At 44.2% G+C, this 57,671-nt stretch carries 50 protein-coding genes and 2 tRNA genes (1 of these 52 only partly in view); 14 read left to right on the plus strand and 38 right to left on the minus strand.

Annotation, left to right across the window (positions count from 1 at the left end):
• Positions 1-97 precede the first annotated feature (97 nt).
• The 5 genes from DXD68_RS18585 to DXD68_RS18605 all read right to left on the minus strand — a co-directional run bounded on the left by DXD68_RS18585 (position 98) and on the right by DXD68_RS18605 (position 4,729).
• The gene (locus DXD68_RS18585; protein ID WP_158585909.1) at positions 98-1,162 is read right to left on the minus strand and encodes a FecR family protein; all 1,065 of its coding nucleotides are present in this window, start codon (positions 1,160-1,162) and stop codon (positions 98-100) included.
• A gap of 90 nt (positions 1,163-1,252) precedes the next feature.
• The gene (locus DXD68_RS18590; RefSeq protein ID WP_122362998.1) at positions 1,253-1,855 is read right to left on the minus strand and encodes an RNA polymerase sigma-70 factor; all 603 of its coding nucleotides are present in this window, start codon (positions 1,853-1,855) and stop codon (positions 1,253-1,255) included.
• Between the two features lie 157 nt (positions 1,856-2,012).
• Positions 2,013-2,585 carry a cob(I)yrinic acid a,c-diamide adenosyltransferase gene (locus DXD68_RS18595; protein ID WP_122362999.1) on the minus strand — a complete coding sequence of 191 codons (573 nt, stop codon included), beginning with the start codon at positions 2,583-2,585 and terminating at the stop codon, positions 2,013-2,015.
• A 1-nt stretch (position 2,586) separates the two neighbouring features.
• Complete coding sequence (locus DXD68_RS18600; RefSeq protein ID WP_122363000.1) at positions 2,587-4,215, minus strand: flotillin family protein; 1,629 nt, start codon at positions 4,213-4,215, stop codon at positions 2,587-2,589.
• A 19-nt stretch (positions 4,216-4,234) separates the two neighbouring features.
• A complete protein-coding gene (locus tag DXD68_RS18605; RefSeq protein ID WP_122363001.1) occupies positions 4,235-4,729 on the minus strand; it encodes a hypothetical protein in 495 nt (164 codons plus the stop codon).
• Between the two features lie 101 nt (positions 4,730-4,830).
• Here DXD68_RS18605 and DXD68_RS18610 point away from each other — a divergent pair, with 101 nt between their 5' ends.
• Positions 4,831-5,538: a DNA alkylation repair protein gene (locus DXD68_RS18610; RefSeq protein ID WP_122363002.1), complete on the plus strand. Its 708-nt coding sequence runs from the start codon at positions 4,831-4,833 to the stop codon at positions 5,536-5,538.
• On the opposite strand, the gene DXD68_RS18615 is transcribed toward DXD68_RS18610, so the two are convergent.
• Together DXD68_RS18615 and panB are read right to left on the minus strand one after the other, a co-directional pair.
• A complete protein-coding gene (locus tag DXD68_RS18615) occupies positions 5,531-6,862 on the minus strand; it encodes a cobyrinate a,c-diamide synthase (protein ID WP_122363003.1) in 1,332 nt (443 codons plus the stop codon). The two genes, DXD68_RS18610 and DXD68_RS18615, sit on opposite strands and share 8 nt — an antisense overlap.
• A 189-nt stretch (positions 6,863-7,051) precedes the next feature.
• Positions 7,052-7,879, minus strand: a complete 828-nt coding sequence (gene panB / locus DXD68_RS18620; RefSeq protein WP_075557868.1) for a 3-methyl-2-oxobutanoate hydroxymethyltransferase — start codon at positions 7,877-7,879, stop codon at positions 7,052-7,054.
• Between the two features lie 150 nt (positions 7,880-8,029).
• Here panB and DXD68_RS18625 point away from each other — a divergent pair, with 150 nt between their 5' ends.
• From DXD68_RS18625 to DXD68_RS18635, 3 genes are all read left to right on the plus strand, one after another.
• Positions 8,030-8,545: an outer membrane beta-barrel protein gene (locus tag DXD68_RS18625; RefSeq protein ID WP_075560016.1), complete on the plus strand. Its 516-nt coding sequence runs from the start codon at positions 8,030-8,032 to the stop codon at positions 8,543-8,545.
• 161 nt (positions 8,546-8,706) lie between these two features.
• Entirely contained in the window at positions 8,707-9,783 is a 1,077-nt protein-coding gene (locus DXD68_RS18630; RefSeq protein WP_122363101.1) for a GNAT family N-acetyltransferase, read from the plus strand.
• A gap of 31 nt (positions 9,784-9,814) precedes the next feature.
• On the plus strand, positions 9,815-10,282 hold the full coding sequence (locus DXD68_RS18635; protein WP_122363004.1) for a hypothetical protein: 468 nt from the start codon (positions 9,815-9,817) through the stop codon (positions 10,280-10,282).
• Positions 10,283-10,359: 77 nt separating this feature from the next.
• On the opposite strand, the gene DXD68_RS18640 is transcribed toward DXD68_RS18635, so the two are convergent.
• The 3 genes from DXD68_RS18640 to DXD68_RS18650 are packed head-to-tail and all read right to left on the minus strand — an operon-like array spanning position 10,360 to position 13,207.
• Positions 10,360-11,316 carry an ABC transporter permease gene (locus tag DXD68_RS18640; protein ID WP_122363005.1) on the minus strand — a complete coding sequence of 319 codons (957 nt, stop codon included), beginning with the start codon at positions 11,314-11,316 and terminating at the stop codon, positions 10,360-10,362.
• Complete coding sequence (locus DXD68_RS18645) at positions 11,309-12,049, minus strand: ABC transporter ATP-binding protein (protein ID WP_075557871.1); 741 nt, start codon at positions 12,047-12,049, stop codon at positions 11,309-11,311. Before DXD68_RS18645 ends, DXD68_RS18640 begins: the two co-directional genes overlap by 8 nt.
• Before the next feature lie 3 nt (positions 12,050-12,052).
• Positions 12,053-13,207, minus strand: coding sequence for an NEW3 domain-containing protein (locus tag DXD68_RS18650; protein ID WP_199715759.1), 1,155 nt, complete (start codon positions 13,205-13,207; stop codon positions 12,053-12,055).
• Positions 13,208-13,529: 322 nt separating this feature from the next.
• On the opposite strand from DXD68_RS18650, the gene DXD68_RS18655 reads away from it, so the two are divergent.
• The 5 genes from DXD68_RS18655 (at position 13,530) to DXD68_RS18675 (ending at position 20,634) form a co-directional block, all read left to right on the plus strand.
• Positions 13,530-14,801, plus strand: a complete 1,272-nt coding sequence (locus DXD68_RS18655; RefSeq protein ID WP_075557873.1) for a phosphoglycerate kinase — start codon at positions 13,530-13,532, stop codon at positions 14,799-14,801.
• Between the two features lie 95 nt (positions 14,802-14,896).
• Positions 14,897-15,520, plus strand: a complete 624-nt coding sequence (locus tag DXD68_RS18660; protein WP_147383009.1) for a DUF6563 family protein — start codon at positions 14,897-14,899, stop codon at positions 15,518-15,520.
• Positions 15,521-15,595: 75 nt separating this feature from the next.
• Positions 15,596-17,077, plus strand: a complete 1,482-nt coding sequence (proS, locus tag DXD68_RS18665; RefSeq protein WP_122363007.1) for a proline--tRNA ligase — start codon at positions 15,596-15,598, stop codon at positions 17,075-17,077.
• 134 nt (positions 17,078-17,211) lie between these two features.
• A complete protein-coding gene (locus DXD68_RS18670; RefSeq protein ID WP_122363008.1) occupies positions 17,212-18,771 on the plus strand; it encodes a DUF4435 domain-containing protein in 1,560 nt (519 codons plus the stop codon).
• Positions 18,772-18,867: 96 nt separating this feature from the next.
• Positions 18,868-20,634, plus strand: coding sequence for an ArnT family glycosyltransferase (locus DXD68_RS18675; protein ID WP_122363009.1), 1,767 nt, complete (start codon positions 18,868-18,870; stop codon positions 20,632-20,634).
• A gap of 2 nt (positions 20,635-20,636) precedes the next feature.
• On the opposite strand, the gene DXD68_RS18680 is transcribed toward DXD68_RS18675, so the two are convergent.
• The gene (locus DXD68_RS18680) at positions 20,637-22,013 is read right to left on the minus strand and encodes a DUF1080 domain-containing protein (protein WP_122363010.1); all 1,377 of its coding nucleotides are present in this window, start codon (positions 22,011-22,013) and stop codon (positions 20,637-20,639) included.
• 196 nt (positions 22,014-22,209) lie between these two features.
• On the opposite strand from DXD68_RS18680, the gene DXD68_RS18685 reads away from it, so the two are divergent.
• Positions 22,210-22,845, plus strand: a complete 636-nt coding sequence (locus DXD68_RS18685) for an HAD family hydrolase (protein WP_122363011.1) — start codon at positions 22,210-22,212, stop codon at positions 22,843-22,845.
• Positions 22,846-22,997: 152 nt separating this feature from the next.
• On the opposite strand, the gene DXD68_RS18690 is transcribed toward DXD68_RS18685, so the two are convergent.
• From DXD68_RS18690 to DXD68_RS18715, 6 genes are all read right to left on the minus strand, one after another.
• A complete protein-coding gene (locus DXD68_RS18690) occupies positions 22,998-23,504 on the minus strand; it encodes a porin family protein (protein WP_122363012.1) in 507 nt (168 codons plus the stop codon).
• A 39-nt stretch (positions 23,505-23,543) separates the two neighbouring features.
• A complete protein-coding gene (locus DXD68_RS18695) occupies positions 23,544-25,184 on the minus strand; it encodes a dipeptidase (protein WP_122363013.1) in 1,641 nt (546 codons plus the stop codon).
• A gap of 10 nt (positions 25,185-25,194) precedes the next feature.
• Positions 25,195-26,604 carry a sodium:proton antiporter NhaD gene (gene nhaD / locus DXD68_RS18700; protein ID WP_122363014.1) on the minus strand — a complete coding sequence of 470 codons (1,410 nt, stop codon included), beginning with the start codon at positions 26,602-26,604 and terminating at the stop codon, positions 25,195-25,197.
• Positions 26,605-26,706: 102 nt separating this feature from the next.
• Positions 26,707-27,543, minus strand: a complete 837-nt coding sequence (gene nfo, locus DXD68_RS18705; RefSeq protein WP_122363015.1) for a deoxyribonuclease IV — start codon at positions 27,541-27,543, stop codon at positions 26,707-26,709.
• A 37-nt stretch (positions 27,544-27,580) separates the two neighbouring features.
• The gene (locus DXD68_RS18710; protein WP_122352533.1) at positions 27,581-28,057 is read right to left on the minus strand and encodes a PaaI family thioesterase; all 477 of its coding nucleotides are present in this window, start codon (positions 28,055-28,057) and stop codon (positions 27,581-27,583) included.
• A 173-nt stretch (positions 28,058-28,230) separates the two neighbouring features.
• The gene (locus DXD68_RS18715) at positions 28,231-28,770 is read right to left on the minus strand and encodes a pyruvoyl-dependent arginine decarboxylase (protein ID WP_122352532.1); all 540 of its coding nucleotides are present in this window, start codon (positions 28,768-28,770) and stop codon (positions 28,231-28,233) included.
• A gap of 293 nt (positions 28,771-29,063) precedes the next feature.
• On the opposite strand from DXD68_RS18715, the gene DXD68_RS18720 reads away from it, so the two are divergent.
• Positions 29,064-29,738 (plus strand): superoxide dismutase, encoded by a 675-nt coding sequence (locus DXD68_RS18720; protein WP_122363016.1) that lies wholly within the window; start codon positions 29,064-29,066, stop codon positions 29,736-29,738.
• Positions 29,739-29,940: 202 nt separating this feature from the next.
• Positions 29,941-30,306 (plus strand): thioredoxin, encoded by a 366-nt coding sequence (gene trxA / locus DXD68_RS18725; RefSeq protein ID WP_122363017.1) that lies wholly within the window; start codon positions 29,941-29,943, stop codon positions 30,304-30,306.
• Positions 30,307-30,395: 89 nt separating this feature from the next.
• On the opposite strand, the gene DXD68_RS18730 is transcribed toward trxA, so the two are convergent.
• On the minus strand, positions 30,396-31,802 hold the full coding sequence (locus DXD68_RS18730; RefSeq protein ID WP_122363018.1) for a Gfo/Idh/MocA family protein: 1,407 nt from the start codon (positions 31,800-31,802) through the stop codon (positions 30,396-30,398).
• 230 nt (positions 31,803-32,032) lie between these two features.
• Between DXD68_RS18730 and DXD68_RS18735 the strand changes: the two genes are divergently transcribed.
• Both DXD68_RS18735 and DXD68_RS18740 read left to right on the plus strand, forming a co-directional pair.
• Positions 32,033-32,106 (plus strand) — tRNA-Thr (locus DXD68_RS18735).
• Between the two features lie 95 nt (positions 32,107-32,201).
• Positions 32,202-32,284 (plus strand) — tRNA-Tyr (locus DXD68_RS18740).
• Positions 32,285-32,702: 418 nt separating this feature from the next.
• Here the strand turns inward: DXD68_RS18740 and DXD68_RS18745 are convergent.
• From DXD68_RS18745 to DXD68_RS18840, 20 genes are all read right to left on the minus strand, one after another.
• The gene (locus DXD68_RS18745) at positions 32,703-33,701 is read right to left on the minus strand and encodes a glycoside hydrolase family 130 protein (protein ID WP_122363019.1); all 999 of its coding nucleotides are present in this window, start codon (positions 33,699-33,701) and stop codon (positions 32,703-32,705) included.
• Between the two features lie 33 nt (positions 33,702-33,734).
• Entirely contained in the window at positions 33,735-35,681 is a 1,947-nt protein-coding gene (locus DXD68_RS18750; protein WP_122363020.1) for a sodium:solute symporter family protein, read from the minus strand.
• A gap of 175 nt (positions 35,682-35,856) precedes the next feature.
• Positions 35,857-36,744, minus strand: coding sequence for a hypothetical protein (locus DXD68_RS18755; RefSeq protein WP_122363021.1), 888 nt, complete (start codon positions 36,742-36,744; stop codon positions 35,857-35,859).
• Between the two features lie 79 nt (positions 36,745-36,823).
• The gene (gene lsrF, locus DXD68_RS18760; protein ID WP_122363022.1) at positions 36,824-37,696 is read right to left on the minus strand and encodes a 3-hydroxy-5-phosphonooxypentane-2,4-dione thiolase; all 873 of its coding nucleotides are present in this window, start codon (positions 37,694-37,696) and stop codon (positions 36,824-36,826) included.
• Between the two features lie 36 nt (positions 37,697-37,732).
• Positions 37,733-38,347, minus strand: coding sequence for a DAK2 domain-containing protein (locus DXD68_RS18765; RefSeq protein ID WP_122363023.1), 615 nt, complete (start codon positions 38,345-38,347; stop codon positions 37,733-37,735).
• A 9-nt stretch (positions 38,348-38,356) separates the two neighbouring features.
• Positions 38,357-39,373, minus strand: a complete 1,017-nt coding sequence (locus DXD68_RS18770) for a dihydroxyacetone kinase subunit DhaK (RefSeq protein WP_122363024.1) — start codon at positions 39,371-39,373, stop codon at positions 38,357-38,359.
• A gap of 37 nt (positions 39,374-39,410) precedes the next feature.
• The gene (locus DXD68_RS18775) at positions 39,411-39,731 is read right to left on the minus strand and encodes a hypothetical protein (RefSeq protein WP_122363103.1); all 321 of its coding nucleotides are present in this window, start codon (positions 39,729-39,731) and stop codon (positions 39,411-39,413) included.
• Between the two features lie 39 nt (positions 39,732-39,770).
• A complete protein-coding gene (ccsA, locus tag DXD68_RS18780) occupies positions 39,771-42,215 on the minus strand; it encodes a cytochrome c biogenesis protein CcsA (protein ID WP_122363025.1) in 2,445 nt (814 codons plus the stop codon).
• 113 nt (positions 42,216-42,328) lie between these two features.
• Entirely contained in the window at positions 42,329-46,339 is a 4,011-nt protein-coding gene (locus DXD68_RS18785) for an SUMF1/EgtB/PvdO family nonheme iron enzyme (RefSeq protein ID WP_122363026.1), read from the minus strand.
• Between the two features lie 44 nt (positions 46,340-46,383).
• Positions 46,384-47,103, minus strand: coding sequence for a hypothetical protein (locus DXD68_RS18790; protein ID WP_122363027.1), 720 nt, complete (start codon positions 47,101-47,103; stop codon positions 46,384-46,386).
• A gap of 69 nt (positions 47,104-47,172) precedes the next feature.
• Complete coding sequence (locus DXD68_RS18795; RefSeq protein WP_122363028.1) at positions 47,173-48,267, minus strand: endoribonuclease L-PSP; 1,095 nt, start codon at positions 48,265-48,267, stop codon at positions 47,173-47,175.
• A 12-nt stretch (positions 48,268-48,279) separates the two neighbouring features.
• Positions 48,280-50,052, minus strand: coding sequence for a YncE family protein (locus DXD68_RS18800; RefSeq protein ID WP_122363029.1), 1,773 nt, complete (start codon positions 50,050-50,052; stop codon positions 48,280-48,282).
• Positions 50,053-50,061: 9 nt separating this feature from the next.
• Positions 50,062-50,871, minus strand: a complete 810-nt coding sequence (locus DXD68_RS18805; protein WP_122363030.1) for an IclR family transcriptional regulator — start codon at positions 50,869-50,871, stop codon at positions 50,062-50,064.
• A 99-nt stretch (positions 50,872-50,970) separates the two neighbouring features.
• Complete coding sequence (locus tag DXD68_RS18810; protein ID WP_122363031.1) at positions 50,971-52,065, minus strand: ABC transporter permease; 1,095 nt, start codon at positions 52,063-52,065, stop codon at positions 50,971-50,973.
• Between the two features lie 10 nt (positions 52,066-52,075).
• A complete protein-coding gene (locus DXD68_RS18815) occupies positions 52,076-53,218 on the minus strand; it encodes an ABC transporter permease (RefSeq protein ID WP_122363032.1) in 1,143 nt (380 codons plus the stop codon).
• Position 53,219: 1 nt separating this feature from the next.
• Entirely contained in the window at positions 53,220-53,954 is a 735-nt protein-coding gene (locus DXD68_RS18820) for an ABC transporter ATP-binding protein (protein WP_122363033.1), read from the minus strand.
• Between the two features lie 220 nt (positions 53,955-54,174).
• Positions 54,175-55,077 (minus strand): ABC transporter ATP-binding protein, encoded by a 903-nt coding sequence (locus tag DXD68_RS18825; protein ID WP_122363034.1) that lies wholly within the window; start codon positions 55,075-55,077, stop codon positions 54,175-54,177.
• 14 nt (positions 55,078-55,091) lie between these two features.
• Entirely contained in the window at positions 55,092-55,967 is an 876-nt protein-coding gene (locus tag DXD68_RS18830; protein ID WP_233577235.1) for an HlyD family secretion protein, read from the minus strand.
• A gap of 51 nt (positions 55,968-56,018) precedes the next feature.
• A complete protein-coding gene (locus tag DXD68_RS18835; protein ID WP_122363036.1) occupies positions 56,019-57,311 on the minus strand; it encodes a TolC family protein in 1,293 nt (430 codons plus the stop codon).
• Positions 57,312-57,319: 8 nt separating this feature from the next.
• A protein-coding gene (locus DXD68_RS18840; RefSeq protein WP_122363037.1) for a TetR/AcrR family transcriptional regulator crosses the window boundary here: on the minus strand, positions 57,320-57,671 show its 3' portion. Its footprint extends 290 nt past the window's final position; only the last 352 of its 642 coding nucleotides appear in the window; its start codon lies off the right edge, out of view — the gene reads right to left on this strand; its stop codon occupies positions 57,320-57,322.

Here is a 57,671-nt window from a genome sequence, read left to right on the forward strand (position 1 = left end):
ATTCATAAATTAAATTTTGGGTGTGAAAGGTCTGCCAACCTTTCATGCCCACTTTTTTTCACATTCATACATTCCCCATAGGCAGTCCTCCTTTATTTTATTGTTTAATTAATTTCTCAAATTTCTCCTGTTGTTTCAGGTTCATCTTTATAATCACTTGTCCATTATCCATAGAATAGTCAATAGGAGATGTTAGTTTCACCATATCCAAAACTTCTTCAAGAGTTTCATCTACAATTGTTCCGCTAAATGTATGTTGTTGCAATTTATCTGCCGGATAAGTAAGAGTTACATGGTACCGGCTTTCCAGCATTTTAAAGAAATTCCCCAATGGTTCTTTTCTTATAGTCCATCGGGATTCTTTCCAGGTAGTATATTGAGCTGAAGGAGCATTCTCTACCGTAAAGTGATTCTCCCCTTTCAGATAGGAAGCAACCTGGTTGGGAGTCAATGTGACTGAAGTGACTTCTTTTCCATCGACAGAGTGAGCCGTTAACAACACGGATCCCTCCTCCAATGCTGTTTCCACTTTATTATCTTCCGGATACGACCTGACATTAAACATAGTACCTAAAGCCTGAACTGTGATTCCGGAAGTATGAACAATAAAAGGCAATTCCCTATTTTTTGCCACAACGAAATAAGCTTCCCCTTCCAGTTGAATATCACGTTCGCTTACACCATAATTCTTTGAATACCGGACATTCGATCCGGAGTTAAGCCATATACGCGTACTGTCAGGCAATGTTATATAGGCTTTGGATTTATCGGGAGTCGACATTTCGACCAGCATTGTAACATCGGAGGTATCTTTTTCCCAATAACCTTTACTGATAATACCTAACGAAAATGCCAGAATTAGCATCGCTGCTATTCGCAGCCAGGGTTTCAGGCGGATAATAGAAAATACCGGAGTTTTCTTCTTTACAGAAATTGCTTGCAACACATTCGTCCAGGCCTCATTGGCATCAAAATCCGGTTTATCTTTCAAAATGGAGGATACTTGCCAGATTCCACTTATTTCTTTCACTAGATTCCGGTGCTCCGGAGCTTCCTTCATCCAATGCTCTAAACGGTCTCTGTCCTTTCCGGAAAGAGTACCTGACAGATAATCGATCAATAACTGTTTGATGTGATCCGGTATATTATTTTTATCTTCCATGTCTATTCTATATGATGCGCACATATTTGTTGTGCTCTATATAGAATGACACACATTTTTTATTCCGGTTTACAAAGAGATGGATTATTTTTACAAAAAAGGATGAATTATTAAAATAAGATATGGAAAATAGTCTGACAGCTCCTTCCTCAATTTAGTTAAAGACCTAAATATTTGCGACTTAACAGCACCCACCGATAAGTTAAGTTTTTTAGCAATTTCTTCATTCGAATAGTTTTCAATCCTACTAAGAATAAATATTTCACGGCATTGGGGAGGAAGAGTTTCCACTACTTTTTTTATTTTTTCATCCAACTCCCCCACCAGAAGAAGATCCATAGGGTAATCGTCGGAAACTGGATGATATGATGCATTTTCATCAGAGAGTATAATATCCAAATCAGAAGAAATCATTTCTGTCTTCTTCTTTTCCCTCTGTAAATAATTGATGCAATGATTACGAACGCTTTTGTATAAATATCCATCCAGGGATATCTCTATTCTTAAATCAGTACGTTTCTCCCATAAATTGATAAAAACATCATTCACAATGAGTTTTACCTGTTCCGAATCATGAATATAACCATTAGCGTAAATACATAAACGATTATAATAAGTCTTGAATACAATTTCGAAAGATTTAATATCCCCCGATCGAATTGATTCAATCATATAAGAAGCAAGTTTATCCATTCGCTCAATTAAATTTATAAGGTAACAAACGATCTCCTGAGTATAAAAAAGTAAACAAACTTACACAATACTTTCTTTATACCAAAAGTGACACCTGATTATAATCGCGGCATCACTTTTGAAACTATTGAAACTTATGGCAAAACAAAAACGAATATCATTCTTTCTTTTTTCTCTTATACAAGAAAGAATTCCATCGCTCCTCGGTATGATCCTGGCGGAACATCTCGTACCGTGCCATCGTAAAGAGTAGATCGGACAAGCGATTGGTAAATTGAAGGATAATCTCTTCAACGGGATCTTGCCTGTTCAACGTCCACAAACGACGTTCGGCACGACGGACAATCGTACGGGCCAGTTGCAGATGGGCGGAGATCAATGTTCCTCCCGGAAGGATGAAAAATCCGTTATCTTCCATCTGTGCTGTCAGGGCATCTATCTGCTGCTCACAGAAAGACACCAGGTCTTCCGAAAGACTGTTCGGATTCTTATCACGGATAGCCGACGGGGTCGCTACATGCGACATTACTACCATCAGTTCCCGTTGTATCTTACCCAAGACATCCTGCCATTCATGTTCAGAAGGCAATAAAGCCCGCACGATACCGATTTGTGCATTTACTTCATCGAGTGTACCGTTCGCTTCGATACGGATATCGTCTTTGTCTACCCGTTCGCCGCCGTGGATACCGGTACGGCCTTTATCTCCTCCTCTGGTATAAATTCTCATATTACTTCTTCGTTGTATCTTTCTTTTCTTCTTTTTCTTCCGGATGGATGATTCCTTTTACAGTGTCACCGATAGGCAATTTATCCAATACGCCCAGACTCGGAGCCACTGTTTTAACTAACTGATTCAGGAAATTACCGGTTGTACCCTGACCACCGTCAAAGACAGTGATATCACCCAGCTGTATATGTTCGAAAGCTTTCACCTGCTCACCAGCTATTTCTTTCCACTGATCCACCATCTTATACTGGATAGCGATAGCCGGATTCGATTCGGCAGCCTCAACCATCGCCTTGAAACCATCGGCTTCAGCAAGCAACGATTTCTTTTTACCTTCGGCTTCGGCTTCCAGTTTCATCTGGATAGCTCTTGCTTCGGCTTCGGCCTGTGCCAATGTTGCCTTTGCTTTCGCTTCAGCTTCACGGATCATCTTTTCGGCAACAGCTTCAGCTTGCAGGATCGCTTCCTGACGGGCAATCTCAGCCGGCACGATCTTTTGTGCTTTCAGGGCAGATTCTACCTTTTTGGCTTTCGCTTCTTCCACTTCACGTTGTGCAATTTCGCGGGCAGCCTGTACAGAGGCTTCCGATTTGGCTGCTGCTTCACCGGCCTGTTTATTGGCTTCCGCCTGAGTTACGGCAAGTTCGGCATCCGACTTCGCCACTTCCTTGTTTGCTTCGTTTCGTCCTACGGCTGCTTTTCTTCCGGCATCGGCTTTCTTGATTTCCATATCGGAATTCAATTCAGCCACGCGGCTTTCCTTATCAGTGTTCGCTCTTTCGATATTGATATTCTTATCGGCTTCGGCACGGGCAACCTGCGATTCCTTTTCTGCATTGGCTACGGCAACCTGTGCGATACGCTCCTTATCGGCATTAGCCACAGAAATTTCCTGTTGTTTCTTGGTTTCAGCAATCGCAATATCCTGATCTTTGCGCGTCTCGGCAACAGTCGTTTCACGTTCACGGATCTGGTTGGCAATCTTGATGGCACCCAGCTTTTCCTGTTCTTCGATATTTGCCTGGGCTTCGTTCAAAGCCTTGCTTTCCGCTTCTTTACCGAGGTTAACGATATAGTTGGCGGCATCACGGATATCACTGATGTTGATGTTCATCAGGTAAAGACCGAATTTGCGCAGCTCCGTATCGATATTGTCGCGTACCTTAGACAGGAATTTATCACGGTCGGAGTTCAGTTCCTCGATTGTCATGTCGGCAATAACCAAACGCATCTGACCGTACACGACATCGGTAATAAGGTTCTGTTTATCTTCCGGTTGCAACCCCAACAGACGTTCGGCCGCATTCTGCATCACTTCGGGGTCGGTACTGATCGCCACCGTAATGGTTGTCGGAACATCCACACGGATATTTTGGGCAGACAAGGCTCCGGTCAGTTTGCAGTCTATCTGAAGAGGTTTCATGGAAAGGAACTCATAACCCTGAATGATAGGCCAAACGAAAGCGGCACCACCATGATAAAGTTTAGCGGATTTCTCACCGGATGTCTTACCATACACTACCAGCACTTCATCACTCTTACATTTACGATACCGGGATAATATTCCGATAAAAGAAAGGATGATAACCACTACCAGAATGGCTACCATAATTAACATTTCCTGTGTCATAACTTAATCCTTGAGTTTGTTATTGTATATAAATTGTTCCTGATTCTACTTTGCAGATAATCGTACGGTCTCCGGTCTGATACTTCTTTCCTTCCAGGGAACGAACTTCCACCTCACGCAAGGCTCCATTCTGAGCTACCTGCACGAAATAACGAACACCGTCTTGTGCATAAATCGAACATTCACGACCTACAAGGGCTTCCGTCTTCTCCGGTTTATTCTCTTTCTGAAGCTGATAGGCTTTTTTATAAAGGAACCATAAGACGAAAACGAAAGCCAATCCGATCAGTATACCGATCAGGAAAGTCGATATGGATGTACTTTTAGCAATATACATATACCAACCGAAGCCGATACAAAAATGAGTAAAACCTTTGAATGATACGGCACTACTAAGATCTGCATCGATATCCGTATCTGTATCCAGGTCACCGAAAAAGATAGACATGATAAACTGTATCAGAAATATAGCTGAAGCAACTATTGCGATACCGAGAAAAATAGTATTGACCATGGTATGAATTATTAGTGTTCACGAAAATAAGGATTATTTCGATAAAACCGGCATATATAATAAAAATATGTATGTTTGCAGTAAATTATTAAGACTACCTTATGCAAACAATCATAGAAACAGTACAACAGGCACTCATTGAAAACATAGACGAAAAGACTCGTGACAATGCCCAGAACTTCTTCAAAGAAAAGATCCTGTATCATGGCGTAAAGGTTCCTCTTGTCAACAAGATCAGTAAAGAACTTTTCACGTCGATCAAAGAACTTCCTAAGAACGAAATCTTTTCTTTATGTGAAGCACTGTGGGAATCCGGTTATTCGGAGGAATCATACATTGCATGTAACTGGTCTTACTATATTCATACACAATACCAACCGGAAGACTTCATCGTATTTGAAAAATGGGTAAACTCGTATGTCAACAATTGGGCATCCTGCGACACATTATGCAATCATACGGTCGGGACATTCCTTGAAATGTATCCGGACTATATATCCCGATTGAAAGAATGGGCACGGTCGGATAACCGCTGGACCAAACGTGCGGCTGCCGTTACCCTGATTATTCCTGCCAGGAAAGGGATGTTCCTGCAAGATATTTTCGAGATCGCAGATATTCTTCTTTACGACCCGGACGATCTGGTACAAAAAGGATATGGCTGGATGCTGAAAGCTGCCAGCGAAGCTCATCAGGAAGAGGTATTCGATTATGTGATGTCGAAAAAAGCAACTATGCCCCGTACCTCATTAAGATATGCCATCGAGAAAATGCCCAAAGAACTGAAAGTACAGGCTATGGCTAAATAAGTCCGTTCAAATAGTCTATAAACCATTTATTATTCGTATTGTCACCCCAATACAGGTGTGTATAACCTGCCAGCACGTTCTTATACCTGTAAAGTGGAGTATCGACAGAGACTCCTTTTGCCGTTTGCGCGGTAGCAACTGAAGCAAGATGTTCTTCGCAGGGCAAGACACGGGAATAATGAAATTCATGTCCTTTCATTGTATAGTCTTTATAATGTAAGGTACGATATCCCAGGCGAAGCTTCATCTGTTCCATAGTGGCCGACTGATTGAACAGGCCAACCATCGGGTAAGCAGTTCCTTCTATCGATCTTATCTCATTACATAAATACATCATTCCGCCACATTCCGCCAACAGCCTCCCTCCTGCTTCCACATATTGTCGGATTGACCGGAGCATTGACTGGTTGGAAGACAACTCAGATAAATATAATTCAGGATATCCTCCGGGTAAATAGACAAAATCAGACGCCGGCAATGTCGTATCTTTCAGAGGACTGAAAAAGGTAACCTTACCTAATCGATGCAACAACCGGATATTCTCTTCATAAGCAAAATTGAAAGCGGCATCCCTGGCAATCGATATTCTTAAGGAAGGCAGCGTATTTTCCCCTGATTGAGTAAGAAGATGAGAAGCCGATGAATCAGACTGATAAGCCGTCAGCTCCAAAAGCCGGTCTATATCGACATGCTTTTCCACCAAATCTGCTACACGATCGGCAAACGTATCGAAACAAAATGCCTCATCCAATGATAAACCTAAATGGCGACTGGGAATCTCTACATCCGCTTGTTTAGGAAGATATCCTAACGCTTCCACCCCGGCATCGAGACATGCCTGCTTCAGAAAAGAATAATGATTCTCCGAAGCGACAAAATTGAAAACCGCACCAACCAGATTAAGTTCTTTATGGAAGTTTTTGAATCCATATAATAATGGAGCGACAGAGTAAGCCGTACTCTTTGCATTGACAATCAGTATGACCGGAATACCCAACAGACCTGCTATTTCAGCACTACTGCCTTTCATTCCGTCGTATCCGTCAAAAAGCCCCATCACTCCTTCGGTCACTGCATAATCGGCTTCGGAAATATAATGCCGATACAGTTCCTTTATATGTTGCTCCGACATCATGAAACTATCCAGATTTACAGAAGGAGAACCGGCGGCCATCTTATGGTGGCGTGTATCGATATAATCCGGTCCGCATTTAAAGGGTCTGACTTCCCCTCCCCGGTTCTTCAATGCCCGAAGTAGTCCGAGTGTAAATGTTGTCTTTCCACTTCCCGAGGAAGCGGCTCCTATTAAAAGGTGCGATTTCATGATCTATAAGATATTTATCAATAATAAAGGAAAGCTTTTATGCTAAGCGAACGATTCTGCCACTAGGATGGCAGAGTCCTGCCACCGTAATGGCAATGTTCTGCCATCCTAGTGGCAGACATTTGCCATCACGGTGGCAAAACAGAATCAACAGCACGAAACACGTGCTTCTTATAAGTTCAATCAGTATTAATACTGCTCTTTTTCGTTCGGAAAATCCTGTGTCTTCACATCCTCGATGTAAGCCTGTACGGCACGAGTGATCTCTTCGCCGATATTAGCATATCTACGAAGGAAGCGCGGAGAGAATCCCATGTTGATACCCAGCATATCATGCATAACCAAAACCTGGCCGTCTACACCTCCACCGGCACCGATGCCGATAATAGGAATAGTCAGCTCAGAAGCGACACGTGCTGCCAACTCTGCCGGAATCTTTTCCAACACGATGGCAAAACAGCCGATCTCTTCCAAAAGGTGAGCATCGTCAATCAGCTTCTGTGCTTCAGCTTCTTCACGGGCACGAACTGTATAAGTACCGAATTTATTGATAGACTGCGGAGTCAAACCCAAATGTCCCATTATAGGTATACCTGCACAAAGGATGCGTTCAATAGATTCTCTTATTTCACTTCCTCCCTCCAGTTTAATACAATCGGCATGTGTTTCCTTCATGACACGGATAGCGGAAGCCAAAGCCTCTTTCGAATTACCCTGATAGGTACCGAAAGGCAGGTCTACTACTACCAATGCACGATTAACGGCTTTCATAACAGATTTACCATGATAAATCATTTGGTCCAGTGTTATAGGAAGCGTTGTTACATTTCCGGCCATCACATTCGATGCAGAATCTCCGACCAGGATAACATCCATACCTGCCTGATCGATCAGTTTAGCCATTGAATAATCGTAAGCTGTCAACATGGATATTTTTTCTCCACGTTGTTTCATTTCCATCAGGCGATGTGTAGTCACCTTTCTTGTATCATCTAAATCCCTCTTTGCAACTGACATAATGCTTTTTTGTTAATTGTTACGGCGGCAAAGTTAAGGATATTCTGTAATAAGCAAGACAAACAATAAAATATTTATGTCGTACAACATATGTTTATTTTTGTTTATCTTTGCGCCCGTTTACATTTAACGTTTAAAATACAAGCAAAGATGAAAAAGTTGATTTTTACTTTGGTGGTTGCATTTATGGCAATCGTCAGTGCTGATGCACAGGTTTATGTAGGTGGTTCTTTCAATCTGACTCACGACAAGAACGCAGATGTCACCAATTTTACTATCGCCCCTGAAGTCGGTTATAACCTGAACAAGACCTGGGCTATCGCTGCAGAAATCGGTTATACTCATTTCAAGAATGGCGAGTTAAAGGCTAACGCATTCAATTTTGCTCCTTATGCACGTTTCTCTTTCTTTGAAAAAGGTATTGTCCGTTTATTCGTGGATGGTGGTGTAGGTGTTTCTACTTATAAAAAAGAAAGCAACGACAGTGTCAACGGCTTTGAAATCGGTATTAAGCCGGGTATCGCTCTTGAGATATGCAAGAACCTTACATTCGTTACTAAATACGGATTTGCAGGTTACCGCGATGATTACAAATATGGCAACAGTACATCCGGTATCAGCTTGAGTTCTGAAGACCTGACATTCGGTTTCCACTACGAATTTTAATCGATCAAGTAACTACGGAAGATGTGTCAAAATAAATAAACCGGACGCAGATGTCGTCTTTTTGGCACATCCTCCTTCTTCCCTCCCCCTACTTCTTCAAAAAATATCCGATTGCCCGAAATATATCATTATATTTGCATCTGCTGAAATATAAGTATACTATGGACAACAGGAAAATCGCTTCAGACTTACTATTCAGAAAAGCTGAAGAAACAGATATCGAACGTATCTGGGTTATTATCGGACAAGCAAAAGAACAAATGCGCCGGCTCAACAGCCACCAATGGGACGAAAGCTATCCGGCTCTCGAAACGATCAGTCAAGACATTAAGATCGGCAACGGTTATGTCTTCTGCAAAGGAAATAAAGTGGTTGCATACGGTGTTATCTCTTTTGACGGAGAACCTGTTTATAAGGATATCGATGGAAAATGGACGAATGAATTACCTTATATGATTGTCCATCGTTTGGCTGTTGCCGACGAAATGAAACGTCAGGGAATGGCTAAACGTTTTATGCTGGAAGCTGAAGAGGTCAGTCGTCAGAAAGGAATCTATAACTTTCGCGTCGACACAAATTACGACAATGAATATATGCTTCACCTGATCGATTCGCTGGGATTCCAATATACAGGAGAAGTTCGTTACAGAGGCAATAATATAAGGAAAGCATTCGAGAAATGTATTTATCCTCATGTCTCGTCTTTCGGTGTTCCGGGTTATACCATCCGTGAAGCTATTTACGAAGATGCCGGAATCATTTTCGATGCAATAGATAAAAATCGTGACGACTTACGGACCTGGCTACCTTTTGTCGATGGCCTGAAAAGTGTTGGCGATGAACAAGACTTCCTTTCCTCTTCGTTACAGGTTCCGTATGAAGAACGGGATATCGTCTATATGATTGAGAAAGGGAAAAGTATTTGCGGACTGATCGGTTTTCATTTCTCAGACCGTGCCAACCATCGTACGGAAATAGGTTATTGGCTACTTCCTGAATACAGAGGAAAAGGTCTTGTGACACGAGCCGTACATCATTTATGCCTGTTAGCTCTCTGTGAAAAAGGATTCAATCGTATTCAAATAAGATGTGCCATAGGCAATACAGCCAGCAATGCCATTCCCCAACGCTTAGGATTCAAACAAGAAGGAACGGAACGCGACGGTGAACTTTTAATAAACGGTGAATACACAGATATTAATGTATATAGCCTTTTGAAAAAGGATATTGCAGAATAAATAATCAAAAACAGAGATATTCAATTTATTTATGGAACAAGAAATTCAATTAAACGATCACAACAAAGCCGAGTATCCACCTATGCACACGGCCGAACATATTCTTAACCAGACGATGGTCCGAATGTTCGGTTGTCCCCGTTCCAGGAACGCCCATATAGAAAGAAAAAAGAGCAAGTGCGATTATGAATTGTCAGAAGCGCCTACTGCTGAAATGATGGCAGAAGTAGAACGACGGATAAACGAAGTGATAGATCAACATCTACCTGTAACAGTCGACTTTATCCCGAAATCGGAAGCCGGTGCCATTGTCGATCTCAGCAAATTACCGGAAGATGCCAGCGAGACACTACGTATCGTTCGTGTTGGAGATTACGATACTTGTGCATGCATTGGCGCCCACGTCGGCAATACCTCCGAAATTGGACGGTTCAAACTGCTTAACTATGATTATGCAGACGGAAGATTACGCCTGCGCTTTAAGCTGGAAGCCGTATAACCAAAAGGTAGATATACAATGAATAAAGAAAGGCTCTCATCCCGACATCGGATAAGAGCCTTTTCTAATTTATCAAATTACCGGGAACGAACTTCTCTCCTCATAAAAGATACATATGATAAAGCGAAACAAACAACCGTCGCCGCAATCAGCCCGGTCAATTGCGGCCAGACAACCATCAGGCTCTGTCCTAAAGGCAACGGACTGGGAATAGCTCCATGAACCTGTTCCATAGTCAACGGCCCCAGACTTCTGACAGAAGGCATCAGCAATGTGGTCGTTGCGTCACTGAACAACTGGCTCGGTGCGAAACGTAACAGATTAAGCATAAAGCGCTGGTAACTGATTATCTGATAATCGCTGGCAAATCCGGAAGGACTGAGTGCTTTTCCTATCAGATTAATGATCATATTATAAAAAACACTGAAAAACAACCAAATTGCCACACAAGCCAATGCAGAAGTCGCCGCCTGACGGAATTGTATGGAAAAGAATATCGACAAATTCAGCCAAAAGGCCACGTAGAAGATACTGACAATAATAAAGAACACCATCCTCAGAAACTCTTCTGCCGTTGGCGGAATACCGATAGCAATCAACCCAAAACCCATCACCAAAAAGCCTAACGAAAACAGCATAATCGCTATCACGATCAAAGCTCCCACAAACTTCGCATTGATCAGATAATCCCGATGAATCGGTTGTGACAGGATACGACTAAGCGTACCCCTGTTTTGCTCCGAATTGATCGCATCGAATCCGAGGGCGATTCCTAACAATGGCCCTAAAAAGCTGATAAATACGACAAAGGAGGGCAACGTCCCATCTGATACGGTAAACAGCTTCAGAAACAGGAATGCATTATCCGGATCATTCGGTTTAATAGAAGCACCGATATTAGTAAGGGCTGTGTACAACGATCCCATACAAGTCAACGCAATTATGACGATCAGAATGATAAACCGCCAACTTCTCACATGGTCGGAGACTTCTTTATTTACGATTACCCAAAAAGGATGATATATTCTATTCATGATCTTTACCTCCTTCGAAATAACGATTATAAATATGTTCGAGCGCATGTTCTTCTTTTTGCAACTCGGCCAACCTGATATCAGCCAGTAGTTTACCACCGCTAAATAACCCGACCCGGTTGCAAACCTGCTGAACCTGATCCAGATGATGGGAAGAGAATAAGACCGTCAAACCGTCCTCATGGCTCAACTGATGAATTAAATCCATAAATTCGCGTACACCGGACGGATCTATTCCCGATGTCGGTTCATCCAAAATAATTACTTCCGGCTCTTTTATCAACACATCCGCCAGTCCCAGACGCTGACGCATACCCCGGGAATATTTCCCGGCTTTCTTCTTTCCTTCATTAGTCAAGCCCACCCTGTCTAGTAGCTGCTCCGCTTTCTGTATCGCTTCGCTTTTAGGAATACCATTCAACTGAGCCGTGTAAACCAGGTTCTCTATTCCGGTCATATCATCATAAAAACCTACGTCTTCGGGTAGGTAACCGACTTTCCTTTTTACCTCTATCGGGTGGGTAGTCGAATCTATACCACAGACCTTTACTGACCCGGAAGTAGGTTCGGTCAGTCCGAGCATCATCAGGATAGTTGTTGATTTACCGGCACCATTAGGGCCAAGCAAACCAAATATATCACCTTTCTCAACAGTGAGATTCAAATCGTTCACTGCCGTAAAACCTCCGTACTTCTTTGTCAAGCCGGTTAGTTCGATAACATGCTGGCACATGGCTTACCTCCTTCCGTATTTGCGGAACAGATAATACACACCACCTAATACTACCACTATAATAAATACACCGACCCATCCCCAAACCATCGGGGTCTTTACGGAGATACGGAAATCTGCAGTAGCATTAACTTCCGGCGTCTTTGCTTCCATTTTTGTAACATAATCGCCCGGAAGCGCCTTTTTGGAAGCCTTTACGATAGCCACCACATTTGTGCTCTGTCCTGCCCCCAGTTTTACGACCTTGGCAGGATCGAAAGAGACTTCCCAGTCTACCGGTTTGCTTGCTGAAAATGTTACATCTTTCAACTCACCGGAACCGTTATTTTTTACTACCAGATCTATCCGCTTGGTATCGCCAGCCGTTATATCCGAACTAAGCAATCCCCTCGGTGTCGTCAGTTCCATTTCATAGGAACCGGTGATGACTACTTCCAGTTCCAAATCGGCAGAAGTAGAACCAGTCGATGCATGAACGGGGATTTTATAAGTTCCTGCTGCTACATTTGCCGGCGGATTGACATCGATCGTTATATTTTGAGTCGCATTCGGTTCCACCTGTGCAGATGTCGCCTGCTTATAATTAGGCTTAAACACCACATTCCAACCTCTTTCCACTTCAGCCGTCAAAGCATAAAGCTGTTGTTCCGCAGTACGGTTCTTAATCGTTGCATTAAAGGTAAAAGTAGATTTGGAGTTACCCTCCATATTCGGTTGAGTTGTTGTAAAATCAGTTTGATAAGTTCCCTGTTTGGAAACAGTGATGGTAAGCGGAAGTTTTGCCATGCCATCGGCCGAAACCGTAAAATTATAAGTACCCTTATTCACTTTCACCGGCACTTCCACTTTCAGGGAAAAATTCTTCTTCTCATCCGGAAGGACCGAAAGCTGGCTGATCGAATATCCTCCGGACTTTACTTCATAACTCCATCCCCGAGGCATTCCCTCGACAGAGATAGCTGCGTTTTTCACTTCGTCACTCTTGTTAATGACGTCAATACTGTAATCGATCGACTCCCCCGGCGGAACCGCTATCTTTGTGTAGGGAGTGTACAACATCACGCTCTTTTCAGAATCATCAGCGTGGACTTTACTACAAGGGATTATCCCCAATAACAGTACAAATAATAGGTTTAAACAGTTAATTTGCATTTTCATAATGATTTTTATAGAGTATACAAAAATGATTACTTATTAGCCGGAGGCAAATATATATACAGAGAGTATTAGATACTTTTAAAAGAATTAAAAAAAAACTATCGTACAAGCATTTTCTTTCCTAATCCAGTAAAGCTCTATTAAGGATGCGATAACAAATGAACCTTTCCTATACATTATATATAGACAACCCTAAAAGAAGCCATTTGTATGCTAAACAGACCGAATTATTCTGCAAATGTAACATTGAAATAAAATATTTTTGTGTAAGTTTGCGAGCGCTAAGAAAGACATTTTATACAGAAATTTAAATACAAGAGTTATGCAATCAATTGACAATTTCAATTTTGCCGGCAAAAAGGCATTTGTAAGAGTTGACTTCAACGTTCCATTGGACGAAAACTTCAACATCACAGACGACACCCGTATTCGTGCCGCTCTTCCTACTCTTAAGAAGATCCTGGCAGACGGTGGCAGTGTAATCATAGGTTCTCACCTGGGTCGTCCGAAAGGCGTTACTGATAAATTTTCACTGAAACATATTTTGGGTCGTGTATCTGAATTACTGGGCGTAGAAGTTCAGTTTGCTAACGACTGTATTGGTGAAGAAGCTGGTGCTAAAGCTGCTGCTCTGCAACCGGGCGAAGCTTTATTGCTGGAAAACCTTCGTTTCTATGCAGAAGAAGAAGGCAAACCCAGAGGTCTGGCAGAAGATGCAACAGACGACGAAAAGAAAGCTGCTAAAAAAGCAGTAAAAGAAAGCCAGAAAGAATTCACAAAGAGATTGGCTTCTTATGCTGACTGCTATGTAAACGATGCATTCGGTACTGCTCACCGCGCTCACGCTTCTACGGCGCTGATCGCTGATTATTTCGATGCTGACCACAAGATGTTCGGTTACCTGATGGAAAAAGAAGTAAAAGCTGTAGAAAAAGTAATGAACGACATCGCTCGTCCGTTTACCGCTATCATGGGTGGTTCTAAAGTTTCTTCTAAAATCGAAATCATCGAAAACCTGCTGAACAAGGTAGACAACCTGATCGTAACAGGTGGTATGACTTATACTTTCACTAAGGCTATGGGCGGCAAGATTGGTAACTCTATCTGCGAAGATGACAAACTGGATCTGGCTCTTGACCTGATGAAGAAAGCAAAAGAAAAAGGTGTAAACCTGGTATTGGCTGTCGACGCTAAGATCGCTGACGCATTCAGCAACGACGCAAATACTAAATTTGCTAACGTTAACGAAATTCCTGACGGATGGGAAGGTCTTGACATCGGTCCTAAGACTATCGAAATCTACGCTGACGTTATCAAGAAATCTAAGACTATCCTTTGGAACGGTCCTACAGGCGTATTCGAATTCGAAAACTTCACTGACGGTTCTCGTGCAGTAGGTAACGCTATCGTTGAAGCTACTAAGAACGGTGCATTCTCTCTTGTTGGTGGTGGCGACTCTGTTGCTTGCGTTAACAAGTTCGGTATTGCAAGCGAAGTATCTTATGTATCTACAGGTGGTGGTGCTTTGCTGGAAGCTATCGAAGGTAAAGTTCTGCCGGGTATCGCTGCTGTTAAAGGCGAACCGTACAAATAAGAATTAATTTTCAATATTATAAAAAGGCAATCTTATTTTAAGGTTGCCTTTTTATTTCTATATTTCGCCCCTAATTCAATCTAACTCGATATACAATGAGAACAACTTATCTTATTTTATGCCTTTTCCTGCTTACGCAAGGTCTTTTTGCCCAGAAACCATGTAAATCGTACAACAGTATTACCGATCTATTAAATGGAAACTATGATACAACATTAAGCGTGATTGTTGAAAAACGGACCAAGAACCAGATATTCATGTCCGGAGGTGCTGACTATAAAATATACAACGGAGATAAAGAGACTGACAAATTAATTAAAACAAAAATTTACGCAATAGAGGTCAATGATTCTCTATACGTAAACTGTCGAAAATTGAAATTCAAAAAACGCGTTATCGGAGCCTGGTTTGCCCCTGCAATAGTCTGTCAGGGAAAAGTTTATTTCTATGCAATCTCGGTTGGTCCGAGTGCTGCTGCAGCATTCGGGGTTATTGGAGGTGCCGTTCAAGCTGCCAATGAAGCCTCTTCCCGCGTTTATTACGAAATGGATCCAGCAACGAAAGAACTGGATAAAGTTGGCTCCGAAAAGATGATGACACTTCTTAAAAATTATCCCGATTTACTGGAGCAATACGGAAAGGAAGCTCTCAAAGAACATATTGAAATTATACATAAGTATTTGCAGAAAATCAATCAGCTAAATAAACAAAGCCTGTAATCGCATTCTAAATATTTTTGTACCTTTGCGCGATATTATTTGGAATCATTGAAAATAACATAGAATTAAAGAAAGATGGCAAAAGAGCTGAAAGAACTGACCAAGAGAAGTGTAAACTACTCCCAGTGGTACCAGGATCTGGTTATTAAAGCGGATTTAGCAGAGAACTCTGCTGTACGTGGCTGTATGGTTATCAAACCTTACGGATACGCTATTTGGGAAAAAATGCAACGTATCCTCGATGATATGTTCAAAGAAACAGGACACGTAAACGCTTACTTCCCGCTGTTGATCCCGAAATCATTCTTAAGCAAAGAAGCCGAACACGTAGAAGGTTTCGCCAAAGAATGTGCAGTTGTTACACATTATCGTCTGAAAACGAATCACGACGGTACAGGTGTAGTTGTTGACCCGGCAGCTAAACTGGAAGAAGAACTGATCATTCGCCCGACATCAGAAACAATCATTTGGAATACATACCGCAATTGGATCCAGTCTTATCGCGACCTGCCTATCTTATGTAACCAGTGGGCAAACGTAATGCGTTGGGAAATGCGTACCCGTCTGTTCCTTCGTACTGCCGAATTCCTGTGGCAGGAAGGACATACCGCTCACGCAACCCGCGAAGAAGCAGAGATCGAAGCAAAGAAGATGCAGCAAGTATATGCAAACTTTGCCGAAAACTATATGGCTATGCCGGTCGTTAAAGGCGTAAAGTCTGCCAGTGAACGTTTTGCAGGAGCTTTGGATACCTATACGATCGAAGCTATGATGCAGGACGGAAAAGCATTGCAGGCAGGAACTTCCCACTTCCTGGGACAGAACTTCGGTAAGGCATTCGACGTTACTTTCATCGACAAAGAAGGTAAGAGCGACTACGCATGGGCAACTTCATGGGGGGTTTCTACCCGTCTGATCGGTGCGCTTATCATGTCTCACTCGGATGATAACGGTTTGGTATTGCCTCCGCACCTCGCTCCTATCCAGGTTGTAATTATTCCGATCTACCGTAACGACGAACAGCTGGCACAGATCAGCGAAAAGGTGAGCGGTATCGTTGCCAAGCTGAAGAAGATGGGTATTTCCGTTAAGTTCGACGATGCAGATAATAAGAAACCAGGCTGGAAGTTCGCCGAATACGAACTGAAAGGTGTTCCCGTACGTCTGGCTATGGGTGGACGCGACCTGGAAAACAACACGATCGAAGTAATGCGTCGCGATACGTTAGAAAAAGAAACCATCACTTGCGACGGTATCGAAGAATACGTACAGAACCTGTTGGAAGAAATCCAGCAGAACATCTTCCAGAAAGCACTCGACCATCGTACAGCTTGCACGGTCACAGTCGACACTTACGAGGAATTCAAGGAAAAGATCGAAGAAGGTCTCTTCATCATGGCTCACTGGGACGGTACTCCTGAAACAGAAGAGTTGATCAAGAACGAGACGAAAGCAACTATCCGTTGTATCCCTCTGGAAGGAGACAAGACACCGGGTAAATGTATGGTTACCGGCAAACCTTCCGCACAACGCGTATTGTTTGCACGAGCTTACTAAGCAAAATACATATAACTATAGAGAGGGGATATGCTTGCAGAAGTATATCCTCTTTTTGTTTTCCATCAGTACAAAAAGAATGACAGAATACGAATAAATTAATTACCTTTGGGAGAAAAATAAGCTGTACTTGTATGGAACTGATTCTCCCCACCAAATTGAACGCTTTGGAACCGACTGTGCTAGAAACAAAAGTGCTGGTCGTAATCGGAGCCAACGGAGCCGGTAAAAGTTCGTTCGGCAGAGATTTGCTGGAACGCTATGCAGAGAATGCAAAAAAGATATCGGGAATGCATTCGTTGTTCTTATGCAGCAACGAAGAGACAGTACCGTCCGAAGGCAACGAACTGGCCCGTATGCAGTCAATGATAGCAGAACGTATCTTCATGCCCCGGCTATCGGACTATGAGAAACTGATTCTCCGCCTACAAAGCGAAGAGTTTGAAGCAGCAGTAAACTATAAAGAGGCATGCAAGCTGCATCCGGACCTTCCCCCACCCGTTACCAAGATCGACCAGATACAGACGATCTGGGAAAAGATGTTCCCACATAACCGGCTGGTACGAAAGTCCGGCTTCATCGAACTCGCTTCAACCAGCCGTGACAGCAATTCCTATACAGCTGGTCGAATGAGCGACGGAGAAAAGATTGTCTTTTATCTGATCGGAGCCGTGCTATGCGCCAATCCGGGTGAATTACTGATCATCGAAGAACCGGAAATACTACTTCATAACTCGATCAAAAACCTATTGTGGGATGAGATAGAAGCTCTGCGCCCCGACTGTACATACGTCTATCTGACTCATGATATCGATTTCACCACCTCCCGCCCGGAAGGCAAACGGATATGGATCAGGGATTACAATGCCGATGCCCACGTTTGGGATTATCAGCTGATAGAAAGCAACGACAGTCTTCCCGAAGAGGTCTATATCGATATACTCGGAAGTCGCAAGCCAATCCTCTTTATCGAAGGTACCGATTCCAACAGCATCGACAACCGTCTCTACCCGCTTATCTTCCCCGACTTTATGGTCAAACCGATGGGAGGCTGCCAAAAAGTGATCGAAACGACAAAAGCTTTCCGCCAGTTGCAGGATTTCCACACATTGGAATCGATGGGCATCGTCGACCGTGATCGTCGTACACAGGGAGAGATAGACTATCTGCGTGACCAGCACATCTTCGTTCCCGACGTAGCTGAAGTAGAGAACCTGCTAATGCTTGAACCGGTCATCAAAACAGTTGCCCGCCGCCTGATGAGAGACCCCGAACAAGTCTTCGGGCAGGTAAAGGAAAATGTGATCAGGCTGTTCGAGAAAGATCTGGAAAGCCAGGTGATTCTGCATGCCAAACACCGTGTCCGCCGGAAACTGGAAACAACTGTCGACCGTAAAATAACGACCGTCGAGCAACTAACCGAGCATGTGGAAAGCATCCGCTTCAACGTGCATGTGGATGAGATATACAGCGGTATAAAAGATAAATTTATCCAATACACCGAAACGGGTGATTACAAAAATATCCTCCGCGTGTACAATCAGAAAGGAATGCTCCCGCAAAGCCGCCTGTGTAACATTTGTGGAATCAGCAACAAAGAAAGCTACCTGAACCTCATCCTTTCTATATTAAAGGAAAATAAAGAAGATGCAGAAGTGATCCGCTCATCTATCAAAGAATCTTTAGGGACATAAAAAGTTATCAAAAATGCGGAAAAAGTCCGTAAAAAATTGTTCTTTTGCAAATTGATATAATGACATTAACTGGTTTAGTCCTCTTACAAAAAGAATATGCGCACACCGACATTACAATATCTCTACCTGCAAAAGCCGGTAACAATGGTTATCATAATCTGTATAATCTCCGTCCTTCCCTGGATAGGCTTGGGAGATTTCTCGACAAAAGGGGAGCCACGTGAAGCATCTGTTGCCATATCCATGCTTGAAACCGGCAACTGGGTACTGCCGCAGGTTTATGCCAACGAGTTTGCTTACAAACCACCGATGGCACATTGGCTGATGGCTGCTTTCTCCTATCCCCAAGGGTATGTATCGGAGTTTACTTCGCGCTTACCGTCTACACTCGCTTTTATCTGCCTGATGGGATGCACGCTGGTCTTTTTCGGGCGAAGAATAAAGTTTCAACAGGCATTCATTGCGACCCTTCTTCTGCTGACTTGCGTGGAGATGCACCGGGCGGCTATGACCACCCGGGTCGATATGTTACTGACAGCTTTTATTGTCATCGGACTCTATCAACTGTTCCGATGGGAAGACAGGCTGGAACTGAAAGGCTTGCCGATCATTATCCCTATACTGTTAGGCTGTGCCGTGCTGACCAAAGGTCCCGTCGGTGTCATCCTGCCCTTGTTTGTGTTCGGAGCCTATTTGCTGATGCTTCGCAAATACAGTCTGCTGACTATATTTAAAGCACTTCTTTATATCGGCGTTTCATCCTCATTCCTACCGTTATTATGGTATATAGCTGCCTGGAAACAGGGAGGCGACCGGTTCATGGATGTCGTACTTGCCGAGAATTTCGGACGCTTCTTCCATCTCGACACACCCGATATTAATTATGATTTAGGACACGAAAACGGTGTATGGTACAACTTTGCCACTTTAGCAGGCGGCTTTATTCCCTGGACTATCTTCTTTTTCTTTTCTATATTCGGGTTGAAATGGCAACTAAAGAATGCCTCTTTCAAACAGATAGCCAAAGACAGCTGGAACAATATTCTCTCCATGGAAAAAGAGAAACTGTTCAGTCTTGTAGCATTGGTCTGTATTATCTTCTTCTACAGCATTCCTTCCAGTAAGAGAAGTGTATACCTGATGCCTGCCTATCCGTTTATTGCTATATTCTTAGCTCAATATGCCATCTACATTACGGAATACAGGACAAAGGTTACCCGTATATTTGCGGCATTCCTAGCCTCTGTCACGACTGTTGTGCTGATAGCTATCGGACTGACAATGGCCGGTGTCATCGATCCGGTTGCCATTGCTTCACAATACACAAGCCGTCCTTCTACGCTTGCACAGGTAGAAGCCGTATCCAATATGTTCTCTTCCAGTTGCGGACTGACCGTCTGTATCGTTATTATCGTGTTGCTGGCTTTGCTGACCGTGCTTTATCAAATGTTCAAGAAGATAAACATCAAGATACTGTATGCGACGATAGCCTTGACCTTTACGATCAATTTGCTGGTCGACGGAGTTATTATGCGTGGTATCCGCCAGGATGGATCAGCCCGTCCTTTTGCCGAAAGGGTAATGAAAGAATATCCTTTAAACAAGGATAATATGTTCGTCATGAACAACCTCAAAGTATACAGGAATCTATACGGATTGAACTTTTATCTGGGTAACCGTTTCCATAATTTCGAACAGGAGATGCCGAAGGAAGGATTCTTCTTTGCCACTCCCAGTGACCTGGAAGTTGTTCTGAAAAATTACGAAGGCCAATATACATTTAATATATTGACCTCCTCTGAACGTATCATTCATGAAGTACGCCGACCAATTGTCCTGTGCAGTTTCCTTCGTATAGAATAAGCTTACTTCAGTTCTTTGATTTTGATACTGCGGAAAGCAACTTCATCGCCATGATCCTGTAAAAGGACATGTCCTTGGGGAGCTTCACCGAAACGGCCTGCCTCGTTATAAGACGGGGCAGCATATTTACTGCCCTTTACCATTTCGCGGAAAGCATCCGAACAGCGTTCATATTCCAATGTTTTGAAGCCATTCAACCAATGTTCCACATGGTTATTGGGAAATACTTTTAAAACAGCCTGATTCCATTTTCCAACCCCATTGAAGCGTTTATTCTGTGCCGGCATCATATCGTAAAGACTTGCCAATGTGCGGCTGCCGGGAACGGTAGTATACAATTTGGCATCCGGATGAAGCTGGTCGTCCAGTATCTGATATTCCAAGCCATAAGCAGAGCCGCTCGGTTTTTCCGATTCCGTTACAAAGTATTTGATACCGCTGTTGGCTCCCGGAGTAATTTTAAATTCCAGGCTCAGTTCAAATGCGGCATATTCGTTGTCGGTTACGATATCACCACCGTTTGTAGATTCTCCGCCGCCTGATTTCAATACGATCAACTGTCCGTCTTCCACTTTCCAGCCATGATCGGGAAATGCTTCTTTATGGGCACCGCGCCAGCCTGTAGTTGTCTGACCGTCGAATAACAGATTCCAGCCGTCCGCTTTTTCCGTATCGGTCAGATAATTGGGGATACGGTTCACTTCCGGAGCCAACGTACCCTGCATACGTTCTGCTTCCAAATTTTCAGTCTTTATGCGGATATTACGCCATTTGATTTTTTTTCCTTCCAGGTCGGCATTCTTTCCGATACCATGTACCTGAAATGCAATAAAGCCTTTTGCCGTTTCATCATCATACAAATTTGCCGTATTCACGCCGTTCAGCCAAATACGGATATTATTGCCGATAGCCTCAATACGATATTTATTCCAGTCCGTCTTCTTATAGGCTTCCTGTCCCGGTTTATTATCGACAAGCGTCACCAGCCAGCCGCGACGGGCTTCGTCATAAACACCTCCGCTCCAAGCTCTGTCGGACGGGTCCATCTCACACTGGTAACCATGCACACGTCCGTTCTGATAGTCCGGACGGCTTTCACTACGGAACTGCACACCCGAGTTCAGCGACGGATCACACAAAGCCTCAAACTCCAGGATAAAATCACCATATTCCTGTTCGGTAGCCATAAAGCTATTCGGCTGACCCGTCACGGAAGTTCCGACCAGACAACCGTCTTCCACCCGATAAGGGGCTTCCCCATTTAATTGTTTGAAACCGGTAAGGTCTTTACCGTTGAATAACTGTTGCCAGCCATCATTCGACTGACAGGAACAAAGCAGCGCAAGAGACAAGGCTGCAAACTTCAAAGATGCTTTCATTCTGTTCTTCTTTTAGGTATTATAATAAGTCAAATAGTCTTTACTGGTCTGCAAAGCTACACATGTGTACGGACACAAAGATAGAATATTATTCATAAACGCACAGCAAAAGCACAGCTATTTTACAGCAGATGAATCTTTTTCAAAGAAATAGGCTTATCTTTGCCCGCAAAATGTAATCAATAAAGGTATTTTTATGAAATTAAAAACGGCTCTCTTTGACTTTGACGGCGTGATAGTCGACACTGAACCTATCTACGATATTTTCTGGGATGAAGCAGGTGAACGTTATGGAACTGGTATCGACCACTTTGCAGCTGTTATCAAAGGCACAACACTCCCTTACATAATGGAAACGTATTTTTCCGACCGTTCGGAAGAATTTCGTCAGATGGTAATTAAGGAATCTACCGAATATGAAAGTACAATGCCTCTCCCTGCGATGCCGGGCTCGATAGAGTTCCTGCATTTACTAAAAGAGCAAGGTGTACAGATGGGTCTGGTTACCAGTTCCGACAATACGAAAGTAGAACGTGCTTTCAAGCTACATCACCTGGAGAATATTTTCGACACGATCGTAACAGCCGACCGCATCACAAAGGGTAAACCCGATCCGATGTGTTATCTGCTGGCAGCAAAAGACCTGAACGTCTCCCCCGCCGACTGTATAGTCTTTGAAGATTCCTTTGCCGGCATACAGGCCGGAACGTCTGCAGGCATGCGAGTGATCGGACTAACGACCACCAGTCCGAAAGAATCCCTAAAGGATAAAGTATATGAAGTGATACCGAACTTCGAGAAGATTACTTTCGAAGATTATTTGAAGTGGTAAGAACAAAAAGATTCCTTTCGGATGAAACGGCATTTTCTTCCGAATGAAACAGTGTTTTCTCTCGGACAAAACTATACTTTCTACCGGACGAAACTAAAAAACCTCCCAGATGAACTATTTCTTCTGGAAGGTTTCTCTTTATTATCTGTTGATCAGAAATTATATCCGATGCGAATACCTAAGATAGGTTGATCGAAATCTTTAATGATATTATATTTGAATTCTAAACCTACAGTCAGCTGATCCGTTGCATATACTTCGCCCCCCAAACCGATGTTTGCACCGAAACGTGTTTTATTCATGCTCACATCAACCTTATGTCCGTCAACATGTCCGCCTCCACTCCATTTCCAGAAAGAAAGGTCGAGACCAGCCAACGGATAGAAGCCGAACATATCGCTCAGTTTAAACACGTAATGAACATTCATGTCAATCGCCCAGGCACTCCAACCATTATCCTTTACAAAATAGGTCAATGAAGGAGCCAAACGAACTTCGTCAGTCAAATTATAACGATAATCAAGTCCTAACAGAGCATTACCGTTATCATTAAACCCATACCCCAGATTAAAACCGAAAGACGATTGTCCCTGTTGGGTCTGTGCAAAAGCACTTATGCTGATAATCGCCAGCATACACATAACAATTAATTTTTTCATACTCTCAATTAATTTAGTTCAACATTGCAACAAATATAATCATTTTACTTTAAGTCTGTCGCCTGCACTCTTCACAATACTACGATAATAGTCTTCATCATAGCCAGGAAAATCAGGATATTCAGACAACCCGTAACCATTTTGCTTGAACTTGCCGTTTTCTTCTTTCTTAACGTTTCCGTCCATATATTTTACTAAAAGATACTCACCGAGTTTCTTCCAGCGAGCCGTTGCCTGATCGGCTGTCGTCGTACTGAACCAGGTCAGGAATTTGATAGCTTCTGCCGGATCCTTCGCATACAATTCGGAGGCAGCCTTGTCGATAGCCGGGATTGTTTCTTTAAAACCGTTCTCCAGTTCCTGTTGAACCGGACGGATATCTTTGATCATGAAACTATACTTGCCGTAAGCCTGGTTAGCCACCCAGTTATGAATCCAGAAAGCGGAAGTCCATGAGAAGTTCATGATATCGCCGTTCCCAACCCGATAACATTCGGGAGACTCGGTAATAGAGCAATAGAGCGGAGTAAAGACAGCCATATCGGCATCATCCACGCCAAACCAAAGGATTCCGCCGATGGCATCCGGCAACCAGTTACGCATCTGCGGAACGATCACAAAACCGGTCTGCTGTGTAGCGATAGCACGTTCGTTCGTATATTCTTCGCCATCTACCTTGAACGTCATCGGACGCCAACGATAGGGCACCTTATAAGAACCTGCTCCGGCATCTTTCGTCATATCCAGGTCTGTTCCTTCATAATGATCGCGCATACCGTTCTGAACATCCTGAACGGACAACAGACGGTTCGGCTTCACATACAACGGCATAGGCTCTTTGGTAGGATCGCCTTTGATAAAATCGGTATACTTATCCATCGAAGTATCATACTTGCGGAAAAAAGACCATACACGTGCCTCACAACCTCTCAAACCACTGAAGTCGTACGGGCAATAAGCTTTCTGAAAGCTGAAATCTTTATCTTTTCCACTGAAATAGCCTTTTTCGCGAGCGAAAGAAACCACATCGGGCGAATACATACAGTTTTCCTTGTCATCGAAAGGAATCTGCTGGATACGTGACTGGTTAGCATGTGCAGAGATACAATCGTCCGGAATGCGAATCGCAACCCAGACTGCCCCTTTATTTCCTGTTCCCTTACCGATCAGCTCCATCACCCATGCTTCGTTCTTGTCGGCAATGGAAAATGTCTCGCCACTGCTGTAATAACCGTGTTCCTTCACCAGGTCGGTCATTACCTTAATCGCTTCGCGGGCCGACTTGGAACGCTGTAGCGCGATATAGATCAGGCTTCCGTAATCCATAATACCTGTTGTATCCACCAATTCGGGACGGCCGCCGAACGTACTTTCCGTGATAGCCACCTGGTGTTCGTTCATATTGCCGACTACCGAATACGTCTGCTCCACCTGCGGAATCTGTCCCAGCGGTTTATTCGTATCCCACTCCCTGACTTCCAGCATCGCCCCTTTCGGCCAGGTAGCCGCCGGCCAACGGTATAACTCGCCATACAAAGTATGTGAGTCTGCTGCATAACTGATCATGACCGATCCGTCGACCGATGCCTTTTTTCCAACCAGCAAACCCGTACAAGCCATTGCCTCCATTCCGGAAAGCAAAACGGCACAGGCTGCTGCGATAATCCATTTTCTTTTCATATAAATAAGTTTAAGCGAATAATAGCATATATACTGCCGCACCGCAAATATAACCAATCAATGCCAAAATAGAAAATCGCTTGGTATAGTACATGAAATCAATCTTTTCCAGTCCCATTACCGTGACACCTGTTGCCGAACCTATAATCAGGATGCTACCGCCCGTTACGGCACAGTAAGCAAGGAATGTCCAAAACCCGCCGTCGGAAACGAAGAACTGGGCATAAGGAGCTAGATCGGGAGCCTGCTGCACAATCGGATACATACCCATCGTCGCAGCCACCAAAGCCACGTTATCCACACAGGAAGACAGAACACCAATCACAAAACTGATCAGATAAGGCTCATGTACATGCTGGTCGAGATAGGCAGACATGATCCCCAGTTGTCCGGATGTTTCCAGTGCGCCTACCGCCATCAGGATTCCGAGAAAGAAAAAGATCGTTGCCAGGTCGATATTAGGCAACAACTGTGTAATACGCAGCTTCTCCGATTCATGAACTCGCAACCGGCTATACATGATATCGGTATATACCCAAAGAATAACCAATCCTAGCAAGACCCCCAGGAACGGAGGCAGATTCGTCAACATCTGGAAGACCGGAACCAATGCCAACGAAAGCACACCGATCACAAATATCACACGGCGGGCGTGATTAGGTATCTCCGGAATAAACTCATCAGCCGCTTCTTCTTCACTCATCACACGCAAGCGGGCATCTTTCTTGAACAGCCAGAAGTGGGCAATGGTGAGCGGAACCAGCATATTGATCAGCGCAGGAATAAATACATGGGAAATCTGATGCATGGCCGTCACGTTCTTTCCTACCCAAAGGAGAATTGTCGTCACATCACCGATCGGTGACCACGAACCGCCGGCATTCGCCGCAATAATCACCATACAGGCGTACTTCAGACGGTCGGTCCGGTCGGGCACCAGCTTACGGAGCACTGCCATGATTACGATCGCAGCCGCCAGGTTATCCAACAACGCGGAGAAAAAGAAAGCGGCAAAACTAATGTACCATAATAATTTTCTTTTGTTAGAAGTACGGATATACCCGGTAACAGCCCTGAAACCACCATGTTTATCTACAATATCGACGATCAGCATAGAACACATCACAAAGAACAATGTCTCTGCCACATTTCCCAGATGGTAAACAATGGAACGATTGGAAATAAAATTAATGAACTGGTCTTTTGCCGGCAGGTTGGTCATTTCGGGGTTCTGTACCAAAAACTCCTCGAACAAAGGGTTAGAGCGTTCGACGAAGATGTTATAAGCATCGAACATCAATATCATCCATAAGGAAATAGCCATAAAAAGAGCTGTTGCTGCTTTATTGATCTTAATCTTATCTTCAAGCGCAATGGCGAGGATGCCTACGACAAAAATAATTGGCATTAATATAAACATACGTGTATTTTATTTAGTCTGCCCTTTCATTAAAGGGGCTTATTAATATATGGAAAAAGAGGAGACTTGCTCAAGTGCCCCTTCTCCCGGTTTATTCTCTACTTATAAAGTGTACAAATAGCTGATCTCCTCCGCCCAGATTGATTCGTCCGGCGTTTCAAGTATCAGAGGTATATCTTCAAAACGGGTATCCTGCATCAACATCTGAAAAGTGGTCATTCCCATAACACCTTTCCCGATACTGTCATGCCTGTCTACGCGGGTTGCCAGGTCTTTCTTCGAATCGTTGATATGCATTCCACGCAGGTACGAAAAACCGATCACTTCATCGAAATGGCGGAATGTCTCCATAAAGCCCTGTTCCGTTTTGATATCATAACCGGCAGCCAGCGTATGGGCGGTATCGATACAAACACCTACACGGGATTTGTCGTCCACCCGGTCGATGATAGCCGCGATTTGCTCGAAAGTGTATCCCAGGTTTGTACCCTGTCCGGCCGTATTCTCTATAACGGCACATACTCCCACAGTCTGCTCCAGTGTCCGATTGATCGATTCGGCAATACGTGCCAGGCAATCGTCTACCGAAATTTCATTCAGATGGCTTCCCGGATGGAAGTTTAGTCGGTCCAGTCCCAGCTGTTCGCAACGCTGCATTTCATCGAGAAAAGCATCACGCGATTTTTGCAGACCGTCCGGATCCGGATGTCCCAGATTGATCAGATAACTGTCGTGAGGCAAAATATGCGCGGCTTTGTAGCCGAACTCCTCACAACGTTCTTTAAATAAGGAGATGCTTTTCTTCGTCAACGGGGAAGATTTCCATTGACGTTGGTTCCGGGTAAAAAGGGCAAAAGCTTTCGCCCCGATGGCATTAGCGTTTAGCGGAGCATTCTCAACTCCACCCGACGCGCTTACATGAGCTCCAATGTACTTCATTTGTTAATCGTTTACTTTATTCTTTTCGTCCAGTGTTTTATTTTTCATCTTCGGTTTTACAACCGCAAAAATGAAACTTCTCCGTTGCCTGTTCTTTAGTGACAACAAAATATATAATGTCCGCGCGTGAACAAAGTTCGTTCTGCGAATTGTATATCTCCGTCTCTATGAATATGGCATTCCGTTTCTGCTCTTTGATACGCCCCCGTATCATCAAGCGCGGTTCGCGTGTCGAGATACTTTTCAGGAAACGGGCATCCAGCCGTGAAGTCACGCCCGATGTCTGTAATTTCCTCAATACTACCCAACCGGCCAGTTCATCCATCATTGTCGTCTGGATTCCCCCGTGCAATGTCTCCAACCATCCCTGGTAATGACTTTCCGGTTCCCAGAAAGCAACGATGTCATCGCCATCCTCGTAAAACTCCATGTGCAGTCCTTGCGGATTTCCGGGTGCACACCCGAAACACATATAGCCCTCCAGCCCCTTCCAGGGATTAATAATCTTTTTCATACAACAACAGCTTTAAACGGATTGTTTCTTAAATAAAAAGAATTTTATGACCTAAGTCGCTTACAAATATAACAAACTTATGCCGTTTTTTCCCGTAAGGACAAAAAAACAGAGATAAGAACCTGCGCCTTACCTCTGTTTTCCATACTGATTATCGGGTATATTATCTTTCTTTAGTCCTCGATCTCAGGCATTAAGAAATCCACGAAACACAGAGCAGCCAAAGCTGTACCGTATCTCTTTTCGATGGTAATACCTTCGGTAATAAAGTTCAGTTCACCCAGATAATACTTTCCGTATGTTTTCTGGTGCAGGTCGTTGATTACACGGATCAGACGTGACTCCAACTCCTCGATACGATAACGGCCGCTAACCTCGCATACCAGGGCTCCAACCTTCTCATCGAAGTTTTCGTCCTTGTACATCCAGGCGTAAACCACACCGGCAGATACGAACTCATCCTGATAACCATGCGAAACCGCCATAATGGTTTTCAATTCCGTACCGAATGGAGGAAGATCAATCTCATCCATGGTTGCAAGATGCGCTGTTGCAGGGATTACAGACGAATAAGTCATAATGTTAAAGTCTGAAATACCAGCATCATAAAGGGCCATGTGATAAGAACCTGCGTGTTTTTCCAAGTCTGAATCACCACTGCCCTTCGTAATAAAAAAGGTGTTTGGAATTAAATTCCCAACTTTCTTTACCATCTACAAATATGTGTTACTTAATTAATAATATGCGGGCACAAAAATAGAAACTTCTTTGGGATTTTACTCTTTACAGACGACAAAAAAACAGCTTTTTACATATTATTATTCATTTTGTTTCGGCTGATTTCCAAAAAAGTATAAAAATCAAGTGTTAGAAGACAGTTGGTTAAAGGTCATAAATTTTATTTATCCTTTAATCAATAAAAGTTATGGTTTTTGGACCGGTTTCTTTGAACAAATAACAAACCCGCCCTGTTAGAATAGTAGAAACAACATAAAACTTAGTAGTCATGCTTACATTATGTCTTAGTTTATTATTGTTGGTAACTAATAATAGTAATAATAGTAATAATAGTAGTAGTCAAATAACAGATAAAAAAGAAGAAATTATGAAATTCGAACTAATTAAATTGCCTTATGCAGCAGATGCATTAGAACCGGTTATCAGTAAAGCAACCATTGAATTCCATCACGGAAAACATTTACAGGCTTACGTAAACAATCTGAATAACCTGATCCCGGGAACAAAATTTGAAAACGCTCCCCTGGAACAGATCGTAGCAGAATCTGACGGTGCTATCTTTAATAATGCCGGACAGATACTCAACCATAATTTGTATTTCACCCAGTTCTCCCCTAACGGCGGCGGCGAACCTAAAGGAAAGTTAGCGGATGCTATCAAAGCTACCTGGGGTTCATTCGAAGACTTCAAGAAAGAATTCAACGCAGCAGGAGCCGGTTTGTTCGGTTCAGGATGGGTATGGCTGGCAAAAGATAAAGACGGCAAACTTTCAATTACCAAAGAAGCTAACGGTAGCAACCCTGTTGCCAAGGGGCTGACTCCGATTCTGGGATTCGATGTATGGGAACATGCTTATTACCTGGATTACCAGAACCGTCGTCCCGATCACCTGAATGCCCTGTGGCAGATCGTTGATTGGGATGCCGTTGGCAAACGATATTAATATTAATAGTAGTGTAGTTTAAAACCAAATAAGGCCGTCCGGAGTAAGAATCCCCGGACGGCTTTTTGTTTACGAACTACCCTCAAGGGAAAAATGCCAATTATTAAGGAAATACAGTAAATAGTTACAGGAATATTAGGTTGTAACTTTGTTATGTAAAACAGAAGTAAGAATAATAACTAAACAATAAGGAGTTAGAATCATGAAAGTGAAAGAGTTGACAAAACAGGAATTTCTGAATAAAGTAGCTAATTACGAAGCAAGCCCCGAAAAATGGGTGTATGAAGGCGACAAACCTTGCATCGTCGATTTCTATGCTACCTGGTGCGGTCCGTGCAAAATGATCGCTCCTATTCTGGAAGAGCTGGCTGGCGAATACGAAGATAAAATCGATATTTATAAAATAGATACGGAGAAAGAAGAAGAGCTGGCTGCAGCTTTCGGTATCCGGAGTATTCCTTCCCTCCTATTCTGTCCGATGGGCGAACAGCCGCAAATGGCAAGAGGTGCCATGAGCAAAGTCGACTTCAAGAAAGCGATCGACGAAGTTCTTCTGAAAAATAAGTAAGCAACGCAATAATCTTACTGAAAGGACTCCTGAAAGTGCAGGCAGATAAAACAAAACTGCCGGCTTTCAGGAGTTTTTATGTTTACAATTTATCCGTGCAATACATCCTTCATATCAATGACAGGCCACGGCTTGTAATTGCGCCAGGCTCCGCGGGTAAAGTCAGGTATGGCAACCGAACAGCTCTTGTTCAGTACGGAACGTTCGCTCAACTCGACGATAGATGACCAGGCAGCTGCGTCATACACGCTCTGATCAAGCGGATAACCGTTACGCAGGCAGTAGATCAGACGCCAGTCCATGATAAAATCCATGCCGCCATGACCGCCGACTTTTTTCGCCCGTTCGCCGATATATTTGCTTAATGGATGTTCATATTCAGCCATCACATCTTTCTGCGGTCCCTCTTTCAGGAACGAATGCGTATCAGGCTGGATAGCTACTTTTCTCTCCGGATACTTGACAGCCATGCCTTTGGTTCCCTGTACCAGATGGATGCGGGAATAGGGACGCGGGGAGGTCGTGTCATGCTGGATCATGATGGATTTGCCATTGACGGTATGGATGATAGTTGTATTCATATCGCCCAGCGCATAACGTTCCGAAAGGGTTATACGTTCATCATCTGTCAGGTTTTCTTTTGCCCAAAGTGCCAGCCCGAACTGGTTGGTGGAGACAGACGAAAGATAATCCATCCGGTCTCCCTGATTAATACCCAGTATTTGGGCCACCGGCCCCAGACCGTGTGTCGGATACGGATTTCCTGTATGGTATTTACTGTATTCCAGACGCCAGTGTTTATAATAACCTTTAAACTTCGATCCTCTCAGATCATGGATATAAGCGCCCTCGGTGTGAATAATTTCTCCCAACAATCCCTGTCGCGCCATATTCAAGGTAGCTAGTTCAAAGAAGTCGTAACAACAATTTTCCAGCATCATACAATGAAGCCGGGTTTCTTCCGCCTTATCGACCAATGCCCAACAGTCTTTTACCGTCAGTGCGGCAGGGACTTCGATAGCGACGTGTTTTCCATGATCCATAGCGTAAAGGGCGATAGGCACATGTAGTTCCCAGGGAGTGGCGTTATAGATCAGGTCGATGTCATCACGTTCGCACATCTTTTTCCAGTCTTCTTCACCCGTGTAAGCTACAGCTTCTTTCCGGTTACTGTTTTTAAGGGTTTTCTGGCTATTGGCTATCCGTTCCGGGTTCAGATCACAGATAGCAACGATCTCCGCTCCTTCAATCTGTGCCATGCGTTTTACGGCTCCGGCTCCCCTGCCCAAACCGACGACACCGACACGGACGGTGCTCAAGGGTTTGCAACGTAATCCTAAAACAGATTTTCCTTTTGCCGGAGGTGATAAATCCTCCACGGGAGAGAAAGAGGTTGATACAGCCGGTGCGGAAGCAGCACTCAGGTCCTTGCCTACAACGATAGCTGCGCTTCCGGCCAATGATTTTCTTAGAAATTGCCTTCTGTTAATGCTCATGATAATAGATTTTAGATTAAGTGACATTGATATGAGTTGACAAAATAAGAAATAATTTTCACATCTGCTATTTTTCTAAAAAAAATGTAGTTTGTTTTCTTATTATTAATCAGGAAGATAGACTACATCAGAAATAGGACATGAAAAAAAGTATACAAAAAAGTTCGCACAGTTCTTGCGAGATTGAAAATTATCACTACCTTTGCACTCGCAAAACAGAAATACTGAATGCCTCTTTAGCTCAGTTGGCCAGAGCACGTGATTTGTAATCTCGGGGTCGTTGGTTCGAATCCGACAAGAGGCTCAAAAAAGTTGACAGTGGAAAGTTGACAGTTGACAGTTAATGTCGCTTTCCAGTTTTAAATCTGTCAACTGTCAATTATCAACTGTCAACTTTTAGGGCAGTTACCAGAGTGGCCAAATGGGGCTGACTGTAACTCAGCTGTCTTTCGACTTCGGTGGTTCGAATCCATCACTGCCCACAGAGAACCTCAGGAATTTATTTTCTGAGGTTTTTCATTTTACCAAAGTTTCGTTTGTAAAGCATCCACGTTTTCATCTGAAAAAACGTAAGTATTTTCCTAAATCTCCCGGCGACTTTTTGTAAATGGATAGGCATCGCTTTATCAATGGGTAAGTACTTATTTTCAAGCTCTGCCTACTTATCTATGTTTTTACTCAATCGGAATCACCTCAGTGATTTTGCTTGTTTACCTATTGATAATCTTGGCATAAGCAGGTGACGCCGCATCTAAAAACAGCGTCACCCTCCATCAACAAACAGGTGACGCCGGACAAAACTCCGGCATCACCTATCAGTCATTGAATATCAACGTATAATCTCTGTATTTCGAAAGATGACGCTGAAAATCGTTCAAACGTTGAAGTACAGCGCGAATTTTATACAATAGAATTCTTCTTTGTAAATTCAATGATCTCGCTGATATGGCCAAAAGCAAGACCTGTCACCGTATCAGCACAACCATAATAAATAGCGATACGATCCGATTCGGGATCATGCAAGGCGGCACATGGGAAAGTAACGTTAGGAACATCTCCCATACATTCATACTCTTTCTGCGGAGAAAGCAGATAAGGACCTGTGCGATATTTAATCTTCCAGGGCTGATCCAAATCCAACAAGGCAGCACCAAAGCTATATACATAGCCGTTACAAGACTGTAACACGCCATGATAGATCAGCAACCATCCTTCCGATGTCTCGATAGGAATAGGACCTGCACCCACCTTCAGGCATTGCCATGCACTCACTTCGAACGGAGCCGGAGCCATCACATGACGATGTTTTCCCCAGAAACACATATCGGGAGATTCGCTGTAGAAGATATCGCCGAACGGTGTATGCCCGTTATCACTCGGACGACTCAGCATGGCAAAATTACCGTTGATCTTACGCGGGAACATCACACCGTTACGGTTGAAAGGCAGATACGCATTTTCCAGCTGGTGGAATGTTTCGAAATCGAACGTATAAGCTACACCGATTGTCGGGCCGTGATAGCCGTTGCACCAGGTGATGTAATAACGGTCTTCGATGAAGCAGACGCGCGGATCATAAGCGTAAACAAACTTTCCGATCTCTTCGTCATCACATTCGAACTCCAGCTTTGTTTCAGAAATATTCCAATGGATAGCATCGGCACTGAAACCTACATGCAAACGCATACGGCGGTTCGTGTCGTCACAACGGAATACACCAGCATAGCCTCCCTTGAAAGGAACGACTGCACTGTTGAATACACTGTTGGATGTCGGGATGATATCACGCGGTATCACCGGGTTATTCGAATATCTCCAGATCACATCCTTACAATCGGCCGGGCGGTCTTCCCAAGGCATGTCAGGCAGCGGTTCGCCAATAATTTTCAGTTTATCCATTTTATCGATTTGTTTTAATTTGACAATACAAAGTTACTTCTTTTCGTCCAATTTCAATTCTTTCATCAATTCATTATATTCCACTTCATCTTTGCTCATCTTGTCATACCAGTTCTTCTTCAGAACAAGCGTTGTGATGGCAAGGATCAGTACACTGGTCAGCAACGGCATACCTTCACGGATCACGATATACATCGGGATAATGGTCAGGCACATCTGCCAGATAATACCGATCGCCACATTGAACATATCACGTTTGAAGTTTTTGTTGGCTTTCACCTGCGGATATTTGGCAACCACCTTATCGTGAACCGGCTTCCAGAAACCCCACGGACGTATGGTAATATAGAAACGTTCAAGTGTCTCGTCTTCTACCGGAGGAGCGGAATAGGTACCGACCACACAACCGATCAAAGACACAACCAGCAATACCGGGAAGTAGAACAACGGCAACATCGGAGCATTGTTGGCATATTCCCCTACTCTTTCTACGAAATGACCGTCCACCATCGTGTAACCGTCAAAGATAAACGGACAAACCATAGCAGCCAGGATACCGGTGATCATTCCCCAGAAATAACCGTTACCATTGAAACGCCACCAGTGCCATTTCAATAGGTTAGCAGCAATATAACCTCCGTACAGAGCCGAAGTAATCCATTGCAGCACGGAGTTCACACTCTCTACAAAGAATCCGATCACTACACTAACGACCACCACGCCGACTGTCACTATGTAGCTGGCACGGATCATCGTCTTGTTACTGGCATTCGGATTGATATATTTCTTGTAAATATCATTCACAATATAAGCGGGAGCCGCATTAGCGGTGGAAGCGAAAGTAGACATAAACGCCGCCAGCAATCCCGCCAGCAACAAACCACATACGCCAACGGGCACGAACTGGTTGATTGCATTCGGAAGAATCAGCTCAAAGTCGATCGCGCCTGTCTTTGTTGTCAAATCCAAATCCTTGAAGAAAGCCAGGGCAAGAATCGTGAAGCCCATGATCATCAGATAACGCGGGATCAGCAAGATTACGGGAACCGAACCACTCATCAAAGCAGCCTCTTTACCGCTACGGCAGGAAAGAATCTTCTGCATATCATAGTTAGGCGCAGGACCTGCCATACTATTGAATACTCCTTTAAAGAGCATCATCATAATAAAGATTCCAAACAGGCCATACTGGTCATTCATAATCTTTTCATTCACGTCGCTGAAGATATCCGTCCATTTCAAGTCTAGCGTCCATCCGGGCATCAGACTGTCCCATCCGGCAGGCACGATAGAAGCCAGCATTTCCGGGCTTACCTTCATCATAGCGATAACGGCTATCGTAATACCAGCAACCGTCATTATGGCGAACTGCACCACATCGGTCCACACGATACTCAGCATACCGCCCAGCATCACATAGATGGTGGCAATAGCAGTAAAGAAGATACCGTAGGCATGCGGCACATATTCTGCCGGAATATCGAATGGAACAAACTGGGAAACATAATCCCAGGGGAAGAATATTTCCATAAACTTACCCACACCGATAAAACCGTAGCTAAGGAATCCCAGCACACCGATCAGGGCATAGATAACAACAATTGTGTGTGACAAACTAGCACCTCTGTTCTTTCCGAAACGTGTCTGAATCCATTCAGCTCCTGTCAGCACATTCGAACGGCGCAGCCATACAGAAAGATAGACCATCAGAAAGATCTGGTTGAACACCGGCCACAGCCAGGGCACCCAGGCACTTTTAATTCCATAAATAAAGGCTAGTGTAACCATCCACATAGTACCAGAGATATCGAACTGGCCGGATGCGTTAGACAAGCCTAACATATAAAAAGGAAGAGTTTTACCTCCTAAGAAGTAGGAGTCCATGTTTTTCGACGCTCTTTTCTTCAGAATTAATCCGATTACGATCATTGCCACCAGATAAAGTCCGATGATAAAGATGTCGATTGGTTGCAATTTCATGATATTGATTTTGTTTTTAGGTTTAACGTTTGGCAAAGATATATAAATAGTTGACAGTTGACAAGTGACAGTTGACAGTTATTCCGGCTTTCAGCCGAATAGGTTCATTTTCATGAAACAAACTGTCACTTGTCAACTGTCAACTGTCAACTGTTAATTGTCAATTGTCAACTTGTTAGTCGATCGGACAAACAGAAGAGATCATGCCAAATGTGTCATTATCATTCAAGCTCCAGATCACTTTATTGTTACCGTCGATCTCCATCAACTGCGGATTGTTCGATTCCTTTGCACTCGGATCGTGTCCCTGCCAGTTGCAGATATACAGACCGTTGTTTGATGTAGGCAGCAACTGAGCTACGAAGAACAGGGAAACACCTTCAATATCGGTAGCACCGATCTTACGGATCACTTCACCCTTATCCAGATTTACTTCCATCAAAGAATGTCCGTCACCGCAAGCGACCATATAATTGCCGTTGTCCAGCAATACAGTACTATACGGAGTACCTTCCAGCTTGGTTGTCCGAACCAGTTCGCCGGCAGGAGATATTTCACGCACTTCAGAAGTAGCGAAAAGAGGCATCAGGTAGTTGCCTGCCTTGTTCTTATTCACCTGGCGGAACTGAGCATGCGGATGGTCGATACCTGTTTCGTATTCTGTTTCAGAAAGAATTTCACCCTTCGGGCTTACTTCCATGATCTTAGCCGGGTGTCCGCACCATGCCAACAGGTAGTTACCGTCAGGCAGGATACGTGCAGTCTGCATTTCGCAAGTATCAGGAGCTGCGATGTTCCATATTTCCTTCTGATCGCGGGAGATCAGCTTCGCACCTTTTTTATAAGCAAACAAAATGTTACCGTCCGGAGTAGCTACAGCCGAGTTACATTCCCAACCTTTTTGCAAAGGATGTTCCCATTCAATCTGTTTGGTATTCTTGTCGATGATAACGACTTTATTCCAACCGGAACCGGCTAACAGTAATTTCTGAGCCTTCTGCTGGCAGGATGTAGCGGCAAGCAGGAAAAGAGCAGAGCACAATAATGTGAATATTTTCTTCATGGCAATTTCTATGTATTATGTTATGATTCAGATACAACAAGGGGCAGAGTAGCGCCCCGCCCCTTTGAAGTATAATTAATTATTTAGATAAATCCTGGAACATTTCAAATCCTTGCTGCGGAGTCAAACCGTCATGAACCACTGCATGAACAGCCTGAATCATAGCAACCGGGTTTTCAGACTGGAATACATTACGTCCCATATCCACACCGGCAGCACCGTCGTTGATTGCTTTGTAGCACAGATCCAATGCTTCCAGTTCAGGCAATTTCTTACCACCTGCGATCACAACAGGAACCGGAGTAGCGGCAACAACCTTTTCGAAACCTTCGCAATAGTAAGTCTTCACGATATTTGCACCGTTTTCAGCACAGATACGAGAAGCCAGACCGAAATAACGAGCATCGCGAGCCATCTGTTTGCCGACAGCAGTTACACCCATTACAGGAATACCATAACGTGTACCTTTATCTACTGCCTTATACAAGTTTGCGATTGTTTTAGCTTCGTGTGCCTCGTCGCCGATAGCCAACATAACAGCCATAGCTGAAACGTTCATACGGATAGCATCTTCTATATCGATCAGAACATTGTCATTCAGTTCTGTCAGAATAGATGTTCCGGCATCCGAACGCAAACAGATTGGTTTGTTTGTTGTAGTCGGGATAGTAGACTGAAGAATACCGCGTGTACACATAATACAATCAGCATAATCAATCAGCGGTACGATATTCAAGTCGATACGTTCCAAACCTGAAGTCGGTCCCATAATGAAACCATGATCGAATGCCAACATTACAGCTTTGCCTGTCTTCGGGTTGAAGATACGGGATAAACGATCTTTCATACCCCAGGGAAGGTTTTCAGCACCCTTCACATGGAAACTTTGTTGTTGAGAGTTAACACCTAAACCGAAGTTTGAGCCTTCTCTCAAATCATCTAAATCTGCCATTTTTCTATTTTCTATATTAAAAAGTGAATTATTCAATTATAATGCTTCTGCAAAAGAGGCTAACATGCAGCTCCATGATGTAGCACCGCTATCGGCATAACCGATAGAACGTTCACCGTAGTTACGGGCACGTCCGAAGTTCGCTTTCATATCTACTGTTTTCTTTGCACCTTCCAAAGCTGCGTTGGCACCAGCTGTCATGATTTCCTTGATGTCGTCCGATTCACAAGCCTGAATAGCTTCGATAGCAGGAACCAAAGCGTCCATCATCGTTTTGTCGCCCGGTTGTGCTTTTGTCTGTTTCTGCACGTTGGCAAGGCCGCCGGCAAACATTTTCTTCACACCTTCGGCATCCAGTTCGGTTCCGGCAGCGCTGTCGCTCATGCCAAGGAAGAATGCACCTAACAGGGTACTTGTCGATCCGCTGGTTTCCAGCATCACGCCAAATCCCATATCATTCAGCATAGATTTAAATTCCGTTCCTTTTTCCGAGCCTTTAACGACAACAGAGAAAGCAGTTACGATAGCCTGTCCGTGATCGCCGTCACCGATTACCGCATCCAGTTTGGAAAATTCGTCTTCGCGGGCTTTGATATGCGTTAGGGCGTTATTCAGCATACCTTTGAAAGCCTCAATAGTCAGTTGTTTCATGTTATTTGTTTATTTACCAATAGTTGTCCAATACGGTGCGTTTGCACTCTTGTTCTTCAAATAATCGATGTGGTCTGCATCCAAAATACCCATGATCATCTGGAAACCAGCCTGTTCCTGAACTGTCAGGATTTCCTGGATACGGCCGAATACTACTTCCAAACCACGAGCTTCCAGTTCTTTGTAAGCTTTGCGGAAAATAATATTCAATTCCATGTGAGTAGTTGCACCTACACCGTTGATGATAAGCATCATCTTGTCACCGGCTTTCGGCTGCAGTTGCTGGCAAAGCAGATCAACCATTTCAGCAGCTGTAGCGTCGGCAGATACTAACGGTTTCTGACCGCCACCACCTTCACCGTGCTGTCCCATACCGATTTCCATAACACCGGCAGGCAGGTCAGTGATTGTAGCATTGTTCTGCGGATGTGTACAAGAGCGCATAGCAACAGCCAAAGTAGCTACTTTTTCGTTATAACGTTCGCCGATCTCGATCAGTTCATCCAAAGACTTGCCTTCGTCTGCAGCAGCACCCAGGATTTTATACAAAGGAACGCAACCAGCCAGACCACGACGATCTTCTGTCGGTGCGCCGATACCTGCACTGATATCATCATGAGTCAGGATCTGTTTTACTTTGATACCTACGCGTTCTGCCAACTGGCATGCCATGTTTGCACTCATCACGTCACCAGAATGGTTCAATACAACCAACAGGATACCGGCTTCACGTTTCATCAACTGCAAAGCCTGGAACAGACGCTGTGCACCCGGAGCTGCGAATACGTCGCCCACTACAGAGCAATCCAGCATACCGTCGCCAACGAAACCGCTCAATGCAGGTTCGTGACCGGAACCGCCCAAAGTAACGATAGCTACTTTATCTTCGCTTTTCGGATTTGCACGTACTACGATATTTTCTCCAGCCAGTTTAACCTGGTCAGGATAAGCCAGTACATAACCTTCCAGCAATTCCGGAGTTATTTGTTCAGGATCATTTATAAATTTAGTCTTAATTTCTGCCATGGTGTTTTTCCTCCTTGTTTCGTTTTAGGTTTATAAATTATTTAATTTCCATTAATTCGATAGCGATGCCTTCTTCTTCGATGAAAGCAATAGTAAGATGTTCGTCGCATACAGCCGGACCGAAGATAACTTTTGCATCTTTCAGCGCTTCTTCCAATGAAGGAACCGTGTAAGCGATATGACCATTCGTTTTAACCAGATCAGGCAAGCAGCTGGCAGCAGGATCGTCAAATTTCAGAAATTCGATCTTGTTAGGACTCTTGCTGTAATCGGTTAACCATACGTTCAAGCCTTCGTTGAACATTGCACCTTCTTTCTGTTCGTTGGTAAGGATACCTACATGATTATAAGTTCTCATGATCATTAAAATTTAATGTTAAACTTGTATATTAATAATTCATTCATTTTCCTTTATCTTATTATACCCGATTCTCGATAATATCCCCAAAATCACCACTACGATTCCAACCATATAGAGATATGTAAAGATTCCGTGTACATTGTCGTTCTGTCCGTATGAATGCATTCCGCTCAGGAAATAATTCACTCCGAAGAATGTCATCAGGACAGAAGAGAAAGCCACTACCGAGCAAAGGTTAAACAGCCAGTCGCTATACCAGCGTTTTACCAGATGCAGGTGAGTAACGACCGCATACACCACCATCGTGATCAGTGCCCATGTTTCTTTCGGGTCCCATCCCCAGTAACGTCCCCATGATTCGTTTGCCCACACAGCTCCCAGGAAAGTTCCGACCGTCATCAACGCCAAACCGACCCAAAGCGCCATTTCGTTTACGATGGTCAATTCTTTGATACGGGCTTTCAGCAAGGCTGTATTTTTCTTTCCGGCAATACTTGTTAGTACCAGATTGGTCAGTCCGATCAGGCAACTGATACCGAAGAAACCATATGCAGCCACAATAACAGCCACATGGAACATCAGCCACGGCGATTTCAATACGGGAACCAGCGGGTTGATCTCCGGATCCATCCAGTTCAGTCCGGAAACGAACAGGATAATTCCACCGAACAAAGTAGCCAGTGCAAAGGTCACCGTACTGCGGCGCACGAATAACAAACCAGCCAGGACAGTTGCCCAGGCCACATACACCATTGTTTCGTATGAATTACTCCACGGTGCATATCCGCCGATATACCAGCGCATCCCCATTCCATACATATGGTAAGTAAATACGAGCAACACCCCTACCCCCAATATCCAGATACCGAACTTCATCCACTTCTGCTGCTTGAACAGCATAACGAACGAAAGGACCAGCAACAAACCGCCCAGGATCAGATAACCTATCTTACACTGACGGAATACATCCATCTTATTATATTTAAGCTCAGCTTCAATCCTTTTAGCCGAGATATCGAGTGTCTTGTTCTTTGCCTGCTGATACGTGCCGATCATATCGATCACCTCGTCAGCCTTCGACCAGTCACCTTTCTGCAAGGCATCCTGCACTTCTGCCAGATACCATCCCATAATACGGGAAACGAACATGGAGTCTTTCCCTGTAAATGCAGACAGATCGTCACCGGCAGCATACCATTTATGATTAGGATCGTCCTCTTTCGGAAACAGATTCAGCATCTGGTAATTGATCAGCTGATGAAATATATTGATCTGCTCATCGAGTTTAAGCAAGTCTTTATCGAAACGGGTACGCTGGGCAGGCATCTTGTTATAGGCTTCTTCCAGCTTTTCCTGTAATTTATAATCTCCATTCTTATCGAACACCTGCAGATAAGCACATTCACCGTCTGTCAAATCATAATAATTTGCCAGCTCCGGATTGGATAAAGCGATGAAAGGTACACGCATCCACATGTCCGGCATAGCCAGCAGGCTCAACAGGAACTGATCGGAATTTAATTTACCGATCTTATCCGCTTTGTGCAGTTTGCGCAGGATCTCCGAAGAGAATGTATTGATAGGCATCATACGTCCACTATGGGACTGAATGGGCAATGCCCCGAATTTTGCCGCATGTTCCGAAGATACCGCATATTTCTGCACGGCATCCAGCATGGGCGAAGTTTCTTTTTTTGCGTCCACCGATACCGATAAAGCCAGTAACGCAAGGATCATGGTTGCCGATTGAGCAACAGAACGCAGCTCCTTTAAACGACGGCTCAACGCCATAAAACGGGAGTTCTTCCCTACCAGGGAAATAATAAGTCCGATCACCAACAGCAGGTAACCGGTATACGTTATGTTCCGTCCTGCCACATCACGGTTGACGGAAAGTACGGTACCCTGTTCATCCGGATCGTAAGAAGCCTGGAAGAAACGGTAGCCTTTTATATCTAATACGTTATTCATAAATACCCGTTCGCGACGTGTCTGACCATCTACATGTACCAGCAATTCGCTTTCGTAGGAAGACGGGCTGGACGAACCTGGATAGCGGGTCAAAGTAAATTTCTCCAGTTCCACAGTGAAAGGTAAGGTATGGAAAGTAGTCAGATCGCCCTGGCGGACTGCTATCTGATCTGTTGATTCTCCTTCGCGGATATGAAGGATTCCTTCTTCACCGAACTGGAAAGAAGTAAGGGCGCCAAGAAGGATAATAATAAAGGAAGTATGAACGAGCATCAAACCCCATCTGCGGAGTTTTAAATACTGATACTTAACAGCAATGACGAGAAAATTAGCGACTAAAAGAAATTGCAACAAAAAGAATAAAGGAGAATAATAAATCATCGCTTTGGCAGCAGCCGTACCATGATACTTTTCAATAAAAGTGGCAACAGCCAGACCAAAACCATAAAGAAGTAACAAAACGATCGTTGTTACAAAGGATGAGAATATTCTTTCGAGAGTTGCTTTCATTTGATGTTCTAATTAAGTTATGCCGTCAAAGATAAGAAATTTCAATTAAGTGACCCCGGCCTTTCCGGGGCCACCTAATAGATATTATCTATATCTGGGACATATCTTAGGGATTAGTCTTCGATAATTACACGGAAACCTACGTTAAATACACGCTGATACGGATAGTATGCTTTACGTGCATAAGCTGTAGAGAATTTCGGACGTTCGATATATGAACCACCACGAGCCACTTTGTGGTCGGAAGTCAGTTTTGACTTCGGATTATAAGGATAAGGTACATAATCTGAACGGGTCCATTCTGACACATTACCGTGCATGTTATACAAACCGAACGGGTTGGCTTCGTAAACCTTCTCGCCTGTCTGGATCAACTGACCATCGTCTACACCTTCTTCTTTCGGCAGATAAGTATAATACTTATACCACATAGAATTTGGAGACATAGGTTTCGGGTCAACACCACTTACCGCGAACAGTAAAGTAGTTTTGTCAGCCAAGTTCTCATATTTACCGAAGTCTGTATTCATATCACCATACCAGAAATCACTGTTGCTACCTGCGCGACAAGCCCATTCCCATTGTGCTTCTGTCGGAAGCGTAATGTTCAAGCCTGTCTTTTCGCTCAGTTTCTTACAATATTCCATAGCATCGTTGTAGCTTACACGGATAACCGGTTGATTCGGCTCGTTAGCCGGATAACCCTGTACCACGTGGTCTTTCCATAACTGGTCTACGAAACGGCTGTCGTGATCCGGATTGATTACGTTAAACTGCTGGTTGGTTACTTCCATTTCACCCATCCAGAACGGTTTGTCGATCTTCACTTTAGCTGTAGGATAAGCATCCGATTCGCCATTGTAGCTACCCATTACGAATTCACCTGCAGGAATACGAACGAAATTGATCTTCACACCCGGAGCGATTTCCACCTCTTTGCGATTGCTGGTTTCCTTGGCAAGCATGTCTTTGATAGCAGCTTTGTCGAACGGCCAACCTTTAGCCTTCACTTCTTTCACCTTTACAGGAGCCGCCTTTTCAGGCATAACCGGAGTAATCGGACCCTGTGCTTTCAAATAAGAAGCATAGTCAGCGATTTCCTTCTTCCAGTCTACACCCATACCGTTAGCATACTTGTCAGTCAGTTCCTTACGACGTTCGATCTGATCGAATCCCTGGTATGGAATAATTTCCTTACCCAGAACATTGGCATCGAAGTAACCTTTATCAGGAGCGTTATAGTCAATCCAGTTGTACAGTTTCAACCATTCTGCATCTGTCAGTTTCACGTTATGGTGACCTTTCTTCAGGATACGAACCAATTCACTGGTGTTCGGATGATATTCATACGGCTGAAGAACAACCATATCACCTTCACCGCCCTGACGATGTACGTACGGATGGATATTCAAGTAAGAAGTACCATAACCCAGTTTGTCTTTCTTACCGCCGCGCAAGTCGAATGCTTTGCCTTCGCCATTGTGACAAGCGATACAAGCACGATCCAGGATCGGCTGAATTTCCAGGTCGAATGTAAATGAACGAACGCCACCTTCCGGAGCTCTCAAAGGAGCAGCAGCTTTCTGAGAAGCCATTACACGCTTAGGAATAGGAATCTGGTTCTGGTCTTCGTGACAACCGATACAAGAAACCACTTCACCCGGCTGACCAGTTACCCAACTACGCATCCACTGAACAGCAACGCCATCCTTATCGATTGGCTGGATAGAGATCGGTGTATTAGCCGGAACTTTGAAGATTGCTGAACCGTCTTCTTCAACAGGAACAGTACCTAACAAACGTTTGATATCCCAACCACTCTGAATACCATGCCAGTTATGGTCAGAACGAGTCTTCACATAAGCATATTCGTAAGCATGCAGACGAAGCTCCTTTACAGTTCCGCGAGGAATACCGCGCAGACCTTCACCTTCATAAATATCCTGAATAAAGATAGTAGCTTCTTTTTCATTCAACTTCACACGATCAGGAATTGCCGGAGGAGTTTTAGTTTCCTTCACCAGGATCGGGCTGATATAACCTTCACCCTCTGCCTGCATCAAACAAGTTACGTTATCATAGATGTCGACCAGATAAAGTCCCCACAATGACTGAGGATTCAATTTGGCAGCAACCAGGAAATATTTGTCGTTCAACGGAGTCGGTTTTACGAACTGCGGCCATACACCATTTACCAGTTCGTCTTTGATCAGCTCCTGGATAGGACGGTTACGATGAGGAATTTCCTGTACCATACCCTGAACATTCTTACGGCCTTTTGTCGGATCGAAGATAATCAGACGTCCTGAACGGGCAACCCCGTGGTGACCGGAAATGATACCTACGAAAGCAGAGCCATGCCCTGGCAACGGTTGGATATCGAATGTACTGTTCGGGAACATTGAACCGCTACCATACAGTGCTTTGTTCTCCGTTCCGTCCGGGTTCATATGCATTACGATACGAGAATAGTAGTGAGTCAGGTCAGTATATTCCCAACGAGTGTACATCACACGTCCGTTGTTCATAACAACCGGGTTCCAGTTTGCATCCTGGTCGAAAGTCAAACGACGCAGGTTCTTTGTCTGCGGAGTATACAGAACCATATTACCTACCGGGTCATCACCGCTTACACAAGGAACACCCTGGTAACCGATGTTAGAGTTAGCGATAATACGTCCGTCCGGCAGATAAGTACCGTCATAAAATTCCAGATCCGGCTCTTCGTTTTCTACCAGTTTTTTGCAACCTGTTCCGTCCAGCTTCACTTCATATACGTTCCAACGTTTATCGTTTTCACCCATCAAAGTCGTGAACATTACGCGGTCAGCATTCCAGTGCATTCTCAGGTCAGCGATAGAAGCATCAGCTACGATCGGTTTGAAAATGCTCTTCATCTGCATATCGCCACGCAGGTTTGTCAGCTCGATGATCTCTGCATTGAAACCGCTACGACGTGCAGATTCCTGGTTACTCCAGTTATTAGCCTGTGTACCCAGGTCCGGCGCCATTGCCTGACGTGCTCTTGAACCTAATTTATAACGTACAGCGACGATCTTGTCAGCATCCAGCAGCGGGTTACCCACCAGGATAGCCTTTTTGTTTTCCAATGCTTTGCGGGCATCAGCCATTGCTTGTTCGTCACCTTTATAAATACCGCTGAAACCTTTCTGCTGAAGTTTTACCAATTCGTCCAGCATCGGCTGATACTTGGCTGCATCAAAACCTTTCTGCTTGCTCATATCTGCAAATGCCAACTTGATAGCATCGACATTCAGCCATTCCAGGTCACCCTGCAATGCATAAACATCCTGAAGTTTTTCAAACAGTTCCAGATATTTGCGGATCTGAGTATTTACATCTTTCTCGTTGGCGATCTGCTGAACGACACTCTTATAATAAGAACCGTCTTTCAACTTTCCGATCATAGCGTCTACTGCCTGTTTTTCAACAGAAGCATCCGGAGTGATCAGCCATGTATCCAAACCGTCCATCATAGCGCCCAGCATACCGATCTGTTCCGGATATTTAGCGATCAGTTCGTCGCCAACAAATTTCGGAACCACATTCAATGCCTGGAAATACACGCTACCGCCGGAAGAAGTATCGTCGATACCTACTTCAGCTTCAAAGCGAACGTATTCACCTTTAACAGGATAAACCAAAGTTCCGTTTGCATGGCAGAAAACACCGTGTTTGTATTCTTTGCCGGCAATGAAAATCTCATGGTCGTAAGCGTTAATATTCATTTTAGGCTTTGCCCAACCGGCAACACCATATTCGAAAGGAACTTCATCCAACCAAACAGCAGTACCGTCCGCTTTGATCAAACGAGCGTTACCCCAAACAGCCTGGTCGTAATCAGTACCATCGGGACCTCCGGCAGTGATAAGCACCAACTTATCCACGCCTTTCAAATCCACAGCAAAAGGCTCTGCTTTTTCTTTATGCTTCTTCCAAGTGGAAATAACTGGCATATTAGCCTTCTGAAGCTGAGTCTGCAGTTCTGTTTTTGCTTTAATTGATGCATCAATCCAAGTATCCGCCTTCTTTTGTTTCGGACCAGCCGAAACAAGGAAGGATGTGGATAAAAAGAGTGATACTAATAAAAAATATTTATTCATGTATCTTTATTAAATAAGGTAATAACAACTACGATTGAATATCATTAAAGAGAAGCCTTAGGATTTGTAAAACGAAGGCCGTCGTTATCATGGTAACATGCCCATTCGTCAACAATAGCACCTTCCGGACCTGCCATCATGAAGTGGAATGATTCCAGTTCTTTCAAGCGTAATACATCGCCTACATTCTGAACAACAAAGTTTTTGCTCTTGATAGCGCCATGACTTGCAGGAATTGCCGGAGCATTCGGAGTTTCGTCACCAATTACAGAGAAGTTATAAACCCATCCCTTTTCAACCATCCATGATTCATGTTTTGCAGGGAATTTAGTTTTTACGTGAGCGTGTTCAGGGATCATCTGTCCCGGAAGCAGGTAGATAGCGTGAGCAAAATATCCGTGTTCTGCATCGTTGATCCAGAAAATACCGCCCATACCAACGTTTTCAAAGTCACCCAGACCGAAGTCGGTAACCCACATGTCTTTAGCCATCAGTTCTGTGAAAGGTACATCATAAAATTTAAACATGTCTTTCATAGCTTCGATAGCTACTTTCTGATCGAATTTGCCGTCTTTGTAGAAGTCGGCGTTTGTGTACTTCTTAGAATACTTCATTTCCTTATTATTTTTAGTGTTATCACAAGTGCATTGTTCAGGACATTCAGTCGCATCAGCTGTCTTGTTAGCAGTGTTTCCTGTACAAGCGACCATAGAGCATAAAGCCAGCCCCATAGTCATCATTTTTAAGTTCAATCCTTTTTTCATTTTGTTTTTAATTTATGTTAGTAATATTTGCTATTTTTCGTCAAACGGTCAACATCATCCCAAACAGGATTACAACACTGCTATTCCCTCAATCTCTATTAATAATTCATCCCGGCAAACATCAGCCCACATATAAGATATGGGGATATTCAACCCGTATGCATTTAAAAGTCTTTCTGACTCTTCATAGAAAGACTTATCTTTCAGATAGACCCGAAGCATTTTAAGCTTTGCTTCACCTATCAGCTCCGCTATATTCTCCATCGTGATATGAAGCTGACGATCCAGCCCCACTCCTATCAGGCTTTCTTCGCCACGAATGGCAGCCGTACCCGATATATAAACCAACTCACGATCACCGAACGTCATACTTTTGGCACGTTCGAACTTCGGAGTCGTCTTCTTGCAATGAGCTGCTTCCAGCACACCTTCTGAATAAGCATGGGCAGCTACTTGCAATTTGTTATCGATCGGTGTTGCATAGCAATCCGGATTCGAGAACAAGGCTGCATCCAGATCAACCAATATACCTCCCAGGTTTGCACCGATACCTGTTGCTGCCGGGTAGCCGTTCTCCCAAGTCGTCATAGCATAATAGTCGCTACGGGCATTATTGAATATCTGGTAATGCTGGTCTTCCCCATCAAATTTCGTGATCTGCTCGATATAATTCCACTGACGGATGATACTATTGATAGGGAAACCTTCCTTTCTCAACAAGTCGGATACCAGCTTGAACACTTCCTTCGACTGCTGCTCGATACCAAAATTAATAACATCACCGTGGAAACCGCCGGCAAACAAAAAACGACCGCTGCCATTTTCCAGCAACACATACGGGAATGTCCCGATATATTTATAGGTTATATGGTCACCTTCATCCGGTGTATACATATGAGCTTCCAACACCAGCCCACCGTTCAACGGAGGCTGAGAGACATAAGTCAATACCGGCTCATGGTTCCCATAATATTTACGTACCCTCTCACGCAGTATGATACGACGTGAAACATATTGTTCATTATCACTCGGTGTGCCGAAAAAGGCCAACCTGAATATTTGTTTGTCACGCGGTAATTGAGCTAATAGCTTATCTACCATTATTTCAAAACCCGCCTTCTCCGTAGAATAAATGTTATAGTGTATCTTATCGCAATAATTCATCGATCCCTCCTTTTAGAGTGAATTTACATATTCAACCAAAGCCTCAATATCTTTCTTGGACACTTTCTTATCGATTCCATGTTTGTGCACTTCAAAGACTTCTTCCATTGTAGCTGCACGGCCATCGAAAAGATAAGGAGCCGTACGCCAAACTTCCCTTAAAGTCGGAGTATCCCATCCCTTTTCAAATTCAACATCTTCACCAATGCGATGATATTTCATATCTGTATAATAAGGTCCGCTATGACATTCGCCACATTTCAGTTTTTCAAACACCTTGCGTCCTTCTTTTGCCAGATCCGACAGTTCACCATTTACCAAAAGAGGACTTGGTACCGGACGCAATGCTTTCAGATATTCATCCACACAGACGGCATCTTCTTCAGAAATATCAAAGAACTGAATGAAATTATATCCTGCACGTACAGCAATCTCTGCATGGGCACGGATACCGGAGATCATATTCGGAGGTGTCACATGGCTAAACAACATGCTCTTACAATTCTTGGAATTACCAACACCGTCATTCATCAAATCCCAGTTCATACCGTCCGTACGCGCATCACCCGGATGGCAGCCGTTACAGCTCTGCCAGTTCTGGAAACAGTGGGAGGCATCATTGAAATACTTTTCCCCTTTATTGATATCGGATTCAGTACGTCCCGGATTCAGCTCCGTAGCAGTGATTTCCCGTGTGTTTATATCCATCACATTCAGGACATCCGCAAAATAAGTAGGAATGATCAACTTTCCATCGGTAAGTACCATCGAACGCGGACCGTTGCCCTGCAAAGGAATACGTTCGCGAATACCATACAGGAAGTTCAGGTCATAATCCAATACAGCTTTATTGGGATATGCTTCAAACTTCTCACGCAAAGCCGGGTGATCGATCACACTGACTTCGTGCGTTCCCGAATGAGATATATAAATATGGTCGTTATCACAATCGATACTCCAGATACCGGCAGCACCTCTTTCCGGCTCGTCGACAACAACGGCACCGACAAATTCCTGCTTTTCCGTATCAATGATACTGAAAGCACTTGTATTCATCCAGCCCTGTTGCAACTGTGAAGTCGGCACGGCAAAACGTCCGAGGTTGTGAGATACATAAACATACTTTCCGTCCGGTGTAATACAAATGCCACGCAAAGCATTACTACCGTTAGCCAGCTTAATATCTTTTACTTTGGTAAAACCATCCATTTCGATCACGGAAACACAGGCAGCCACATAATCCAGGTCCGCACGCTGTGCCGGAAGGAAATTGGTTACGTACATATATTTACCGTCCTTGCTGAACACGGCGGACTTCGGTTCACGCAATACTTTTACCTTGCGCAATACTTTATGATTGACAGGATCAACTTCCGATACACTGTTATCAAACTGGTTACATACATAAATAGCCTTCTTGTCCGGTCCGAACATCGGATGGCAAGCTCCCGATCCTGTAGGGATAGCAGCTTCTATCCTGCCCGACTCCAATAACAGTATCTGCAGCTTTCCGGTCTCTTCAAAGGTTGTCACATACGCCTTGTCGCCATCAACCAGGATACCGGTCGGTATTTCGTCCATGGGATAAGAATGCAACAATTTGCCGTCAGGAGAAAAAATATCGACCCGCTTCACACCTTTCTCGGTCAGAAACATTTCTCCTTTATTATTCAGTTTTATATCGGTCGTAAAAAACGGAGGATTGTCAGCCGATGCCAATGAGACACAGCAACTGACAAAGCAAGCCATTAACGAAGTTTTTAATATGTATTTCTTAGCTTTCATGGTATGTTGTTATTTTTTTTGTGTTTTACTATATCCTAATTCTCCTGAGATGTTTTGTGCCACCTCCTTGATATTCGCAACCGTCGAACGGAATATCTCTTTTGTCAGCCTGTCTTTGGGTCCGGATATCCAAATCGCCCCACAAGGATATCCTGTATAATTAAATATAGGAGCGCCAACACATATAACTCCATTCAATTCTTCTTCATTATCCATAGCATAACCTAACTTACGGACTTTTTCCAGTTCCTCCAGATAGGCTTCCCGGGTAGTTATTGTCCGCGCATTATACTTCTCAAATGTCATATACGACAAATAACGGTCGCGGACCGTGTTTGGCAGATAAGCCATAATCGCTTTTCCGGGTGCTGAACAATGCAGCTCGAATGGTTTTCCCGGTGATAATACAAAACGGAACGTATGATGTCCCTGCGCTTGTTCTATAAAAATACCCTTTTGATCTCCTAATACACCAAAACAGGCAGTCTCACCCACTTTATCACGCAAATCGCGCAAACAAGGCAATACTGTCTCCAACAAATTATGTTCATTCAACGATCTGAAGCCCAAAGTTAACAATTTTCTCGATAACTTGTATCGCTTTGTGTCTTCATTATAGTTAAGGTAATCCAAACGAACCAATGTATTCAAAATACGGTAAGCGGTAGTCTGTGAAATATCCAGCTTGTTTTTAATATCCTGAAGCGCCTCACCTTGCGGATGGAGCGAAAGATATTCAAGCACCGCTATCCCTTTTTCCAGATTCGGCACCTTATAATTCTCTTCACCTTTTTCCATATTTGGAATAACGCTTTCCATATTTGAAATATTGTTTCAGATTTGAATCAAATATAAAAGAGTCGCGTTAATAAAGCATATATTTGGTGCAAAAATTGGTTAAGTCTGCTGTAAAGCATATTATTTCTTCCTATAACTAGCTACCGCCAGTACATTAAAGAAGAGAGCAAACAAGCATACGATCACAAAATGTCCTGTTAAATCAGTAAACTGGCTGCCTTTCAGGTAAACCATACGCATCACTTCCACAAAATAACGCACAGGATTGAACAAAGTTATATTCTGTGCCCATTGCGGCATACTACTGATAGGGGTAAAAAGACCGCTTAACAATGCAAAGATAATCAGAAAGAAGAAAGCCGTAAACATTGCCTGCTGCTGGGTGGAGGAAATAGAAGAAATGGCTAGTCCCAGACCGGTAAAAGCAATCAGGTAAACCGCCGCAAACAAATAGATGATGCCGATATTACCGACAGGCAACAAACCGTAAACAACCCAGGCAACAATGACCCCGATCGTCAGAAGAATAAAACCGATGATCCAAAAAGGGATCAGCTTCGACAGAAGGAACAGTGTCTTAGGCACTGGTGTCACGTTGATCTGCTCGATCGTGCCTTTCTCCTTCTCACTGACAATGTTCAGTGCAGAAAGGAAACCTCCGATGATAGTCAGCAAAAAGACCATAATCCCCGGAACCATGTAATTCTTGTAATTCAGATGCGGATTGAAAAGACTCGTAGAACGTATTCCACCGGATTGCAAGCCGGAAGTAAAACCTTTCTCCTGATTAAAATCCTGAATGATCTGCGAGAGATAAGAACTTCCCATGCCTCCTTTTGTCCCGTTCACAGCATTGGCGGCAATCAGCACATCCACTGCACCTTCCCGCCCCAGTTGCTGCTCAAAGTTCACAGGAATCTCCAGAAGCAAATCCGATTCGTTGCTTTCGATAGAGGTTATACCCTGGCCGTAACTATCCGAAACATTCGTCAGGCGGAAATAACCGGAAGCAACGACCTTCTCGATCAATTGGGCAGACAGGACAGAATGATCATTGTCTATCACCCCCAGATTGATATTGCGCATTTCAAAATTCGCTGCAAAAGGCAGGATGATCAGCTGCATCAACGGAACCAAAAAGATGATACGAGGCAGGAAACGGTCACGCTTGATCTGCTTAAACTCTTTCTCCAATAAATATCGTAATGTTCTCATAACTTTCTTGTTATAAACGAATCTTAAAACGTTTTACACTCAGAATCACCAGGAATACGACCATAAATAACAATATCCCCACCTCTTTTAGTATAGCCCCGGCACCCAGCCCTTTGATCATGATATCCTTAACGGCTATGATATACCATTTGGCCGGTACGATATTGGAGATCCATTGTAATATATCGGGCATATTCTCTATCGGGAACATCATCCCGCTAAGCAGGATCACCGGCAGCATCAACACCATCGCACTGATCAGCATAGCTGCCTGTTGCGTATCGGCAATCGTAGAGATCAGCAAGCCCAAACAAAGGGAAACCAGTGCATACAGGATGGATACAGCCACCAGGAGGGTCAAGCTTCCGGCAATCGGCACTCCCAACAGGAAATAGGACAAAAAGAGGATTGTTGCCACATTGACTATACTCAGCAACAGATAGGGTATTGCTTTGGCTAAAATGATATAAACCGGCTTCATCGGAGAAACCAGCAATATCTCCATCGTCCCCATCTCTTTCTCCTTTACAATGCCGACCGAGGTCATCAATGCACAGATCAGTATCAGGATCAATCCCATCACGCCCGGTACAAAATTGTAAGCTCCTTTCATTGTCGGATTATAAAGCAGATGAGTGACGGGGAATATTCCAGTTGACAGTTGACGGTTGACAGTTGACAGTTTCTCGTCGCTTCCTATATCTGTCAACTGTCCACTGTCAACTATCAACTGAGCCCTCTCCTGTTGTATCACAACAGTCGCATACGATGTCAACTGGGTCGCTTCATTCGGGTCGGTCGCATCCGCCAGCAGTTGTACTTCCGCATCCGGCGAAGAAGCATATTGGGGCGGAAAAACAATAACCATTTTCACTTTACCCTGCTTGAAAAGCGATTCGGCTTCCGACTGGCTGTCGATCATTTTATAAAGCTCGAAATATTCGCTGGCTGCCAGATGGGCGCCGATCTTTGTCGTAACCTCATCCCGGCTCTGATCAAATATAGCGATCGGCACGCTCTTGATTTCCGTCGTTATGGCATATCCGAAAAGTAATATCTGGACGATAGGCATAACCAGAATGATCAGCATGGTCCGTTTATCACGGAAGATGTGATAAAATTCCTTTTGTATAAAAGATAAAAATTGCTTCATACTATTCTCCTCTTTTCGCTTTTCGTGCCAGGGCATGGAAAACGTCATTCATATTATCGGCATGGAAAGAAGACTTCAGAGCAGCCGGACTGTCCAATGCTTCGATCTTTCCGTCAACCATGACAGATACCCGGTTGCAATATTCAGCTTCATCCATATAGTGGGTAGTAACAAAAACAGTAATGTTCCGCTCTGCCGCCTGATAGATCAGTTCCCAAAACTGACGGCGGGTAACCGGATCGACACCTCCGGTCGGTTCATCCAAAAAGACGACACGGGGCTCATGGATAATGGCTACGGAGAAGGCAAGCTTCTGCTTCCACCCCAAAGGCAGGGCATCGACCAGTGTATTCCGTTCAGATTCCAGCTCCAGTACATAGAGCAACTCATCCGTTTTCTCTGCCAGCTTTTTCTCCGAAAGGCCGTAGATACCGCCATACAAACGAATATTCTCCCATACTTTCAGATCGCCGTAAAGGGAAAACTTCTGACTCATATAGCCAATATGACGTTTAATCTGTTCTGTCTCCTTATATACATCGAAACCTGCGACACGGGCCTCGCCGGAAGTAGGAGTCGACAACCCGCAAAGCATACGCATAGCAGTGGTCTTACCGGCACCATTGGCACCGAGGAAACCGAATATCTCTCCCTCTCCTACCTCAAAACTTATATGGTCTACTGCCGTAAAGTTTCCGAAGCGCTTCGTCAGGTTGTTTGTTTCTATTACGTTCATTATATATCGAATTAATGCATCTTTTACAGTTGCAATGAATTTTACACGAAGTAGGCAAACTCCGATTCTGCAGAAGACTTTGCCAACACTTTGCCATGCCTTTGGCAGAGCCCTGCCATCCTATTGGCAAACTTCTGCCATCACTATGGCAAGACCCTGCCATCGTATTGGCAAACCTATGCTATCCTATTGGCAAAACATTGCCTTTCCAATGGCAAAATCACAAAGCCATGAAGCAATCTTCCACACTAGGCATCACCGGTTCTATCGTCACATCGGTATATCCCTTTCCTTTCAGATACTGCTTCAGTGCATCCATCTCACGCCCATCCTCTTTTAATGTCAGATGATGCGCATCCCCAAAGGCATAGCAGGAATAAGTGCCGGGAAAAGCCCGCAGGTCGACCAACAGCTTATACATAGCTGCCGAGCGGACAATCCACAGCTGCCTGCCAAAGGAAGCACGGATACCTGCCGGCGTATCGACGGACAAACACCGGCCGGAACGCATCAACGCTATACGGTCGCAACGGGAAGCCTCATCCATATAAGGTGTAGAAACCAGGATGGTAATACCTTGTTTCTTCAGTCGGTCCAGCATCTCCCAAAACTCCACACGCGAAACCGGATCGACACCCGTTGTCGGTTCATCCAAAAAGAGCACCTCCGGACGATGGATCAATGCACAGCACAATGCCAGCTTTTGCTTCATACCACCGGATAACTTTCCGGCTTTCCGGTTCTTGAACGGTTCTATCTGAACGTATATGTCACGAACCAGTTCATAATTCTCAGCTATTGTCGTATTGAATACCGTAGCGAAGAAGTTCAGGTTCTCCTCTACCGTCAGGTCCTGATACAGGGAGAAACGACCGGGCATATAACCGACCATCGTACGGATCTTCTTATAATCACGAACGACATCCAGTCCGCAAACGGTTGCTTTTCCCTTATCCGCCAGCAGCAAAGTCGTCAGGATACGGAACAAAGTCGTCTTCCCTGCCCCGTCCGGTCCGATCAGCCCGAACAGTTCTCCCGAATGTATATCCAGGGAAATATCCTGCAAAGCTTCCACATTGCCGTAGTTCCTGAAGATTCCTTCTATCCGCACTTCGTTGTTCATATCCCGTTCTTTATTTAATTAAACACCGTTTCCCCGTATTGCCCGATCTTGAGATAGCCGTCATTCTTAACAGCAATCTTGATGGCATAAACCAGGTTGGCACGTTCATCTTTCGTTTGGATCCCTTTAGGGGTAAACTCCGACTTATCGGATATCCAGGTGATCGTTCCCGGATATTCGCGCTGTTCATCCGCTCCATAATCGGCAAAGACACGGACAGTCTGGCCCTGTTTCAATTTTGAAAGCTGGTCGGCTGTGATATAAGCCCGGAGATAAAGCAGGTCGGTATCGGCTATTTTATACAAAGGCTTGCCGGCAGCCGTCACTTCACCCGGTTCTGCATATTTGACAAGGACTGTTCCCGCCTGGGGAGTCACGATGCGGCTTTTCTGTAACTGATCGTCGAGCTGCATGATCTGATAAAGGATGCTTTCAGCTTCGGCATCCGCTCCGCCGGTTGTTTTATTCAGGGTGGAATACTGCGCATCGAGTTGCTTCTGCAGATATTTGATATTATTTACGATGTCGTCCACCTGTTTCTGGTTGCCGGCTTTTGCCTTTACCAGGTTCTCCATTCGCTGCTGTTCCGTACGGGCAGTAGCGATCTGCTGCTCCAGAGCTGCGATCTGTTTACGGATATCCGGTTTACGAATATCCACCGAGCGTAAACCTGCCGAAAGCTGCATCTTTTTCAGATATAACTGGGTACTGTCGATATATCCGACCATTGTCCCGGCATCCAGCCGGTCGCCTTCCTCTATATTCAGTTCCATAATCTTGCCGTTTGCCTCGGAAGACACCAGAATCTCCGTTGCTTCAAACGTACCCGTCGCGTCGAAGTTGCCGTCTCCCCTGTTGCATGCAGCAAGACTCAATAAAGCAGCTGCCATCAAAGTGTAAGAATTCAATCGTTTCATATTACTTTTCATGATTCTTTTTGATTATTCATTATTCGTCGTATACATATAATTATAAACCGCATTCAGATGCTGGATACGATGGACCGCCGCCGTCTGCTTTGCCATATCTTCCGCATTGATCTCACGGATCAGGTCGGTAACGGAGATGACCCCATTCTCCAGCTTCACTTCTGCCGCTTTCTTGATACTGGTGCGGAGACGGATGATTTCATTGTCCGCTTTCATCAGGTCGGAAATCTTCTGTATCTCCGTATTCTGCTGCATCAACAGCAGAGAGGTATTGAAGAGGAAAGTCTCACGCTGTACTTCTACCTGCTGCAGTGTGGTTGCGACTTTGCGACGATCATTCTTTAATGTATATAGTTTACCCATATTCCAGGAAAGGCGCACACCCGCTATATAGAACGGATCAAAGCTATCCTCCAGCATATTCAGTCCCGGTCTGCCGTATCCACCCTGGACAAATGCACCGATACGCGGCATCAAACCACTTGTGATCTGTTTGTTCTGCAATTCCAGCAAATAACTTTTTGCATCCAACGCCTTCAGTTCGGGACGATTTATTTCTCCGGATAACGGATTACCCGGCACGTTCGGTACCTCCAGTATCCTGTTCGGATCATAAGGCTTCCCTATCATCGTACTCAGCATCCTGCCGAAAGCGACACGGGAGGCTTTCAGTTCGATTTCCTTCTGGCAAGCATTCAAAAGTTCCACTTCCATGCTCTCGCGGTCGGACAGGTTGGCAACTCCATTAGCCATCATCGCCGTTATACGATCGATATTAATCTGTAGTTCTTTCTGCAGCAACACATTCTGGCGGATCAGTTCCTCCTGAAGCAGACAACCGAAATAAAGTTGGTTCACCCGGTCGTTCAATGTATAAAGATCGCTTTCCAACTGTTTCCGGTCTGCCTCAGCCTGTGCCTTGGTCAGTTGGCGGGAAGTATGGATCGTGCCGCCGTCCCATATATTCTGGTTCAGTTCGGCAACAACCTGATACTGGTCTTTGCTCAATGTCGGTATTTCCAGTCCCGGCATGACAGCCGACAGTTTGTCCGCATCGAACGGGAGCCGGGTCACATCACTCTGATAAGTCGCTTTCGCATTCACCGTCACCTGAGGCAACCAGCCCTTGACGGCATTCGACAGATTATACTGCTCGGTCTGCCCGATCAGCCCGTACTGGCGTATCTGGGGATAATTAGCCCGTGCCCATTCGTAGCACTGCGTCAAAGTAATCTTCTCCTGCCCTTTCATGCTACCCGGTAACAGGAGAAAACATAAAAATAGAATTACACAAATCCGTTTCATAGAGGTAATTATTTATTTTGTGTATGATCGTCCGGTGTCAACAGCCGGATCATTATATCGGTAACGAAAGGGATACGTTCCTGCAGGAACTTATCATATTCCCCGACATTGCCATCCATAAATATAGCAGTAACAGGATTTCGTATCAGCATCGGAAAAATCAGCAGGCTGACCAGGGTCGTTGCCATATAATACAGCGGCATTTTCTTTATCATGCCTCTCTCCATTTCGTCCACCAGTTGAGCATGCAGATGCATGATCGGCTCTATCCGTGGCAGATCTTTCAACACCGAGTGATAGATGTGTTCGGGGTCCCGCTGTAATTCGTTTAAGACGAAAATCGGGAATAAAGGATTTTTC

Source organism: Parabacteroides sp. TM07-1AC (assembly GCF_003480915.1).
Taxonomy (GTDB): domain Bacteria; phylum Bacteroidota; class Bacteroidia; order Bacteroidales; family Tannerellaceae; genus Parabacteroides; species Parabacteroides chongii.

Bases quoted from the DNA above. Each gene is read 5' to 3' on its own strand.
- DXD68_RS18585 (WP_158585909.1), bottom strand. From the start codon at position 1,162: ATGGAAGATAAAAATAATATACCGGATCACATCAAACAGTTATTGATC.
- DXD68_RS18590 (WP_122362998.1), bottom strand. From the start codon at position 1,855: ATGGATAAACTTGCTTCTTATATGATTGAATCAATTCGATCGGGGGAT.
- DXD68_RS18595 (WP_122362999.1), bottom strand. From the start codon at position 2,585: ATGAGAATTTATACCAGAGGAGGAGATAAAGGCCGTACCGGTATCCAC.
- DXD68_RS18600 (WP_122363000.1), bottom strand. From the start codon at position 4,215: ATGACACAGGAAATGTTAATTATGGTAGCCATTCTGGTAGTGGTTATC.
- DXD68_RS18605 (WP_122363001.1), bottom strand. From the start codon at position 4,729: ATGGTCAATACTATTTTTCTCGGTATCGCAATAGTTGCTTCAGCTATA.
- DXD68_RS18610 (WP_122363002.1), top strand. From the start codon at position 4,831: ATGCAAACAATCATAGAAACAGTACAACAGGCACTCATTGAAAACATA.
- DXD68_RS18615 (WP_122363003.1), bottom strand. From the start codon at position 6,862: ATGAAATCGCACCTTTTAATAGGAGCCGCTTCCTCGGGAAGTGGAAAG.
- panB (WP_075557868.1), bottom strand. From the start codon at position 7,879: ATGTCAGTTGCAAAGAGGGATTTAGATGATACAAGAAAGGTGACTACA.
- DXD68_RS18625 (WP_075560016.1), top strand. From the start codon at position 8,030: ATGAAAAAGTTGATTTTTACTTTGGTGGTTGCATTTATGGCAATCGTC.
- DXD68_RS18630 (WP_122363101.1), top strand. From the start codon at position 8,707: ATGGACAACAGGAAAATCGCTTCAGACTTACTATTCAGAAAAGCTGAA.
- DXD68_RS18635 (WP_122363004.1), top strand. From the start codon at position 9,815: ATGGAACAAGAAATTCAATTAAACGATCACAACAAAGCCGAGTATCCA.
- DXD68_RS18640 (WP_122363005.1), bottom strand. From the start codon at position 11,316: ATGAATAGAATATATCATCCTTTTTGGGTAATCGTAAATAAAGAAGTC.
- DXD68_RS18645 (WP_075557871.1), bottom strand. From the start codon at position 12,049: ATGTGCCAGCATGTTATCGAACTAACCGGCTTGACAAAGAAGTACGGA.
- DXD68_RS18650 (WP_199715759.1), bottom strand. From the start codon at position 13,207: ATGAAAATGCAAATTAACTGTTTAAACCTATTATTTGTACTGTTATTG.
- DXD68_RS18655 (WP_075557873.1), top strand. From the start codon at position 13,530: ATGCAATCAATTGACAATTTCAATTTTGCCGGCAAAAAGGCATTTGTA.
- DXD68_RS18660 (WP_147383009.1), top strand. From the start codon at position 14,897: ATGAGAACAACTTATCTTATTTTATGCCTTTTCCTGCTTACGCAAGGT.
- proS (WP_122363007.1), top strand. From the start codon at position 15,596: ATGGCAAAAGAGCTGAAAGAACTGACCAAGAGAAGTGTAAACTACTCC.
- DXD68_RS18670 (WP_122363008.1), top strand. From the start codon at position 17,212: ATGGAACTGATTCTCCCCACCAAATTGAACGCTTTGGAACCGACTGTG.
- DXD68_RS18675 (WP_122363009.1), top strand. From the start codon at position 18,868: ATGCGCACACCGACATTACAATATCTCTACCTGCAAAAGCCGGTAACA.
- DXD68_RS18680 (WP_122363010.1), bottom strand. From the start codon at position 22,013: ATGAAAGCATCTTTGAAGTTTGCAGCCTTGTCTCTTGCGCTGCTTTGT.
- DXD68_RS18685 (WP_122363011.1), top strand. From the start codon at position 22,210: ATGAAATTAAAAACGGCTCTCTTTGACTTTGACGGCGTGATAGTCGAC.
- DXD68_RS18690 (WP_122363012.1), bottom strand. From the start codon at position 23,504: ATGAAAAAATTAATTGTTATGTGTATGCTGGCGATTATCAGCATAAGT.
- DXD68_RS18695 (WP_122363013.1), bottom strand. From the start codon at position 25,184: ATGAAAAGAAAATGGATTATCGCAGCAGCCTGTGCCGTTTTGCTTTCC.
- nhaD (WP_122363014.1), bottom strand. From the start codon at position 26,604: ATGTTTATATTAATGCCAATTATTTTTGTCGTAGGCATCCTCGCCATT.
- nfo (WP_122363015.1), bottom strand. From the start codon at position 27,543: ATGAAGTACATTGGAGCTCATGTAAGCGCGTCGGGTGGAGTTGAGAAT.
- DXD68_RS18710 (WP_122352533.1), bottom strand. From the start codon at position 28,057: ATGAAAAAGATTATTAATCCCTGGAAGGGGCTGGAGGGCTATATGTGT.
- DXD68_RS18715 (WP_122352532.1), bottom strand. From the start codon at position 28,770: ATGGTAAAGAAAGTTGGGAATTTAATTCCAAACACCTTTTTTATTACG.
- DXD68_RS18720 (WP_122363016.1), top strand. From the start codon at position 29,064: ATGCTTACATTATGTCTTAGTTTATTATTGTTGGTAACTAATAATAGT.
- trxA (WP_122363017.1), top strand. From the start codon at position 29,941: ATGAAAGTGAAAGAGTTGACAAAACAGGAATTTCTGAATAAAGTAGCT.
- DXD68_RS18730 (WP_122363018.1), bottom strand. From the start codon at position 31,802: ATGAGCATTAACAGAAGGCAATTTCTAAGAAAATCATTGGCCGGAAGC.
- DXD68_RS18745 (WP_122363019.1), bottom strand. From the start codon at position 33,701: ATGGATAAACTGAAAATTATTGGCGAACCGCTGCCTGACATGCCTTGG.
- DXD68_RS18750 (WP_122363020.1), bottom strand. From the start codon at position 35,681: ATGAAATTGCAACCAATCGACATCTTTATCATCGGACTTTATCTGGTG.
- DXD68_RS18755 (WP_122363021.1), bottom strand. From the start codon at position 36,744: ATGAAGAAAATATTCACATTATTGTGCTCTGCTCTTTTCCTGCTTGCC.
- lsrF (WP_122363022.1), bottom strand. From the start codon at position 37,696: ATGGCAGATTTAGATGATTTGAGAGAAGGCTCAAACTTCGGTTTAGGT.
- DXD68_RS18765 (WP_122363023.1), bottom strand. From the start codon at position 38,347: ATGAAACAACTGACTATTGAGGCTTTCAAAGGTATGCTGAATAACGCC.
- DXD68_RS18770 (WP_122363024.1), bottom strand. From the start codon at position 39,373: ATGGCAGAAATTAAGACTAAATTTATAAATGATCCTGAACAAATAACT.
- DXD68_RS18775 (WP_122363103.1), bottom strand. From the start codon at position 39,731: ATGAGAACTTATAATCATGTAGGTATCCTTACCAACGAACAGAAAGAA.
- ccsA (WP_122363025.1), bottom strand. From the start codon at position 42,215: ATGAAAGCAACTCTCGAAAGAATATTCTCATCCTTTGTAACAACGATC.
- DXD68_RS18785 (WP_122363026.1), bottom strand. From the start codon at position 46,339: ATGAATAAATATTTTTTATTAGTATCACTCTTTTTATCCACATCCTTC.
- DXD68_RS18790 (WP_122363027.1), bottom strand. From the start codon at position 47,103: ATGAAAAAAGGATTGAACTTAAAAATGATGACTATGGGGCTGGCTTTA.
- DXD68_RS18795 (WP_122363028.1), bottom strand. From the start codon at position 48,267: ATGAATTATTGCGATAAGATACACTATAACATTTATTCTACGGAGAAG.
- DXD68_RS18800 (WP_122363029.1), bottom strand. From the start codon at position 50,052: ATGAAAGCTAAGAAATACATATTAAAAACTTCGTTAATGGCTTGCTTT.
- DXD68_RS18805 (WP_122363030.1), bottom strand. From the start codon at position 50,871: ATGGAAAGCGTTATTCCAAATATGGAAAAAGGTGAAGAGAATTATAAG.
- DXD68_RS18810 (WP_122363031.1), bottom strand. From the start codon at position 52,065: ATGAGAACATTACGATATTTATTGGAGAAAGAGTTTAAGCAGATCAAG.
- DXD68_RS18815 (WP_122363032.1), bottom strand. From the start codon at position 53,218: ATGAAGCAATTTTTATCTTTTATACAAAAGGAATTTTATCACATCTTC.
- DXD68_RS18820 (WP_122363033.1), bottom strand. From the start codon at position 53,954: ATGAACGTAATAGAAACAAACAACCTGACGAAGCGCTTCGGAAACTTT.
- DXD68_RS18825 (WP_122363034.1), bottom strand. From the start codon at position 55,077: ATGAACAACGAAGTGCGGATAGAAGGAATCTTCAGGAACTACGGCAAT.
- DXD68_RS18830 (WP_233577235.1), bottom strand. From the start codon at position 55,967: ATGGCAGCTGCTTTATTGAGTCTTGCTGCATGCAACAGGGGAGACGGC.
- DXD68_RS18835 (WP_122363036.1), bottom strand. From the start codon at position 57,311: ATGAAACGGATTTGTGTAATTCTATTTTTATGTTTTCTCCTGTTACCG.